The organism is Ruegeria atlantica (genome assembly GCF_001458195.1).
Taxonomy (GTDB): domain Bacteria; phylum Pseudomonadota; class Alphaproteobacteria; order Rhodobacterales; family Rhodobacteraceae; genus Ruegeria; species Ruegeria atlantica.
Map to the genome: position 1 here is coordinate 1 of NZ_CYPU01000055.1, position 57,671 is coordinate 57,671.

Here is a 57,671-nt window from a genome sequence, read left to right on the forward strand (position 1 = left end):
GTTCTCGGGCGCAGACAGCTTTACCTACACGATTTCGGACGGCAACAGCACCGATACGGCCACGATGAACCTGACGGTCAACGACACCACGCCCTCGAACGATCCGCCGGATGCGGTGGATGACGGGCTGGCGACGGACGAAGACGTGGCGCTGGTGATCAACGTAGCCGGCGATCTGCTGGCCAATGACAGCGACCCCGAAGGCGATCCGATCAGCCTGACCGGCGTGACCCAGCCTGCGAACGGGGTGCTCACCGACAATGGCAACGGCACCTATACCTATACCCCGAATGCCGGGTTCTCGGGCGCAGACAGCTTTACCTACACGATTTCGGACGGCAACAGCACCGATACGGCCACGGTGAACCTGACGGTCAACGACACCACGCCGCCGCAGAGCGCGATCATTTCGGACGATTTTGCCACCGGTACGCTTGGTTCGGACTGGGAGTTTTCGGGCATTGCCGGGAACGCCTATCTTGGAGCAACCGCAACGGACGGGTACCTGCAAATCACCTCTCCGGCGGGGGCCGCTGTCAGCGCATCTGACTTTTTGACGACCCCGCGCGTCCTGCAGGATGTCACCGATGGCGATTTCCAGATCAGCGCAGGTTTCCTGACCCAGCCGACGCAGACCTATCAGGAGCACGGGCTGCTGGTTGTCGAGGATGGCAGCAATTTCATCCGCTTCGACATCGCGTTCACGTCGAACTCGATCCTGCGGCTGATAGTGGGCGTGATTGAGAACGGTTCGACCAGTTTCAACCTGTTCGAGGATATCCCCTATAACAGCGTCACCGATTTCAGGATCACCCGCAGCGGTGACAGCTGGCTTTTCGAAACGTCGAATGACGGTGTGAACTGGACCACCGCCTCGACGATCGAGCATCAGATGGTGGTCTCAAAGGTCGGTGTCTTCGCAGGCAGCGCTCCGAAAAACGGCGTGGTGCCGGGCTATACCGCACAGGTGGATTACTTCGAGAACACGGCCGATCCGATCGTGAACGAGGATGGCACGATCCTGCCCGTCGCCAACGCGCCCGATGCGGTGGATGACGGGCTGTTCACTGGTGATGACACAGCGCTTATCATCGACGTGGCGACCGACCTGCTGGCCAATGACAGCGACCCCGAAGGCGATCCGATCAGCCTGACCGGCGTGACCCAGCCTGCGAACGGGGTGCTCACCGACAATGGCAACGGCACCTATACCTATACCCCGAATGTCGGGTTCAACGGTGTCGACAGCTTCACCTATACGATCTCGGATAGCGGATTGACCGACACCGCAGAGGTCTCGATCGCGGTCGGCAATCCGATTGATGTCTGGTACGGGCTCACGCAGAGCTTCGGCTCGCCCGGAGAAGGTCAGGAACGGATCAACATTCTAGGCAATGTCGGTGTCGATGTGACGTCGATGACCTATTCGATCAACGGCGGCCCGGAACAAGCGCTGTCCGTGGGCGCCGATGGCATCCGTCTACAGAACGAAGGTGATTTCAACGTCGACATCTTCTATGCGGATCTCGACGGATCGGCCACCGATGACATCGTGACCCTCACCGCAACCCTAGTCGGCGGGACCATCGTGACTCGGGACGTGGTGATCGAATACGAGGACGGGGCTATCTGGGACCCCAATTACAGCATCGACTGGGATGCGGTAACGAATGCGCAGGACGCGCTGCAGATCGTCGACGGCAAATGGAGCTGGGACGGCAACGGCATCCGTCCGGTCGATCTGGGCTATGACCGGCTGCTGGTTCTGGGAGATCAGGGCTGGGACAATTACGAGGTTAACCTGACCATCGACATGCACGATCTGCAGAATGAACGTGGCTTTACCTTCGGGATGTTGTGGAACGGGCATACAGATTCGCGCTATGGCGACATCCAGCCCCTGTCGGGCTGGGAGCCGGGGGCTGCGTTCTTTTACACCAACGAACGTTTCAAGAGCCACAGCTATCACGAATGGTCCGAGGTTCTGGGCGTGACGGACAAGCTCAGGCTGCAGGAGGACGTGACCTATAACTTCACCGTGCGGGTGGAACAGACGGGTATCTATGACCGCCTCTACAGCCTCAAGGTCTGGGAGGAAGGAACGGCTGAGCCGGTGGGGTGGACGCTGCAGGTTGAAGAAGCCTTCAGCCTAGACGAAGCGCCGGCTACGGGGTCACTTTATCTCAACGCCCATTACTTCGATGTCACCTTTGGTGATCTAACCATCACAGAAATCACCGGGCGCGACATCATCCAAGGCGATGACAGTGATGAGGTGCAGGTGGCCGTGGATACATCCAGCTCGACGCCTGGGCTAGGCGAAATTGATGTCTTTGTCGGTGTGGGTGGGGCGGATACCTTTGTCTTTGGCGACATGGGCGGCGCCTACTATGACGACGGCGTGGGTGCTAATGCAGGAGAAGACGATTACGGCTTTGTATACGATTTCACCTCGGATACCGATCATGTGCAACTGGCCGGATCCGCCGCGGATTACGTGCTGAGTACGGATGCGCCGGGCCTGTCACCGGGCACCGCGATCTGGAAGGTTGGTGAAAATGGCGATGCTGACGAGCTTATTGGCATTCTGAACAGTGTTTACGATTTGGATCTCAACAGTGCTGATTTCATCTATGCGGATACACTATTGGTATGAAAAGGGTTCAGGAACGCCAATCAATCCCAAATTAGGACGCAGTGTCGAGTAAAATATTATCAATTTCCCGGAGAACTTATTCACTTCATAATATTGGCCCATTTCTTTGCCAAAACCTCTTTGGCAAGCTTACGATTGAATTTTGGTTAACGGAGAATTTCCATGAAAGTTGCAATTCTCGCCGGGGGCAAAGGAACGCGTCTGGCAGAGGAAACCTCGATCAGACCGAAACCAATGGTCGAGATCGGCGGGATGCCCATCCTTTGGCATATCATGATGGCCTACTCTCACTACGGGTATAACGATTTTGCGGTCGCCCTTGGTTATATGGGCAATTACATCAAGCGTTATTTCGCGGAATATGGAACGTTGGCGGGTAATATCACGGTCAATATGGGACGCCCGGAACCTTTGGTCCGCCACGATCAGGATCACGCGCCATGGACTGTCGATCTGATCGAAACCGGCGATGAAACCCTTACCGGTGGGCGGGTCAAACGGTTGCAGCCTTATCTGGGCGATGAGACTTTCATGCTGACCTGGGGTGATGGCGTGTCGGACGTGGATCTGCACAAGCTGCTGGCCTTTCACCGCAATCACGGCAAACTGGCGACCATCACTGCGGTACGCCCACCGGCCCGCTACGGTCATATGAGATTCGAAGGCGATCAGGTTGTTGCGTTTGAGGAAAAACCGCAGACGGCCGAGGGGCGGATCAACGGTGCCTTCTTCATCCTCGAGCCGCAGGTTTTTGACTATATAGAAGGCGATATGGTCATGTTCGAACATGGGCCGCTGGAGAACTTGGCCAAGGACGGCCAGTTGATGGCTTATCGCCATGACGGTTTTTGGGCAGCGATGGACACCCTTCGCGACAAGCACAATCTACAAAAGCTGTGGGATTCCGGTAAACGCCCCTGGGCGGTTTGGGAGAAATAATTATGCGTGTTTTGGTTACTGGTCACCGTGGGTATATCGGTGTGGTGCTGACCCCCATGCTGGAGGCCGCCGGACATGAGGTTGCGGGCATCGACAGCGATCTTTACGAGCGTTGCACCTTCGCACCAGGCGGAGAGATGCCGCAGGTGCCGACGATTCTGAAGGATATTCGGGATATCGATTCGGCAGATTTGCTGGGCTTTGACGCCGTTCTGCATCTGGCGGCGCTTTCGAATGATCCGCTGGGTGATTTCCGTCCTGAAACCACCTATGAAATCAATTACGAAGGCACGATGAACGTGGCCCGCGCCGCCAAGGCGGCCGGAGTGTCGCGTTTTGTGTTCTCGTCATCCTGTTCGAATTATGGTGCGTCGGGATCGGATTTCATTGATGAGACCGGCGCTTTCAACCCGGTGACGCCCTATGGTGAAAGCAAGGTTAAATCCGAACTGGCGCTGACTGAAATGGCGGACGAAACGTTCTGCACGACCTTCCTGCGTTCGGCCACTGCCTATGGGGTCAGCCCGCGCATCCGGTTCGATCTGGTGCTGAACAATCTGGTCGCCTGGGCCGTGACCACCGGCAACATCCATATGAAATCCGACGGTACGCCCTGGCGCCCGATTACCCATATCGAAGATATCAGCCGCGCCTTCCTGGCAACGCTGGACACACCGGTCGAAAAGATCCGCAACGAAGCATTCAACGTGGGCGTCACCGAGCATAACTATCAAATCCGCGAATTGGCTGAGATCGTGGCCCATGTGGTTCCGGGTTGCGAAGTAACCTTTGCCGATGACGCCGGTCCTGACAAACGCTCTTACCGGGTGAACTGCGATAAGATCCAGCGGGTCATGCCGCATTTCAAACCGCAATGGGATGCACACAAAGGGGCACAGTCACTGTATGAATCCTATCTGGCGCAGGAACTGACCCTGGAGGAATTCGAAGGCCCCCGCTACCAGCGGATCGGCCACATCAAAAAGCTGATCGCCGATGACATCATCGATGTGACCTTGAAACACACCGAAAACGGGTTGGCCTCACGCACCCCGGAAAACTCGCAAGAGGCCGAACCTTCAGATTTCGTGACTGACAGCGCTAAGGTCTGCTGCATATCCTGCGGTCACAAGGGACTGCAACCCATCCTCGATCTGGGTTTGATGCCGCGATCTGACGGGCTTTTGGAAGAAAGCGGTCTGGCACATAAAGAGTCGCTGGTGCCACTGCGGCTGGGGTATTGTCCCGATTGTACGCTGGTGCAGTTGCTGGAAACCCGTCCGCCCGAAGAAATGTTCGGCGATGATTATGTTTATTTTTCGTCCTATTCCGAGGATCTGCTGAAACACTCCCACGAAAACGCGTTGGAATTGATCGAAAAGCGCGAGCTTGGACCGGATAATCTGGTGGTCGAGATCGCGTCGAACGATGGCTACATGCTGCAGAATTTCAAAGGTGAGGGCATTCAGGTCCTGGGCGTTGACCCGGCCTCGCAACCTGCCACGGCGGCGCGCGAAAAGGGCATCGACACGGTGATCGATTTCTTTGGCACCCGCGTTGCTGGTGAACTGCGCGCACAAGGCAAGCGCGCCGATGTCATCATCGCCAACAATGTGGTGGCCCATGTGGCCGATCAGAATGATCTGGTGACGGGCATGGCCGAGTTGCTGGCAGATGATGGTCAGGTTGTGGTCGAGTTTCCTTATGTCCGGGACATGATTGATTTCATCGAGTTTGATACGATCTACCATGAACATCTGTGCTATTTCTCGGTGGGTTCGGCCAAGACCCTGTTTGAACGGCATGGTCTGCATCTGAACGATGTGCGCCGGGTGGCCATTCACGGCGGGTCCCTGCGGTTGTTCTTTGGCAAAACCGCGGCCCCCACGCAGGCTGTTACCGACATTCTGGCCGAAGAACATGACCTGGGTCTGGACCGGTTCGACTATTACAAGAGTTTCGGTGCCCGCGTCCGCGCCTTCCGCGATCAGGCCCGCAAACTGGTGGGCAATCTGAAAGCCGACGGCAAGCGCATCGCGGCCTATGGTGCAGCAGCCAAGGGTACGATCATGCTCAACTTCCTTCAACTCAATGATCGGGCCATCGAATACGCAGTCGACAAGAACATCCACAAGCAGGGCAAATACATGCCCGGTGTGCGCATCCGCATCGATGAGCCGGAAAGGCTGATGGCGGACAAGCCCGACTATGTGATGATCCTGCCGTGGAATTTCCGGGACGAGATCATCCGCCAACAGCAGGCTTTCCTGCAAGCGGGTGGCAAGTTCGTTGTGCCAATCCCCGAATTGGAAATCGTCGAATCCTGACGGCGGAGGGTACAGCTATGACTGAACTGACCTCTTGCCCGGCTTGCGCCGGACAGACCCTGTCAGAGATTTACCGGCTGGACGCCATCCCGGTGCAAAGCTGCATTCTGCTGAATACCGAAGATGAGGCGCGCAACTTCCCACGCCACCCGCTGGTATTGAAATTCTGTGGCGACTGCGGTTTTATCTTCAATTCCGTTTTTGATCTTTCCAAGGTCGACTACGCCTCGACCACCGAGGAAAGCCAGCATTTTTCCGGTACCTTCAACCGCTTTGCCCGTGGTCTGGCTACCGAAGTGGCCTCGCTTTACGACCTAAAAGGCAAGCGGACGCTGGAAATCGGTTGCGGCAAGGGCGAGTTCTTGCAGGAACTGGCGGATCAGACCGGCACAGTTGGGCTGGGCGTCGACCCCGGTTTCATTCCCGAGCGTCTGCCCGGTGCGGACGGGCACGAGATCGCGTTTCAAAGGGAATACTTCGACCCCGTCACCATTGCCAAAGCCCCCGATTTCGTCGCCTGCCGCCACACACTGGAACATATCCCCGAAGTGGGCCGGTTCATGGACGAGATCGCACAGGTGATCGACGGGCGGACGGATGTGGGTATCTTCTTCGAGACCCCGGATGTGTACCGGGTGCTCGCCGAAGGTGCCTTCTGGGACATCTATTTCGAGCATTGTTCGTACTTCACGCAGGGCAGCCATGCCCGGCTGTTCCGGCGGGCTGGATTCGATGTGACAAAGCTCTACCTGGCGTATGACGGCCAATACATCATCCAGTACGCGGAGCCGGCCGCGAGTCGTGAAACCCTACCGCAGGAGGATGATCTGGTTGCCGTTCGCGCCCTCGCTGCCGCTTTCCCGCAAAAGGTGGCCCAAATCCGGGCCTCTTGGACCGATTTCGTGCGCTCCCGCCACGGCGCAGGCAAGCGGGTGGCGATCTGGGGTGGCGGTTCCAAGGGCGTGTCCTTCCTGACCACCAATGATCTGGGGGCAGAGGTAGCGCAAGTCATCGACATCAACCCGTTCAAGCAGGGCAAATACCTGCCTGGCACCGGGCATCTGGTCTCCAGCCCCGAAAGCCTGAAAGACGCCCCGCCCGATACGGTGATCGTTATGAATCCAATCTATTTGCCCGAAATCGGGGCGCAACTGGCCGATATGGGCCTCAGGCCGGAGCTTGTCGCGGTATGAGCATGAACTGTCCCCTCTGCGCCGCGGACAAGGCGCAGGATATCTTCAGACTGGATCATGTTCCGGTGATCTGTAACCAGCTTTGGCCTGATGCTGCTGCTGCCCGCGCAGCGCCTGCTGGCACGGTTGATCTGAAGCTCTGCCCCGATTGCGGTTTCATCTGGAATGGTGCCTTTGACCCCGCGCGCATGGTCTATGCCCCGGGATACGAGAATGCCCTGCATTTCTCGCCCAAATTCCAGGCTTTCGCGGAAGAGCTGGCTGCTGGACTGGTGGCGCGGCATGGTCTGCAAGGCAAACATGTGGTCGAGATCGGCTGCGGCGACGGGTACATGCTGGACTTGATGGCTAAAAATGGCGTGGCCACAGCCACCGGGTTCGACCCGTCGATGGAAGGGCAGGAGACGCCGTCTGCCACCCGCGACAATGTCGAGATCGTGGGTGAATATTTCCGCTCGGATCAGCTGGACCGGCACTTTGACGCCATCCTATGCCGTCATGTGCTGGAACATGTTGACGCGCCGGTGCCACTGCTGAGCGATATCCGCTGTGCCATAGGCGACCGCGATGTACCGGTCTATTTCGAGGTTCCGAATGCTGGATGGATGCTGGATGCGGTGTCTATGTGGGATGTAATCTATGAACATGTCGGGTATTGGAGCGCCCCTGCCATCACAACTCTGTTCCGCCGCATCGGGTTCGAACCGATCTCGGTCAGTGCCGGATATGGCGACCAGTTCCTGATGGTCGAAGCCCGCCCCGCCGCACCCGAACCGTATTATCTGGATGCCGAGGCAAGGGACATAGCACGCGCAGCCCGTACTTTTGGTCGGGCCGCCACTGCAGAACTGGATCGCTGGCGCGACCGGTTGTCGAGCCTTGACGGGAATGTGGTCATCTGGGGCGCGGGTTCCAAAGGCATCACTTTTGCCAACGCCCTGGGTGATGCATCGCGGCCGCTGGCTGCGCTGGTTGATCTGAATACCCGCAAACACGGGCTGGTGGCCCCCGGTGTGGCCCTGCCGGTTATCGCCCCTGAGGCCTTGCGAGGTATCAGCCCCGATCTGGTCCTGATCTCAAACGCGCTTTATGAAACCGAAATCACTGAACAGTTGCGCAACATGGGTCTGAACCCGGATTTCGCCGTTATCGTGGGATAGCGAGTCTTGATCAGCTTTCCTGTGTTACAGGGGTATTTCGCTCCCTTACCAAATCGACCCCAGATAGGCCTCAAAAACAGGGCCGCCCCAACAAATTCTTTCGTATAGATACCATACGGACTCCATTTCTAACATGTATGAGTTTTCGCCATCCGGCTTTAAAGGTTTTATTGTTTATTGACATTCCCTAAGGTCAACTTCGCCGTGAAAGGTAGTTACCGGCGGAAAACTTCTTCCGACCTCTCATGCCCTGAGCAACTCACCGCCTAAATTCTTGCACCAAAACGGACACGAATTGCCCCAGTTTTGTCCTATTGCTATGCGATCAAGTGAGCATTGGGGGTGAGTAGTATCAAAAGGGTAGAAGTCGACCTGACAGGTGGGTCGGCACCGCGATCATCTTGCCAACTTAGTGAGTGTTTTGCCCGTCAGCATGACGTGCTTATGGGCGTGTTTCTGTGTGACTGAACCAAATGTGCAGAACAAAGGCAGCCTGAAAGCTGCGGGGAAATTTCCACGAGCGCCCACTCACGCTCAGGAACCCTCGCTTGGGGATGGCAGCGTCAATCAGGAAGACGAGAAACTAACATGTCAGGAATATACGTATCAAACGAACAAGAATTGCTGTCGGCGCTGTCCAAAGCGTCCGGTGGCGACACCATTCTGCTGGAATCCGGTGATTACGGATCCGTAGAGCTAAATGGTTTTAAGTTCAATGACTTTGTGACTATCGAATCTGCCGACGGCAATATGGGTGCAGAGTTCGATACGCTGGATATCTTCAACTCCAGCCATATCCGGGTCGACAATGTCAAAGTAGAACTGCCCAGTAACAGCGGATCTTCCGTCGTGCATATCGATAACAGCAACCACATCGACTTCATCAACTCCGAAGTCAGCGGTAAGAGCGACAATGTATATCCGATCGAGGGCCCAAAGTTCGGCATCTATGTTTATAATGGCAGCTCAGACATCACGCTCGAGAACAACTATGTTCATGATGTGTTGAACGGGATTGTTAATTTTGGCACCGACGATTTCAAGATCATTGGCAACACCGTCAACTTTGTTGGCTCCGATGCGTTCAAATTTGCAGGTGTCGACGGTGGTCAGATCATCAACAATACTGGTCCGACACACTTCTACCCGTCGGCGGACTCGCATGCCGATTTTATGCAGTTCCAGGGGGCACCGTCCCATAATCTGGAAATCATCGGCAACACTCTACTGCTGCAGAACCGCTTTGACATGCAGGGTATCTTCCTTGCCGGGCAAGGTGGGCATTCCAACCTGACCATCCAGCAGAATATAATCTACACTCAGATGGCCAACGCGATCTACGTCAACGAAGGCAATGGCAGTACCATCACCATTACCGACAACACGCTGATCAATGCACTCAACGACAGCCGTCCGGTCACGAAAATCACGGCACCGTCCGGTTCGACGACGGAAAACAATATCGTCTCGCAGAAGAAGGGCGAGATCGCCAGCGACGATCTGGAAATTCAGCACCTCGATTCCAATGGAGCCTATTATTATGACGATCTGTTCGTCGGCTTGACCGATGGCAAAGGCATCACCATTGAAGACCTGCAGCCGGTTTCGGGCAGTCTGGCTGAATCCTATGGCGCCTATGACCGCCTCATGGAACTGCTCAATGGCGACAGTGGTTCCACACCAGAACCGACCCCAGAGCCCACACCGGAACCGACCCCAGAGCCCACACCGGAACCGGATAGCGGAGACACTGACCAAGGGTCCATCGTCACCCCGATTCCGGGCACCGCATTTGCGATGACAGGCGACCAGGAAATTTCCGGAGCGGGCGATGTGCTGGAAGTTGCACATTCCCAGGGTATGGAAGTATCTTCGGGCACTCTCGCGTTCTCTTTCAACGCCGAGAGTGTATCGGGAGCGAAAGGGTTGGTTTCCAAAGATGCTTCTGGTGATGGTCATCACTTCACCAGCTACATCAATAAGGGCACCCTCTACTTCCGTTTCCAAGATGGTAAAAGCAGTGAAACAATCCGGATCAACGACATCAAGGCCAACACTGAGTATGACGTGCAGGTGGCAGTTGGCGAGGGCGGAGCAACCGTTTGGCTGAACGGATCTATCGCCGGGGCAACTTCTACGGACATGGACTGGTCGCAGAATACGGAATTTCTGCAGATCGGTGGCAATGGTTGGGCCTCCGAATCAGGCGAAAACGGATTCAAGCATACCTTTGATGGCACCATCTCGGATGTTATACTTGTCGAGGGTCTGAAAACCCCAAGCGAGATGGATGCAATCATGGTCGGAGAAGGGCCTTCATCCGGGGATGATCAGGGCACGCCGGCCGTGAATGAGCCCCCTGCGGCAGATGAGCCCCCTGCGGCAGATGAGCCCCCTGCGGTAGATGAGCCCCCTGCGGCAGATGAGCCCCCTGTTTATGCAAACTCTGTCTTCAGTATGGAGGGTGATAGCGAATTCTTCGGATTCACCAAAGATATCGTCAATGTCGAACACAAGTCGGCTTACGAACTCAGCGAAGGCACCATTTACTTCAGCTTTAATGCCGACAGTGTCAACGCGCGCCAGGGGTTGATGTCCAAAGATGCCTCCGGGTACGCAGGTGGTGGCGATCATTTCTCGGCCTGGGTTCACAAAGGAACGCTGTATGTCCGCTTCCAAGACGGCGAGAACGACGCCACCTTCGAGGCTGGAAATATCAAGGCAAACCAAACCTATGAAGTCACCGCCTACTTCCAGCAGGGTGAGGTCGGTGTGTATCTGAACGGTGAACTGCTCGGAACCCAGACCCTGACCATGGACTGGACCGACAATGCCGAATACCTGCAGGTCGGCGGCCTTGGATGGGCCAGTGCCACCGGCGATGATGCAGTAAAGGATGCTTTTGACGGTACAATTTCCGATGTTGCGATCTTCGACGAAGTTTACACACCACAGGACGTGGATCTGATTGTGTAAGCGATACGTTGTAGAGAGCTGTTTTCAATCGGGCCGGAAACTCTATGGTTTCCGGCCCGATTTGGTTTTTGGGTTGTATGGTCAACCCAAAATAATTACCATAATCTATATTATCTGCTTTCTTGATGAAGCAGCAAAGTTGGAATGTCCCACAATAGCAAAGTAGTGGTGTCATACTTCCCTGTCGAACAGGCAGAATTGGAGTGTGGCGGTGGGATTAGCAGTCATGAGCGAGCGCGAACTGAAGTGTAATTTCGACTGCGATAAGGAGTTTCCGGAGCTGAACGAGTATATCACAATAACGGCCTGAAGACATATATGAACGCCACCCGATCCGCGTGAGTCATGAAATAATCTATGCCTTTATCTACAGCCTATTTTTAGGCTAAACACGTCTCATAGCAGATACGATGGTTCCGAGACCTCATCTGAGGGGCTTGTGCGCGACCTTTACTCACCTCAAGAATGCTGGAACTACTTCAAGGCTGCTGGGTATGTCTCAAGTTAATAGCCGGAGGCTTTAGTGCACTACCAGCCTCTGATCCATTAGAATCGCGGCTTCGGAAGCTGGTGGCGTGTATACCAATGAACCAATCCAATTTACATTACTCTCGAAATCACATTCAACGAGGGAACCAAAGTCGGGTGAGGTCTTTCCCGACGATCTCATCCAGCCCCCTGAGTTCTCTCTGAAAAATGGCATCCAAAAACTCGCGAGTCTCCGGCCGCATTGGTGGCGGGTTTTTTGGATGTGACCTGTTCACTGCCCTGTGAAGTTTCAGCATGACGCGGGTCGGTATGCCCGCGCAAGGATCTTTGATTCCGTCAAGAGCGAATGGCAAACGTTCGGCGTAACGGGTATTTCCTTTGGCACGGAACAACCGGTTAACGACCAATTGAAGCTTCAAACTGCGTGGGAGAATGGCACGGTTAGTCCAAATCTCTTTCGCGTCTTCCGCGAAGAGCCCATGATCCAACCCCAGGAACTCTGATAGCTCTTTTAATACTTGCGCTTTATCAGACATAAACTCTTCAAGCACAAAAATGTAAACCCGCTCACGGGGGATGTCGCAGAGAAAGCGCCTGATTTGTGACAGATACATACTGCGCTCCAGGACACTGTGCGGCAAGAACCTTATGGTGTCTTCGAAAGAAAACAGCGCACGGCCCGAACGCACCAGATGCCAGTATTGCGAATAGGCGCGCTGGCTTGGCTGGCGGATGCAAACTATGGTCTTAATGGCCTTCTTTTGCATCGCAATGCGAGACCCGGCATGCTCTGAAGGCAAGTAGCAGGTGGAATCTTCACCTATTATGCTATCTGCAGGTGCGTTCTCGAACTGGTTCTGGTACCACTTCCAATAGAGTTGCGGGTCCACTTCTAATTGCGGCCCAACCCAGCGGCCTTGTCCATGGAACGCAAAGTCCGAATGCTGGAATATGTCATCCATATCGAAGAAGTTTATTTCCCCCTCTGGGATAAACACGTTTGGATGCGTTGCAAGTATCGAGTGCAGCGTGGACGTGCCGCATTTCATGGCCCCGCATATGATGAAATCTGGCAACCGTGCCTCTACAGGTGCGAGCCACTGGCCCTTCGGCAGACCTTTCATCCCTTGCACAGCGCGCTCCTCGGCTTGTCGTGTTGATGATGCCCCTGCATTCACGTTTTCCGCTCTGATCCCGTCACTCCCTTGGGCCGCGGTATCGTCCGCGGCATCGGCCCGATCACCATGGAATTATCCGGCACATTGTTTATCACGCACACATTAGGACCTATGGCCACGTCATTGCCAATCTTGACCGGGCCGATGATGGTTGCATTCGCTCCTACCTCAACGCGATCGCCCAGAACCGGCGCCAGACTCTTACCGGGTTTCGACTTAGCAACCCGCGCGATCCCGATGCTGACGCCTTGCCGGATCATGCAATCATCGCCGATCACAGTGTCAGGATGCACGATGATTGAATGCTGATGCGCAACTCTCAATCGACGGCCGATTCTCGTCGAGAATGGCAGCTCGATCCCATAGAAATTTCGTACAAAGATGTGAGCAATGCGATAGAGCAGCGTGAAAGGCAAGCGCAAAATTTTAGGCGTAATCCCTTCACGCCAAACCCCGAAGCGATAAACCACCATGGCCTGGAACCCCGGGCGGAAGATACTATTATCGTTAACCCGCTTGTCTTCGCGGATGTACTGGAACAGTTCTTTGAGGCTTCGGATACGCCGCTTCTCTTGGCGCTCTGCCTCACTGAGGCCGACGCGGCCCATCTCAGTTACCCTCACGGGCACTAGAAGCGCCATTGATGCGCCTCACCAGTTTTCCCGGTGCCCGACGCATACGTCGCATGAAATGACGCCCGCGTTGCTGCAACACGTCGATACGCTGTGAAGCCTTGATATGGGTCAGGGCGTTAGTCTTGTAGCTGAGCACCGGCTTACCGGATAACTCAGATATTTGCTCAGCAAGACCTGGGTTGCTCTCTATAAAAAGCTCCTTACCGCTCGCAAGATAGGTCTCCGCCTTGTACTGCGCGTGACGGCGATCGGCCTCACGGTCAGCAAGGGTGGCGTAGTCCATCATGATCAGCTTCTCATAGCGGATATCGTGGAGCGCCATCCAGTCCTCAGTCTCGGCGCGGTATTTTTCCAGACGGCAAGTGACAAGCCATCCCAACTGATGCACAGGTATGAGAAGCGGTTTGGCGTCGCGCAGAAACGCCCTGTATCGGCGCCCGTCGTCATCCTCCGCCTCAGTCGGATCTGCGCACAGAACTCCGTCGATGTCGACGCAGAACGAACTGGTATTAGGTGAATGCATGCACGACCACTGGAACGCCATGGGGCGCGGTATGACCTCAAGCACGATATCGGCCTTCCGCGAGTTCTCGGGGAAGGCATAAACTGTCATGAAAGTGACCCGCTCTGTCAGGCCCGCCGCCGCGACCTTGGCGCGCGCGCGGTCCATCTCGGTCCCCTGCGAGACGCAATCATCTACGACCAAAATGCGCCGGGAAGAGGTAATAGGGTCACGCGATACATCGCTGAGTGGTCGCTTGCCGGTACTGAGAAGCCGCCCCTCTAGAAGCCCCTCTAGATCCGTGACTGGCTTGTTGAGGTAAAGCGAGAACAACATCGCAGCCAAGAGCCCGCTGCGCGGGATACCGACGATCAAGTCGACATCTTCCGGGACCTCACGCAGCCCATGCAGAATGGCACGGTTCATATCTTCGTTGGTTCTAAAATACATTATTTTAATTGTCCGACATAGGCTCCCTTGATGCTGGCAGCGCTAATCTTTCTACAGAGTCTAAGAGCACTTTTTGGAGCCGCAGACTCAATTTTCGGCTGTCAAATTGCTCAACCATGCGCTGACGACCGTTTTTTCCCATCTCCCTCGCTAGTTCGCGGTCGCTATGTAGCTTGTACATCGCGTTTACCATTGCATCAACATTGCCAAGTGGGACGATGAAACCTGTATGGCCATCAACAACCAGATCGACTAAACCACCGCTTTTTGAGACGACTACAGGCAAGCCGCTAGCTCCAGCCTCGGCTACCGCAACCCCAAAGCCCTCCACCCAATCAAACGATTCAAGCGAGTGATGAAGAAGCACATCACACCGCTGCAAAATGGCCATAACCTCTTCCGCTTTTACATAGCCCATAAACTTCGTTTTATCTGCCACCCCCATCGTATTAGCGAGGTCACCAAGCGCTTGCCGTTGTGGCCCATCACCAATAATCAGCAACTCCAAATTGGTGCATCTTTGTGATAGTTTTGCAAAGGCCCGAAGCGAGATTTCAACCCCCTTCTCTTCAACCAAACGAGCAATAACCACGAAACGGGTAATATCTTCTGACCGCGCCTGAACCGGTGTAAATTCATCGGTTGGAACCCCACAGGGCAAAAGGTGGGTTTTGTTGGGATCGGCACCAAGCTCGATCAACTTCTTGCGTTGATGTGACCCTACTACGATGCAAGCGCTGAACCGGTTCAAACAGTTCTTAAGGCTATGCCGGTACCATCTATTTCGTTTGAGACTAAGAGAAACATCTGTTCCATGAAAATGTGAAATGATAGGCACTCCAAGCCGTTCAGCCACAGGCAGCATATAAAGCGCAGTATAGCCAAAATGCGCTAAAATGACTTCCGGAGAGAACGGCTCCAAACACCGTGACACTTCATCAATAGATACCGCGTTGGCCGCCACATAATTCCCGCTCCGCAAGTTCAATGCACGGTTCAACCACCTACCGGGGTCCGATCTAATGATCGGCTTAGCCCGGCCGTTGACCTGCACGCAATCGAATTGTGGTTCTAGATGGTCAGCAAAGAGGCCACGCCGCCAATGCAAAATCCGAAACTCCATCATCGGCATGTATTCCAACTGCCGATATATCCAAGGCTGGCTTGGTGCCCCAAGCTGGGGAATAGCGACCAAAGTTCTTCTTTTTGGATCCATCTTTTACAAATAGGTGCTTTTCTGAGGTCTAGGTTGAAAGGCGTGGCAAAACGTCCGGATGGTACCTGTTGAGCACAATGTGCTGTACGCGAAGCCGCCAAGGTGGTGCAATTACCCCGGTTTGATGATCGGTCGCCGGCTTCTTTATCACATGTATATTAATGTTCAGCCTACTTGCTGCTTACGCCGACGCATGAAGCCAAAACCAGCCAAGCCGCCAATCAATAGAAGACCTGGCGCAGGCAGCGGCACAGGCGCAGGTGTATGCTCAAACTCAAACTTTTTGATGACGAAGTTATCATCCGATTTACAGAAGATATACAATTTACATTTATGCCCGTCCGCAAGAATGGTGAAGGCCGACGCTATCACGTTGCCGAAGTCGTAAGGGTTGCTGGGACTATCATTGGCGACACGCGTATGACCCACATAGACATCCCAATCGTCTGTGGTGTCGACATGTGCAAATGTCACCGAAATCAGGCGCACTGTTTTGTGTAAGGTGAATGTCAGCCATTCATCCCACAAGCCGTCCAGATTGCCGGTGTCGTCATGTGAAGTCCGGACGCCGATACCATGGTGGAACTGCGAGATTCTGGGGTTGTGGGCATAAGAACCCGCGTGAACCGTGCCAGAAACACCATCCACGTTGAATGTGCCTTTGCTACCCAAAATATGAAGGTCGCCACCGCTCATGAGATTGACCGTTGTGGCATGCGCGCCCGTGGCGATCATCATTATGAAAGAGGCTATTGCTAAAATTCTATTCATCGGCACCCTAAAAACTTGTTAATCTGTGTAATTTTTTTCTTAATCTGTGTAATTTTTTTCTTAATCTGTGTAATTTTCTTCACCAACCTTATCAGATACTGCTTTGCCGTGCTAACAATAATTTGTGACCCGCCACAAAAAAGCCTCATTTCAGAGGGGCTTACCTACAAGATTAAAGATTCATTAAGATACTGTGCCCGCTCAATTTGAGCGTATCGTAAACAATTTCAATGAGAGCGCGTTATTGTGCATTCTCTAAAAGGAAAATCAGAATATCCGATTCTCAATCAGAGGAATGCAAGTATTGCGGAAAGCCCACCTGCCCGCTATCTAAACCACCCGTTTGTTGACCCAGCCTAGAAATGCCTTGTCAGGACTGCGCAGTGGCTTGCGACCCGAGCTGACCCAGACCGCCTGCCATTCGGCCTCAAGCGCGTAGATGTCCCAGCCGGGGGCCTGGATACGGGCGGCCTCCAGCGTCTCGGGTTTTAGGGTCGGACCCTGCCCCGGTTCAACCACAACATCCCGGCGGCTAACACGTATGATATCACCCGGTTCCTCCTCCAGATGATAATCGGGCAAATGGTCAGCAGCGATCATGTCGCGCAGCATCTTGCGGAACACCCGCCGCGGCGACGCCGAACCGGATTTCTTCAGCAGCGTCTCGACCGATACCCGCCAATCCGGCTGACGACCGCAATGCTTGCGGGCCAACTCATAGATGCGCCGCTCCAGTGGTTTGCGCAGACGGAAGTAGTCACGGCTGAGCGTCAGGACCGATTTCGCCAGTACCGCCCGAAACAGCCAATCCGACAGTTTAACCGAAACGCTGACCATCCGCCCTGCCCGCGTGTGGCGCACGATCTCCCAGCTTTCGATCAGGCCAAAGCCTGTAGTCGTCTCGATTCCGCCGGTCACCATGTTGGTGGTGATGCGGGTGCCCGCGAGGCGTTCGAACGCCTCACGCAACCGCTTATAGCCATCGCCCGAGGATTCTCGGTTGGTTGCCACCAACAGGTCATGCGCCTTCAGATGCAATACCCGGCTAACCGCCTTCCCCGCATTGATCGCCGCCATTAACTGGCTGATGCAAAAGATCAGGATGTCCTTGTCATGGATCGTCGCCAGCCCCCGCACTGAAGGCGTGACGGTGATTTCCACCCCGTTATGCTCATAGTTCAGGATGCGTCGATCGGGCCGCGTCGAAAGCGAGAACATAGGATGCTCCATCGATCCCATGTCAGTCTTGGGCAGCGCATCGAAAATGTCGCAGACAAAAAAATCCGCCGTTGGGTGTCGCTCCGGCAGCAGCCCCCCTGCCCCGGCGATCGCATCTCTACTCATAAAAAGTTACTCAGAACTGAAACGTTCCAGCACATGTTTCTGCCCCTGACCTGCCCGAATCTTTTATCGTGGTTTTATTGACGCTCACCCTAGAGTTATCCACAAGCCGGGTAAAGCATCGGATCGTGGGATCAGATTCAGTCCAACGTGGGATTAGAGTCACATCATCGTGGGATCAGATTCACTAGGCACCGATAAAAACTCTCATAGTTGTTGGATTTCAAAGCCTTAAATGACACCACAGAAACCCTTAACTAATATATAACTATATAATCTAACTAAAAAAATTTGAGACCAAGTCTGGAAGCGCCAGGTACATCAATCGCAGCCTTTTGTTTTTCCTAGAAAATTAAAGTGGGGTGTTCAAAGTTCTTTCGCATGCTGCGTTTTGTGCTACACTGAGAAAAACGCAGCACATCGAGCAGAGCCAGCATGGTCACATCATCGAAAGACAGGCTTCCACCTTACTTCAATATTGATCCGGATACAGCGCATTCCGAACTGGGTGAGCCGTCCACAACAGCCGGTTTTGCGGCGATCGCCAGCGCTTGTGCGCTTGGCCGCGAAGACCTCTCCAGCCGCGGCCTGGAGGATGGCGAAGCACGACAACTGCGCCTGTTTTCAACCTGGGAAATTACGCGCTATCTGATCCCGGTTGCCGCCCCCCACTTCCGGCGGGTGCTACGCGCCAATCCGGACTTGCCGCAAGGCCGCTCTGAAACCGAAGGCGGCGCCAAATGGTTTACGCTGGATGAGGTGCTGCGGCTGAGAACGCATTTTGCCTCGGAAGGATCGAAGGCGAAAGAATACCGCCCCTATCGCCCCGAGGGGGTACCTGCCAAGCTGATCTCAGTCGCAAATTTCAAAGGCGGCGTGGGCAAGACGTCGACCTGTGCGCATCTGGCTATGTCGGCAGCGCTGGATGGCTACAAGGTACTGGTAATCGACTTGGACAGCCAAGGCTCGATGACATCGATCTTTGGTGGCAAGGTCACGGATGAATGGCAGACAGTGTTTCCCCTTCTGGCTCGTCACTATGCCGGATATCTGCGCCGGGAAAACCAAGGCCGGTTGGACCGCGGAGAAGCCCCCCACCCCATCGACGATACGCTGATGGAGGCATTGGATTCCCGAGCCGATGGTCTGATCCAGAAAACCCACTGGCCCAATATCAACCTGATCGGAGCACAGTTGAACCTGTATTGGGCAGAATTCCAGATTCCGGTCTGGCGGATGCAGGCCCGCGGCTGGAAGCTGTGGGACGCTTTGACCGAGACACTGGAGGCGGATGGCGTCCTTGATGACTACGACTTGATCTTCATCGACACTCCACCCGCGCTTGGGTATCTTACAATCAATGGCCTGTCGGCGGCGGATATTCTACTGGTGCCCATGGGGGCCTCATTTCTGGAATTTGATTCCACGGGCCGTTTCTTCGACATGCTGCATTCCACCTTTCAGTCGATCGAAGAAGGGGAAAACATGGCCGCGCGCGCATTGGGACGCGACGAGATGGCGTTTGAATGGGATGCCGTGCGCACGGTCATCACCCGCTATGATGGCACTCAGCAGGCCGAGCTGGCGGGGCTAATGCAATCTTATCTGGGCAGCGCGCTGTCGCCGCATCGACAGGAATTCACGGCATTGATCGGTCAGGCGGGTGAGCAGGTGAATGGCATCTATGAAGCCGACTACCGGAATTTCAACCGCGAAACCTATGCCAGGGGGCGCGAGACCTTTGACGAAACCTATGCGGCCTTCAAACGGCTGGTTGTGGGCGTCTGGCGGCGCGAGGAACTGGCCCTGCAGGCTGAACAGCAACCAGAACCGGTGTCATGAGGCCCTGCCCGTGTGATGTTTCGCACGCGAAACATGCCTATCTTCCGTCTGGGTCGCCTGGGAGACTACACACATTGGTAACCGAACGGCGTGCAACAGAGACTATGACAGCCGGACAAGGAGATACCTGAGATGGCAAAACGCAAACGGCTAACCCCCGCCCGTACCGATTTCCTGCCTGCTGGCACCTCGGGCGCTGCGCCCGAGACAAAGTCCATGTTTCCGGTTGTTCAATCCGCACCACCTATTGCGCAGGTCGCTGGCGATACGGCTTTGCAGGCAGCGATAGATGATCTGAGCACAGAAATTAGCACCGCCCGTGCCGAGGGTCGGTTGGTGCAACAGTTGCCACTGAGCGCGATTGAGGAAACCCATCTGGTCCGTGACCGCATCCTGGTGGACGGGGGTGAAATGGCGACCCTAGTTGAAAGCCTGCGCGCACGTGGCCAGCAGACACCGATTGAGGTGGTGCAACTGGCCGAGGGGCGGTTTGGCCTGATTTCCGGTTGGCGCCGCCTGACCGCGCTGAAGGGCCTTCGTGCGGAAACAGGAGAAGAGCGCTTTGCCACGATACAAGCGCTACTCAGACGGCCCGAGAGCGCCTCAGATGCCTATCTGGCGATGGTCGAGGAAAACGAGATCCGCGTCGGTCTGTCTTATTATGAACGCGCCCGGATTGCGGCCCGCGCGGCCGAGCAGGGGGTCTATCCGGATGAAGGTTCAGCGCTGCGGGGGTTGTTCGCATCGGTCAGCCGGGCGAAACGATCTAAGATCGGCTCGTTCATTGTCATCTATCACGCATTGGACGACCATTTGCGTTTTGCCGCAGCGATCCCGGAACGGCTTGGGCTGAGCCTGTCGAAAGCGGTGAAAGAAAATCCGGCTTTGGGGGGGCGCATCGCCAGGGAACTGGATAAGACACAACCGGATACGGCTGAGGCTGAAGCGGCATTGCTGAACCGTCTGGCGCAGGCAGGGGATGGTACAAAAAAGGCTCTAAACAAGGGATCTGATGTGTCAACCAGTTCAGGTGAAACGATTGGATCGGTCACCCTGACCCGCTCTTCCAATGGTAAATCCCTGACTCTGACCGGGATGACCGACGATCTGCACACACGGCTGAAAGCGTGGCTGGCCGATCAGCTCTGAAGTGTTTCGCGCGCGAAACATCACGGTTCTAGTGCTTGTGTTGAATCATCGGGCTGGTCATAACTCTGAGAGTGTATGATCCGTTTAAGTATTAATTTGTGGAAGAGTTTCGTGTCAGCATTTGAGCCCAAAGTTACCATTATCGTTGTCAGCTATAACACTCGTGAGATGACGCTGGAATGTCTGCGCTCGGTTCAGGCTGAAACTCATGTTCCGTATGAACTGATCGTGGTGGACAACACCTCGACCGACGGATCCGCCGAAGCAATTGCCCACGAGTTTCGCAATATCACCCTTTTGGCTGAAGAGGATAATCATGGTTTTGCAAAAGCCAACAACATCGCGGCGGAACGGGCGAATGGGGAGTACATTCTGCTGCTCAATCCGGACACCGTTGTGCTGGACGGGGCCATAGACAAGCTGGTCACCTTTGCCGAGGCCCGACCTGATGCCGGGGTCTGGGGAGGGCGCACGCTGTATGGTGACCGCAGTTTGAATCCTACGTCCTGCTGGCGTCGAATGAGCCTTTGGAACATTTTTTGCCGCACCTTTGGGCTGACCGGAATTTTCCCGAACAGTCCGGTTTTTCATTCTGAGGCCTATGGTGGGTGGGATCGTAGCACCGAACGCTTGGTAGATATCGTGACAGGCTGTTTCCTCTTGATTAAACGTGAGGATTGGAAGGCCCTTGGTGGCTTTGATCTGACCTTTTTCATGTATGGAGAGGAGGCCGATTTATGCTTGCGCGCGGCCCAAACCCTTGGAGCATCGCCGCGTATGACTCCAGATGCCGTGATTATTCATTATGGCGGTGCATCCGAGAAGGTTCGCAGTGACAAGATGGTACGTCTCCTGCGGGCCAAAAGCGAACTGATCAGCCGCCACATCCCCGGCTGGCAAAGGCCGCTGGCAAAAGCGTTGTTTGCGTTCTGGCCTCTGAACCGGCGGCTGGCCTACTCCGTACTCCGTCCGGACGAAGACAACGCGCAGGTATGGTCTGAGATATGGAAACGCCGCCAAGAATGGCGGCGCGGATTTTCGGACTAGCTAGTTTATTTCGGCGCGGCCTTACTCAAACAGCTTGCGCTGCGGCACAACTATAACGTCACCCGGGGTCAGCACCGTACTGCTGGGAATGCCACCGTCATTTGTACGGTAATTGTATAGGAAAACCTGATTACCTCGCCGCAGCTGGATGCGCTTGTCTGCCGCGAAACGGGTTAGCCCCCCAGCCTGTGCGATGGCATGAAGGATGGTTGTACCCGGTGTAGCCTCCAGCTTTCCAGGGTTAGTGATTTCGCCAGTGACATAAATCGCCTGCGTGGTTGGCACACTGGCCACAGCTGGTGCTGGTAGGGCGATCGCGCCGACCGAGACGAACACAGTCGGAGGAGCAGCAAAATTGGATGCCAGCGCATTCGTCAGATCAGTTTTAACCTGATCGACGGTACGTCCGCCGGCCGAAATACCGCCCGCAAGCGGAAAGTTAATCGATCCGTCAGGCAATACCAGCGTGTTACGGTTGAGGCTGGTATCTTCCAACACTTCGATATTGAGCGTATCGCCCGATTTGATCCTGTAATTGCTTTGCGCCTGCGCTGAGACCGCAAAGAACATTATGGTAAATAATCCGAACAGAACCCTGAACATAACTGGTCCTCACAAATGCTTATGTTGAGCGAGCAGATTAGCGCGTATTCATGCAGTCCGTAAACCCGGTAGAGTCATAGTTGTTAATTGTGACCAGAATGCCCCTTGAAATTCAATTATCTTTGCTGGTTGTCGAAACTGTTTCCGATTTTGCTGTCAATCCTTTGACCGCAGCCGTCACGATTTCCAACAATGGGGCAGGGGGCTTCAGTCCGATGACCGTCTGGAACGCTTCCAATGCTTCAGTATTTCGATTCAACGCAGCATATGTAGCACCCAGATGGTATTGCACCATTGGATCGTTGGGTAAGCCCTGTGCCGCTGGTTCCAGGTGGATCAACGCATCGTCGAAATCGCCCCGGCGATAGGCGATCCAGCCATAGGTGTCCTGAAAAGCAGGTATGTTTGTGCCACGCAGACGGCGCGCGATGGTAAATGCGCGCTCCAAACTTTCAACATCGTCTCGGTATGTTGCTAGAAGGCTGGCCAGGTTATTGGCAAAAAGTGGTATATGGCTGTTTTCGGCGTAGAGTACTTCGTAAATTCCAATAGCACCTTCAATGTCGCCGCGTTGTTCCAGTGATCCGGCTTGGACCCACCGCAGATTGAGGTTGCCGGGCAGGGTGTCTAGACCTTCAGCTAGGATTTGAGCGGCTGCATCCAGGTCGCCCTGAAGGGTTTTCAAACGGTAGAGCGCAAGCCAGACCTGCTCGGTTTCGGGCAGGTCCTCCAAAAGCGCCCGATAGGCGATTTCAGCCTCTTTTGGTTGATTTTGAATGGCCAGGATCGATCCCCTTACAAACCGCAGGGCCGGATCGTCTGGGGCCTCTTGCAAGGCGCTGTCAATCCGGGTCAGGGCCGTGTCTATATCACCTCGACCGATATAGGACCGGATCAGGCCAATCTCGGCCGCCTGACCGAAGGTCTGATCCTGCGACAGGGTCTCCAGAAAGGATAGCAGCGCCTCTTCGTTGCCCTGTCCCGCCAGCATCCGCGCCGTGAGGTTGTTCGTGATACCGGCTGTGTCTTCGCCAAAATCGTCCAGCCGGGTGATGACACCCTGGGTCCGGCCCCAGTCTTGCAGGTCTACGTACAGTGTCCCGAGGGTCGCCAGCAGCTCGATATTGTCCGGTCGCGCCCGCAACGCATCGATCAGTACGGATTCTGCGTTCAGACCCTGTTCGTTGCTGGCCAGAAAAGCCGCGTACCGTAGGGATTCCTCAGGGGCACCGCCGGAAGCTTCGACTGCCAGTGACAGCATCTCGGCCATCAGGTCACGGTTGCCGTCGCGCTCGTGCGCGCTGGCCAAAAGCGTCATCAGCTCGGCATCGCGCGGGCTTTCCCCAAGGGCGGCGCGCAGCAATGCGATGGCCTCACCGGTACGGTCCTCCTGTATCAACCAGCGGGCCTTGAGCTTTGCGGCCCCTACGTGGCGCGCATCCGAGGTTATGACCTCTTCGACCAGTGCTTTTGCCTGTTCGGTGCGGTCATTGGCGTTCAGCATGCGGGCCAATGTGGTTTTGATGTTGTTGGTCTCTGCCGAAGGCTCGGCGTTAGCAAGGATATCCTGCAATTCGGTGATGGCGGCCTCGGCATTTCCATTTTCATAAGTGAAAATGGCCCGTAGTGACCGGTAGGCGGTGTCATGGGGGCCAGTGGTCGTCAAGGTGGCCTCCAACTCGGCCAGAGCGACCTCTGTGCTGCGGTAGTCACTGAGGAACCGTATAAGCCGGATGCGGTCGTCTGGGCTCTCTGCTTCGGGGTCGACTGCGGATCGCAGATAAGCTTCGGCGGCATCGAAATTCTCGTTCGTCAGATACCAGTCCAACAACAGCGAAACGACGTTCGATTCGTTGGGAAACTGCTTGGTCATCTGCAGCATCTGTGCTTCGATGCCGGCCATGTCTCCAATCTCGTTCAGCACCGCCAGTCGCATTGTATAGAGGGGGGTGAAGTCTGGAGATGTTTGTAACGCCGCATCCAGCGCGTCCAGCGCCGCAGGCCAGTCCTGATCCAGGATCAGTTTGTCAATCACGACCTGATGCGCGCTGATCAGATCCGGGTTCTCGGCCAAAAGCGACCGCGCGGTTTCAAAGGCGGTAGTTTGCGCGGCACTATCCCTATCACTTGTAGCATCGCGATAGTTCAGCGCCGCCAGCATAGATTGGGTCCGCGGGTCTTCTGGAGCGATTTCAGCAGCGGCGCGCCCATGACGTTCAACCTCTTCCCAATCGCCGCTTTCTAACGCCATCTCTGCCAAGGCTTGTCGACCTTCCAGATTGTCAGGGTATTGCTCGACCAACCGCAGATACTGACCATATGCTTCGGGGATCGCACCAAGTTCACGCTGCATCCGGGCAAAAGTCAGACGGGCTTCTTTATGTGTGCCATTCAGCTTGAAAACATTGCGAAACTCGATTGTAGCTCGTTCGAAATCGCCGTTTTCCAGATGCTCAAGTGCGGTTTGAAAGTGTTTCTCAGCCCGGTCTTTTGCCGTATCGCAGGCCGCCAGAAGACCGAGCCCTAGGATGAGGGCAAGCCTCAGTAAGCTGTTTCGCAGCATGTTATTGATCTTCCAGCCCTAGATGCAGGAACCCTGTGTGTAGGTTCGTGTCAGTAACCCGAACAGCGTAAAACAACGCCCACAGTTCTTACAAGAATCGACAGGTCAGTTTTGAGTGTCAGGCTGTCATAATAGTTTTTGTCGAACCGGGCTCGCGCCGCGAAGGTTGTCTCATTGCGGTCCGAGACCTGCCATGAACCCGTAATGCCTGGGCGCATGGAATAATAGGTCTTGCCGGGATACAGGGGTTTTTGGTCTTCCATCATTGGGCGTGGCCCGACGATGGACATGTCTCCTCGGAGGACATTCCACAGTTGGGGTAACTCGTCGAGGGATGATCTGCGCAGAAATTTCCCAATCGGTGTGATGCGGGGGTCATCCTTCAGTTTCTGCGTGCTGTTCCATTCGGCCCTGGCGTCGGTATCAGCGGCAAGATGGGCCTCCAATTTCTCTTTCGCATTAGGCACCATTGTGCGGATTTTCAGCATTTCGAAGATTGCGCCGTCTTTGCCAATCCGGCGCTGCCAGAAAAATGGTGTCCCACCGGTTGTTACGATGATAAGCGCAAAGATGGCCACCAAAGGCACTGCAATCGGCGTCATCAGGATAACCAGGGCAATGTCAATTAGACGCTTGAAGCGATCACGATAGGGTCTTGAGGGCTGTGTGACGATGCTGTGGTGACTAAATTGATCGGCGGACTCCGTTTCGGCCGCGGTGAATTCTTTTACATGAGATGTCATAAACAAAATAACCCCAAACACTTACAACAGTCTGCTCTGACCTCGTTGTCACTCTTTAAATAGCGCCGACAAACTGGCGCATAACAAAAATGGGCGATAGTTCTTTGTAATTTCCCCCATGCAAGGCTTAACAGTTTTAAGTTTGGTTTTGCACATAAAATAGATGATTGAGGCTAGGAATTTTCTAAGTGATTATATTTCAAAGACTTTCAGGTTGAGCAAAGTTTAGGCAGTGCTCCGTGCCATACGTGAGCAATCACAGATGATCTCATTTTGGGCTTATTGTTCGGGGATGGTCAACACTCCATTCATCATGCTGAACATTTGTGAGAAAGGTTGGAAGGCCAGTAAACAGAGGTGCCATACACTGATAGACGGTTGACTTTGGACATGTATCTGTAGGTTTTCGACGATGCTGGCGCATGTGTGTGCTTGCTTCGTTATCCTCTGTTCCTGATGATTTTTTCGTCCTGAGTTGTTAAGATCTAAAGCATATTTGAATAGGGGTCTTGCTCTAATGAAGATTGAAAAAACCGTTTTACCGGGCCTTTTAATCCTGACGCCGAAGCGCTGTGGCGATGCACGGGGTTCTTTAGTGAGAGCTGGAATCGACGGAGGTTAAATGAGCACACTGAAACGATTGTTTCCCGTCAGAGGTGTGGTCGTGTGAATTGTGAAAAAGTGTCGGAATGCGAAACAGTGAAGCCCGCCGGGGGATTTTGTACAACATATTGTGGTAAAAGGTGGCAATATGAACAAGTTCCTTGCCATCTTATTGACGTAATTAATAGTACTGGACGATGTGAGATGGAAAGCGTGTTTTAGGTTCCGTTCAATCTCGCTTAACGAGTAGATCGTGTGAGGTGTTATGAAAGTCTTTTTCCGGAAAATTGCTGTTGCGGCAGCGGTTGTTGTTGTGACAGCTGCCATTCCGGCAACTGCGGCGACAGTTGATCTAAATGGTTCCGCCGCTGGACGCTATAAAAGGGTCAAGGTGACCGCGCCTAGTATTAGATATGACAAGGTCCGCGTAAATGCCGGTGCCTATGACATGACAGACGTAACTCCTGCGCCGGACAACGTGCTCGGTGATTTTGTTGCATTCTGTCTGGATTTGGCGGCGTGGATCGGTCGCGGGACCGGCTATGAGTACAAGGTCACCGATACACCGTTTTCAAACAGTGTTGATCTGATTTCCAACGGTGGGGTGCAGCGCATTCAAGCGATTTTTGATGCAAATTACAGCAACGCGGTCGCAACAGAAAGTAAGCTAACCTCAGCGGCCTTTCAGGTGGCTTTGTGGAATGCGGTTTATGATGACGACTGGAGCGCAACGAGTGGCTCGGGTTTCAGTGCTAAGAGTCGATCATCCGGCGTTATTGATCAGGCCAACGCTTATCTAGCCGCAGCTCAGAACTATACCGGTGACAAGAAATGGCGTCTGAGCTTTCTGGAAAGCACTGCGCAGCCATATCGTTACCAGAACCTGGTTGCCGTGGCGCCGGTGCCGCTGCCGGCTGCCGGATTTATGCTGCTGGGTGCATTGGCTGGTTTTGGCCTATTGCGCCGACGCAGATCGATCGCCTGACTTCAATAATCTTTAAGAATTGTCAAGGGGCTGCCATAGAGTGGCCTCTTTTCTATGTAATAGTTATCCCTAATGGGAGCGCGGAGTGCTGGAAAACTGTAGCTGCAGAAGTAGATTTCCGGCACATTTATTCTACCTATAGGGGTGTCGCGCTATCTTCGTAGCTTGGAGTGTTCCGATGGGAATTCTTGTGTTGGCAGTAGTGACAGGTTTTATAGGTGCTGCCATAGCGCTTATCTCGGGCTATGGGGTATTCACGGTGATAGGCGTGTATTGTCTGATTGGACTGGCCAGCATTCTTCTGATTTCATTGCCAGCAATATGGCTATGCTCGCTGCGTAAGAGATGGAGCCAGAACACCTATGGAGAGTTAAACTCCGAAGTATAAATCCAGAAATAAAAATGAAGTAGTTTTGGTGTGCTTATTGGTTTGTTGCTGCAAGATGAACGAGGATGTGTTTTGCTGCAAATTGTTTCGGATCGATTTGGTTCATCTCCTTAAAATTGCCCAAAATTGATGCGATACTTGAGTTAACAGGGGTCTGATCGTGATAAAAAGAGTTCGACGGTTGTATTAATAGCCCCGCCGGGCCATGTCAGTGTGGAGTGTACGCGGTTCTGGTCAGGCTTGCCCCGATCATATCGCAAAGGTTTGTTGTAGATGATTTTACAAGTTTTTTGGTCACGATGACGACGGGTGATCTCTATATCGAACATTTTGGTCTCAGGGAGCGGCCTTTTACATTGTTGCCGGACCCCAGTTTTTTGTATTGGTCCACACAACACAAACGTGCTTATTCGATCCTTGAATTTGGCGTTATATCTAAAGCTCCGATTACATTGATCACTGGTGAGATTGGAGCGGGCAAGACGACGCTGCTGCAAAAACTTATTAGCCAGATTGATGACGATGTCACGATCGGTTTGGTCTCCAACGCTCAGGGTGGGCGTGGAGAGCTGTTACAATGGGCGCTCAACGCGCTGGACGTGCCAGCCACTCCAAGGGCACCCTATGTACAATTATACCAGACATTGGCAAGTTTTCTGATTTCCGAATATGCCGAGGGGCGACGTGTTGTCCTGATCTTCGATGAAGCGCAGAACCTGTCACGAGAGGGTTTGGAAGAGATACGAATGCTGACCAATATCAACTCTAACAAGGACGAATTGATTCAATTAATTCTGGTTGGTCAACCCGAATTGCGGGACGTTTTGCTGCAGCCAAAGTTGCGCCAGATGGCGCAGCGGGTTGCGGCCAGTTTTCATCTCCCTCGCATGGATGCGGAAACGGTTTCTGGCTATATCGAACATCGTGTGAAGGTTGCAGGCGGTACAGGAGAGGAATTTTCGGCCGAGGCCTGTGATCTTATTCATGCAGCGACCGAAGGTGTGCCACGTTTGGTGAACCAGATCTGCGAGTTTGCAATGCTCTATGCATGGAGCGAGGAGCTTCATTTGATCACCCCGCAGATTGTGAGGAGCGTGCTGGACGACGGGGTCTGTTTTGGTGCCATTTCTGTATCGGACCCGGAAGAGGTGGGCCAGGTGCTGAAGCTTGGAGACCATCAAAAAGTGCCGCCGGAGGAAAAAGCAGGATGAGCGATACTAGGATGCAGATGAACGGAAAACGGGAAAACTGAACGTGAATTTTCGTTACTACTGGTCGATTTTCTTACGGCGTCTGCCCTACTTTTTGGTTGTGGCCTCAGTGATCGGCGCGGCCTCGGTCATCATCGCGATGGCATTGCCGCCCGCCTATGTATCCAGCATGAAGCTGATCGTAGAATCGCCACGTATTCCAGATGAGTTGGCAGCCTCTACTGTTCGCACTCCGGCACCGGAACAGTTGCAGATCATTGAACAACGGCTCCTGACCCGGGCCAACTTGCTGGAAATAGCCAATCGGCAGAATGTTTTCGAAGACCCCTCTGTTATGACGGCTGATAGGATTGTGGCGGGCATGCAGGCTCGTACTGTCATCAAAATAAGCACAGGCCGCAACGAGGTTGCGCTAATGGAAATTAGTTTTGAGGGACCTTCAGGCGCAAGCGCTGCGGGTGTTCTCAACGAATACCTAACACTGATCCAGAAGGAAGACGTACAGTCGAGAACGGGTCGCGCAACCCAAACGCTCGAGTTTTTTAGGAAAGAAGTAGATCGGTTGAGCGAGGCACTGGCTGAACGCAGCGCACAGATTTTGGATTTTAAGACCAAAAACGTGGATGTGTTACCGGATACTCTTGATTTCCGGCTGAATCAGCAGGCGCTTCTGCAAGAGAGGTTGGCGCAGCTGAACCGAGATTTGGCTGTGTTGAATTCGCAGCGCAGCCGGTTGATCGATATCTATGAGACAACTGGCCAGGTTTCGGGAAACCGCACACCTAATCAGACCCCTGAGCAATTGGAACTGGTGGGCCTGCGCCGAGAGCTTAATCAAGCCTTGGCAATTTATTCCACTACCAACCCGCGTGTTAAGCTTCTTGAAGCTCGTATCAAACAGCTTGAGGAACAGGCTGGTTCGATGCCGCAACTTGTTGAAGAGAGCGAGCCGCAGTCCGGGAATTTGTTGTTGGATGTACAATTGGCGGAACTGGATTCCAGAATTGCAGCTTCCGAAGAACAAAAAAATGATTTGAGCCCGCAATTAGACGAACTGCGTCGTACTATTAATCAAACGCCGGAAAAGCAGATCCGGCTTGATGATCTTGAGCTCGATTACCAGCATATTGAGAGGCAGTACAATGCTGCGGTCGAGAGCTTGGCCCGCGCCAGTACAGGTGAGCGGATTGAAGTGACGGCGCAAGGTCAGCGCGTATCTGTGATCGAACCGCCAATCGCTCCAAGCAGCCCGACCAAGCCTAATCGGATGATGATCGCTGGCGGTGGCAGCCTCTTCGGTATTTTGGCTGGGATTGGCCTGATTGCTTTGCTGGAATTGCTGAATCGGACTCTGCGTCGGCCAGAAGATTTGGTTGCAAAACTGGATATTAGGCCACTGGCGACTATTCCCTATATTCCGACCTCTGGAGAAGTTATGCGTTTCAGGGTGCTGAGGTTGTTGCGCATGTTTGTCATTGTGGTCGGCGTGCCAGCGGCGGTTTATGCGGTTCATGTATTCTATCAGCCTCTGGACCTGTTGGCTGAGCGGGTTATGGACAAGATTGGTATCCGGTGGTGAGACGAAACGGGCAGTCTTTGTCCTAGAAGGATAGTGCTTAATGGAAAAACTGCAGAAAGCTATAGAAAAAGCACGGTCGCAGAGAAGGAAGAGGGCGCCTGCTCAGCTCGCTGTTGCCGCGGATAAGGCTATTCAAGAAGAGGTGCCTTCGAACAGAACTACTGATCCCTGGCTAGACCTGACGCCACTAGATATTTCCAAAACAGATGTCCGTCAAAATCGGCTTGTCAGCTACGACGGCGGTGCTGCCGCGGGACCTTATGATATGTTGCGTACACGTATATTGCAGCAGGCTTTGGTCAATGGCTGGAAGAGGGTGGCGATGGTTTCTCCACACAGTGCATGCGGCAAAAGTACCACTACCGCAAATTTGGCTTTCAGTTTCGGCCGCCAGACTGATTTACGCACTGTTGTTTTGGATTTTGACCTGCGTCGGGCGGGTTTGTCCTTGATGTTGAAACAGGACTGCCAATGCACCATGGGTGACATTCTGCAAGGCAAGGCGTTACTTTCTGACCACGGGTACAGAGTTGGGAAGAACGTGGCGCTTGGGTTGAGCAGTGGGGCTGTTACAGATGCAGCTGAAATTCTGCAAAGCCAGAAGGCCAGCGATGTTATTGCGGCAATTGAGGCAGAATTCGAACCCGATCTTGTTTTGTTTGATATGCCGCCGTTGCTGGCGGCGGACGACAATTTTGGATTTCTCAAAAACGCTGATTGCGCTCTGCTGATGACGGAAGCTGAACGCACGACGATTGATCAGATTGATGTGGCTGAGCGTCAATTAGCAGAACTCACCAACGTGATGGGCGTGATCATGAACAAATGCCACTATACTGACGGTATTTACGGATATGGGTACGGTTATGGGTACAGTTGATGTGCCACTAGGAATGTACGGATTGGTGAGTGATTGCGAGGAGGGTTCCGTTGGCCCAATCTAGTTTCAATAAGAGGTGCATTCATTAAATTTGGAGTTTGGTAAATGATTTATCCGGTCATTCTTTGTGGTGGTTCGGGAACCCGGCTATGGCCCAGTTCGCGGCGTGCCTATCCTAAGCAATTCGTATCTTTTGACGGTCATCAAAGTCTGTTCCAGAACGTCCTGTCGCGGCTTTCCGGACCGGAATTTGATGCGCCAATCTTTCTAACCAACGAGGATTTCCGATTTCTGGTGGAAGACCAGGCGGCTGCTTTGGGCCTGTCGGATGGTCGGGTTATCTTAGAGCCGGCTGCGCGTAATACCGCACCTGCTATTCTGGCTGCGGCGTTGAGCCTTGAGGAAATACCTGATGCACTGATGTTGGTCGCACCTTCGGATCATCTGGTGCACGACACTCAGGCCTTTCTCGACGCTGTTGCCGTGGGGGCCAAAGCGGCTCAGGGTGGGGAGTTGGTCACATTTGGAGTGGTGCCGGACCGTCCTGAAACAGGGTATGGGTATCTGCGGCTGGATGCTGCGGTGGTGTCCGGACAACCCACCCCGCTTGCAGAGTTCTGCGAAAAACCGGACAAGGCGCGAGCAGTTAAGCTGTTGCAAGATGGCAATGTGTTGTGGAATGCGGGAATGTTTATGTTCCGTGTCCGCGATATCATTGCGGCCTTTGAGGAACATATGCCGCAAATGGTGGCACCGTGTCGCGCGGCTCTGTCGCAGGGGGAAACGGATTTGGGGTTTTTCCGGTTGGCGGTGGACCCTTTTGAGGGGATTGATCCGATTTCGATCGACTATGCGATTATGGAAAAGGCCCGGAATATCGTTGCTGTCCCGTTGGAGGCTGACTGGTCTGATCTGGGCAGTTGGGATACCCTGCATGCGACCCTGCCACTGGATGAGAACAAGGTCGCTCAGGTGGGGGCGGCCACGGCGATTGATTGCCAGAACACGCTGTTGCGCAGCGAAGATAGCAATATCCAGTTAGTAGGCCTTGGGCTGAAGAATATTGCCGCTATCGCAATGCGTGATGCGGTACTTGTTACCGATATGGAACGGGCGCAGGACGTCAAAAAGGCGGTCGGCGTACTGAAAGTGAACAAGGTGGCGCAGGCCGAGGACTATCCCCGCTTTCACCGCCCCTGGGGTTGGTATGAGACCCTGTGTCTGGGGGATCGGTTCCAGGTCAAACGGATCATGGTCAAACCGAACGGTATCCTGAGTCTGCAAAGTCATGTGCATCGTTCTGAGCATTGGATCGTTGTGGCCGGCACGGCGCGTGTGACCGTGGGTGAGGAGGTGAACTTGCTGACAGAAAACCAATCCGTTTATATCCCGCTGGGTGCGGTGCACCGAATGGAAAACCCTGGCAAGGTGCCGATGTATCTGATCGAAGTGCAGACTGGGTCCTATCTAGGTGAAGACGACATCGTACGGTATGAGGATGTCTACAACAGGGGATGACTATGCGGGCGCGGGCCATTCGTCCGCTTCATATTGGGTTGATTTCGAGTTTCCAGCATTGGGTAGAATTTAATGAAGGTTGCGGTATTGGGTCTTGGCTATGTCGGATTTACGGCTGCCTGTTGTATTGCCAGCGAAGGCCATGAAGTCATCGGGATAGACGTAAACCAAAAAAAAGTGCGTCAGATCATGGCCGGGCAGGCTCCGATTGTGGAGCCGCGTGTTCAGGAGATGTTGACCGAAGGGGTCACGGCAGGACGGATTTCAGCGGATGTGACGATAGGGGCGCATCTTGGTGGGTGTGATCTGGCTATTGTCTGTGTCGGCACGCCCTCAGCTGCGGATGGATCGCACAATATGGGGTTCATCGCGGATGTGACCCGGCAGATAGCGATGGCGCTGACCACTGATCGGGATCGCCCTCTGGTTGTCGTTTATCGTTCGACATTTCGTCCTGGCACTGTTGAGGAACTTGTTCTGCCAGTTTTCGAAGCCGTTCTGGGCGAAGCGGCGCAAAGCTTGGTCGAGGTAGTCTATAATCCTGAATTCCTGCGTGAGGGCAGCGCAGTCGAGGATTATTTCAACCCGCCGAAAGTGGTGATTGGAACCCGGGGCGGGATCCCCAATGCGGCGATGCAGGAACTGAACGCCAATATAGAGGCGCCGATCTTTGTTGTTGGTTACCGCGAGGCGGAAATTACCAAATTCGTCGATAACAGTTGGCATGCGGTCAAGGTGGCCTTTGCCAATGAGGTCGGGCGCGTCTGTCTGGCACAGGGCATTTCGGCACGGCAGGTGCATGAGATCTTTGTCTCGGATACCAAACTCAACATTTCCCCCTATTACATGCGGCCCGGCGGGGCCTTTGGCGGCTCGTGCCTGCCCAAGGATGTGCGTGCGTTGCAGTATATTGCCGCCGATACTGGGGCCAATCTACCGCTGATCAATAGCCTGATGGGTTCGAACGAGGCACACAAGCACCGCCTGTTCGAATACGCGGTCGAAGGATTGGACAAACCGGCGCGTATTCTGCTGGTTGGGCTGGCATTCAAGGCAGGCACTGACGATCTGCGTGAAAGTCCCAATGTTGATCTAGCGCGCAAGCTGCTGGCGGCGGGATACGAGTTGGAGATCTATGATCCGGGTATCGACGCCACCAAGCTGGTCGGGACCAACCTGGGCTATGCCTACAGTCATCTGCCCGTGTTGGAACGTCTTCTGGTTAACCGAACCGACACCGAAACCACGCAGTATGATCGGGTTATAGCGTCGAACGCGACGATCGATGGTCTCACCTTCTCAGGTAACCCCGAGGTCCGCCATACAGGTCAGTTGCCATGAAGGATGTTGATTTGGTTGAAACGCCGCGCATGGATGAGGCGCGGCAGGCAAAGCCGCTTTCCGGACGGCGTGTTCTGATCATCGTCGAGAATCTGCCGCTGCCTTTTGACCGGCGGGTCTGGCACGAGTGCCGTACGCTGCGCGTGGCCGGGGCCGAGGTGGCGGTGATTTGTCCGACCGGGAAGGGATATGAAGCCCCCTACGAAGAGATTGACGGAGTGCATATCTATCGCCACGCTCTGCCGATTGATGCCAGCGGGGCGCTTGGATATCTGGTGGAATACGGGGCCGCCGTGTTTCATGAAATGCGTTTGGCGCTGCGGATTGCCCGCCATCATGGTTTCGATACTCTGCAGGCTTGTAACCCACCTGACCTGATCTTCTTGGTGGCGTTGCCCTTCAAGCTGTTCGGTAAGCGGTTCATCTTCGATCACCATGATATCAACCCCGAGCTCTATGAGGCCAAATTCGGCAAACGTGGGTTTTTCTGGAAGCTTATGGTGTTGTTCGAACGCTGGACATTTCGCAGTGCTGATGTCGTGATTTCGACCAATGAGAGCTATCGGGAGATCGCACAGGAGCGCGGCAGGATTGCGTCCGAGGATGTATTTGTTGTGCGCTCGGGCCCCGATCTCAATCGGCTGATTGTAACGGACCCCAACCCCAAGTGGCGCAACGGGCGTGCGTATATGGTGGGCTATGTGGGAGTTATGGGCGATCAGGAAGGGATTGATCTGTTGCTCGATTCTGTGCGGATCATAGTAAAAGACCGTGGTTATGATGTGCAGTTCGTGTTGGTCGGCGGTGGCCCGGCGCTGGACGGGCTGAAGGCGCAGGCCGAGGGGCTGGGGTTGGGCGACCATGTGACCTTTACTGGACGCGCGCCTGATCAGGACCTGTTCGAAGTGCTGTCAACAGCGGATGTCTGTGTGAATCCGGACCGGGTGAACCCGATGAATGATAAATCCACCATGAACAAGATCCTGGAATATATGGCGTTTTCCAAGCCCATCGTCCAGTTTGAGGTGGCCGAGGGGCGCTATTCCGCAGGTAGGTCTTCGCTTTATGCCGCGCCCAACGACACAGCCGATATGGCCAACAAGATTCTCGAGCTGTTGGATGACCCGGAGCGGTCGGCCGAGATGGGTCGCTTTGGCCGCGCCCGTGTCGAAGCAGAACTGGGATGGGATCATCAGGTGGACGCTCTGATCGGCGCTTATCAGCGGACAACCGAAAAAAAACCGCTCTGAGAAGAGCGTTTATACCGGACCGGTCCAAATATGCACGCTCGGTCCAATTGGGCCGGACATACACAGATGCCGAAGCATTAGATTGGCACGAACCTCGGCAGCTTCGGCAGGCTTTGTCCGACAAATTTCAGCAATCTGGTATCCGCGTCGGCCTCGGTTTCGTCTTCGCGGATTGGGGTCACGTAGCGCACCAGCGCGCCGTCGGTGCGGCCCATGGTCAGCCCGTCGACCACAACCCCGATCTTGGCAGCGAAATCGTTGGTCTGGCGTTTGCCACGTTGCTCGAACCAGTAATAGACCAATTGCTTTTGCAGTCCTTTCTGGATGATCGCGCGGTTCACCTCGAACGCGCCATAGGCGGGGATGCCCGGGTCGATCCGGTAGGGCTCCAGGCTGAAGATTTCCCATCCACCTACCGGCAGGCAGACCTCAGGGGAGTGGATGCCGTCGCCTTCGGTCTGCTTGTCATAGAAGGCAACGAACATGTTGATATAGCCATTCTGTCCGGGCGCGGCATAGGTAGTGTTGAGGTAATCGGTCGCGCCCAGCACCCGTTCAACATCAGGGTCCAGCAGCGCTGCCGACCCTGACCATTCCCCCAACTGACGCGGGTACAGCGAGAATGGGCTGCGGTCGATTAGCTCTTTATCCGAGCTGGGTTGCAGGACCCAGGCCGCCGACACTGCCACTGTTAGCAAGGCTGCCGCCGCCATGGCCCGCGAGGGACGGATGGCGAAGATGCGTTCGGCCACCTGCAGCAGGCCGCTGGTGTCCAGATCGATCGCTTCGGCCAGCGGTTTGGGGTTCGGAGTCAGGCGTTGCAAGGCGACAGCTATGGTGAACAGGATGGCGATACAGGTCAAAAAGATGACCCAGCCTTCGAAGAAATGCAGAAACCCTTCGGCCATTTCGATACCATGGTGATTGACCAGAACTCCGATCACGCCGATGCGGATCGAGTTCATCAGCACTGTCAGTGGTGCGGCCGACACCAGCAGCAGCACCTTGTGCCAGATCGGCCCGCGATAGAGCAGGGCGAAGAGATAAGAAAAGCTGAGGATTGGGAACAGATAGCGCAGACCCGAACAGGCCTCGGCCACCTGCAGCTTATAGACGCCCAGATCGATGATATTACCGTCCAGATAAACGGAAACACCTGCCTGCTGCACGAACCAGACCCCTATGACCGAAGAGATGCCCTGCAGGAAGATGGTCAGCTTCCAGTATATGAAGTTTGGCAGCGGCAGCATGAAGACCAGATGCAGCACCGGAAGTTGATGTCGCCGCCCGATGTTCCAGCCAAACACGGTCAGCACCACACCGCCGGTCCAGATGATCATCGCATAGGTGACAATGTCTGGCACCTTGGCGAGATTTCCCAGGATCGCCACAATCAACCCGAATGCAATGACCAGAATTCCGGGCCACCGTTCCCGGACTTCACCCGGCGGGGGAGGGTGATTACGCATCTCGCGTAGGAATAGATATAAAGAAATGATGGGGATCAGAGGGCCATGGCTGTACTCGGCGGTAGCCCAAGCTTTGCCCAACGATACGATTCCGATCCAGAAGATCGGGACCGAGCCGATAACCAGCAATGTGAACCAAAACAGTCCGGCCGGATTGAATGCCCTGTCGCGGCCTGTCCTGTCCGGGTTTTCCGCGGATGTCGCAATATTCACCTGTTTCCCCTGATACTCATTAAAAACTGTGTTGGCGGGAGTTCCATGTTCGATCTTAACGAATACTAAAGGGTAAAGGCTACTCAAACTGAAATTACAATGTAATCCGCATTGCCTTGGTCGCGCGTATACACGCCTTGTTTCCATTTTGGATCCTGTGGTGATAATGGTGGAGAAATGTTTCAATAATTATGCTGATAGTCTGAAATCACTGTTTATCTTCTCAGGACAGGTTAAATTGGGCCATGATAGTTTTGCATTTTTTCTGGGGCGGTTGATTTGCAGGAAAATATTCGGAACCAAAAAATCATGACAGCAGCCGGGTTCGGGCCACAGGTTCGCCGTTCTCGGATTGGCCAATTGCGGCGTGAAGTGCCCAATTTCCTAAAAAAGAACAAAGGGCTGTTGGTAAATCCGGAGTTCTGGTCCTTGCTGGGGCGTCTGTCTTCTACCCGGGTGCGGGGGGCCGATATACCTAAGGATATTCCGATTCTGTTCGTGGCCACTCATCACAAGGTAATGACGACCTATTTCACGGCGGTCCTGCGCCTTTTGGGGTATGGTCTGAACCTGCCTTATCAGAAGGTGCATATCGAACATCCGGATCCGCAATCGCGTCTGGTCATGTCGATGCATGGCAAGCTCGATCTGCCGCGTCTGGCCCCTTATCGCGGGGTGCATGTGATGCGGGATCCGCGCGATATGATCGTGTCAGGCTATCATTACCACAAATGGACCCATGAAGCGTGGGTCCATCGACCGGACGAAAACGGGTGCACTTATCAAGTCAAGCTGAACGCGGCCAGCACCTACGACGGCCTGTTCATGGAGATAGATCACTTCATCTTCTTCTACCGAGATACGTTGCTGAACTGGGATACCGGCGATCCGGATATTTTCGAGGTATCTTTCGAAGATCTGATGGGTGAAAGTCGGGTCGGCACATATCGCGACATATTCAGCCATCTCGGGTTTGATGGTCATGATCTGGAACTAGCCGCTGATCTGATGCGGCTGTTCGAGGCCAAAAGCCGGAGCGGCAAAAAAGCCGGGAAAATCGCTCGTAAATCCCACCTGCGCAGCGGCAAGTCTGGGCAATGGCGCAACGAGTTGGAGCCCGACCATATCGCATATATCGAACGCGAATTGGGTCCGGTGTTGCGAAAATTCGGATACTGACCGGCTGCGGGCTCAAGGCCGCATGATGAAATCCCGGCCAATATTAAAGAAAATGGAATGAGATTGCGCACGCGGGTCTGTCAGTTCTTCGCGCATCCGGTACCGGTACCCGGTACTAAGTGCCCAGTCTTCCGTCAGACTATACTGGTATGAAGCTGTAACGTTAGCCCTGTCTATCGTACGGGTCAGTTCGTCGCTGATCGTATAGCCTGCGTTGAGGTTTATTCCAGAGATGTTGTTGATTTCGTGAAAATAACCGAGGAACAGGGCGGTTCTCAGAATATTTCCCTTGTCTTCGTCAAAATCCAGAGAGCGCTGGAACCTTGCACTGAACTCTCCTCGAGGCAGTTCTTGTACCCAGTTTAGCGAGCCAATGAAATCCGGGCTGTCCAACTCCGAATCCGCAAAACCTGCAGTAAATGCCAGTCCGCCCGTGGGCAGTTCAAGGCTGCGACCGACCAGATAGTTACGGATGTCGCCGTCATCGGTCACAATCTGCGAGAGTTCGGCATCAATCGTACCGTTGGGCATGTCCCGTTCCAGCCGAAGTAGGCCAGTCGGGCCGTCGGTTCGAGTAGTGATCCCGAACTCACGGGTATCAATGGTTGTGTATCCAAAGCGCGCCTCAAGGCGCCAGATCGGTGACAATTCGACATTCACACCGGCATAGCCGGTCTTGGTCTCGCGCTGGGTCTGTTCGGCGTCGTTTTGATCAAAAAATCGATAATCCGCCCCGATAATGCCTTCCGCGAATGGCAAAAAGCGCAAATACAGGTTAGCGTCTAGATTGATGCGATCACTGTCATTTAACCCGGGATCGGTAGTGTCTGTATATTTGAGCGATAGGTAGTTAGCTCTGAAATCAGCCCCGATCGGTGCGTCCCGACCCAATTCAAACTCCAGTCCGCTTCTGTATCGTTCGCGGTTACCAGTTCCGTTCAAATCATCGAGATCTGGCGGTAGTTCGATTTCACCATCAGGGTTTTCAAAATCCTGAAGGGGTCGGAGGAATTCAATGTTCGATTGCAAATAGCTGGCGTTGAAACCAAATGCTGATTGTACCCCTTCGCGACCGTAATCCAACTGAAAGCGCTGATTGTCCCAGCCCGACTCAGCCCCTGGTCCGTTCACGGCACGCAGCACGCCGGAAGCGGACACACCTATCCGGTCCAAGGGAGTTTCATGGGTGAAACCAAGAGAAAGCCCTGTTGAAGCAAAGGTGGTTCTGCCAGCACTGACCGGATCAAGATCTAGGTTGTCGTCGGTTTCAAGACTTTGATTGAATCCGAATACTAGGCCTGCCCCGTTTTCCTGTGCCGAAGCAGGCAGAAAACAGCATATCGAACATGCACTAACCGATAAGGTGCGATAGATCAGATGCCGTTTCACAAGTGCCTCAGTCTTACGTTCAGTTACCGCTCTGGCCGCCGAATATTCCATTGTTTTCCCGGGGTAGCCTGTTTTTCTAATTGTTATTCTACTTGTTATAGTTTCGAACGCACCAAGTCGTCAAAAACTTCTTCCACCCGCGTATTTGTGCCTGACCGTATTGTGTGATTGCAACATTTTGTAGAAATAGTTTCAGGCCGGTCTCTTAACGGCTCCAATGGGGTTTTAGCCTCAAGCACTGCCATCCAGTGGTTGAACATATTCCACCAAAATGCCGCGTGTGGAGATTGGGTTGGTGAAATTGCACAGGAAATTTCCGGCACCCTTGACCGGGGTATCCCTTAACATCGTGACATCCCGAGTGGCGAGTTCCTTTTGTAATGTCAGAATATCCGGCGTTTCGAACGCATAGTGATGCAGCCCGCCCGCACCACGGTTGAAACGCGCAAGTGATCCGCCGGTTGGCACAACGAGTTCCACGGCAGTGCTGTTTTCGGGCGCTGTACAAAAGAGGCACCAGCATTCAAATTCCTCGACATAGCCGCGATAGTCTTCGATATGGCCAAACCGTGACATGTAATCTTCGGCATTTTCCATGCTTGGCTGCACGATCCCTACATGGTGCAAACGGAGGGAGTTCTGCATTACATTCATTATCGTTTCCTGTATTATGACCTGGTTGAAGGGTCGAGCAGCGGAGTAAGCGTTTCGGTCAACCAATCCGTCACCAGAACGGCACCAAGTTCAGAGACATGGGCCACGTCGTTATACAGATTGGGATCGTTCAGCAGGAAACCCGCCGAGAAGACCGGCCCGAATTGCTCCAACCATGCTTTCTCGAAGGGCTCTTCGTAGCCCCCGTAGAAGGGAAGATAGAGGAAAGCTATCTGCACGCCCTTGGCTTTGGCCAGTTCGGCGATCCGGCGCAGATAGGTGCGGGGAATGCCAAATTCGATCCCGGCCATCGATTCCGGCAAGATCGGGCGCGTTAGCTTACGGCGTCGGAATTCGGATTCGTCTTTCAGCACTTCGATATCGGCGGCGCTTTTGGGACTGAATGCCTTGCCGGGATTAAAAATCCGCGGATCGATCGTGGTGCCGGCATAGGTGGTCGGGTTGAATTCGGGCTGATAACCGAACGCTTCGGGCAATAGGTTTGCGGCGGCCAACTGAATCTGCCGGATCGGCAGTCGTGCCAGATTTTCCGGTAGGTTCCGGTTTACGATCCAAGGGCTTTGCAGCACCTCACCTGCGCCGGCCAAATCACCAAAAGCCTGATGCCCGTGCCGGGGAAACTGCTCTACCACAGAGATCACGATCAGCTTTGGCTTATGTTCAGACAGCAATTCGCGGATAATCGGCAAGCGCACATCGAAACCGGATGCGGGAAGCGAGAAGTTGACAATGCGGGCGTCGATCCCCTGTTCTGCAAGACGTTCTTCCAGATCCGGAGAAATCACGCCGCGTGCTGTACGTGACGACCCAAGAAAAGCGATATCGATCGGGGTTTCGTCGAAATGGATGCGCTCATAAATCCACCGGGCGCGTTCAAAGATCGTGCCGCCCATTGCCTGATAGCGAAAATAGGGATCATGCGGTAGCAGGAAGGCCAGCACAATACAGGCCAACACGGTCAGCCAGAGGCCGGTGAGGAAGGTGCGCAGGCGCAGGGGTTTGGTCATCGGCGCATCCTAAAAGTTGAAATAAATGAATTCTGACTGCCCGCGCAGAATGAAGGCAAGCCCTAGAAACAGAACCACACCGCTCCAAATCATCCAGGGCAGGGTCGGTCGCCATGTCAGATGCAGCAACGATGGGGCTCGGTTGCGCCAACGGTTCCAGTGCAGGATCGGGGAATACCGACCCATGATCTGTTGCGTGTTTGGGCACAGGAAAATCAACGCGGCGGCCCCCAGCAGGAACAGCCCCGGTTCGGTTATCAGTTCGGAGGATTTCGCAGGCAGCACTGTCGCCATACCGGCGATTTGGTCCAGGCGAATCATACCTTGCCAGACAGCGATTGCTGCGGCGGGGCTGTCAGCGCGGAACATCACGTTGGCGAAGATTACCGCAATCAGCGTCACCGCGTGGTACAGCGCCATGCTGGAACCGGGAATACCGCTTTTGCGGCGGGCCTTGCGCCGCAGCGCGCGCCAGAACTCGTTGATTGCCAGATATGTGCCGTGCATCAAACCAAAGAGGACATAGGTCCAGGCTGCCCCGTGCCAAAGGCCGATCACCACAAACAAAACAACTGTGGGGGCAGCCACTGTTACCGAGAAGGACGCCCATTTCCCCAGCCGCCATTGCGCGGCCAGCCGTGACAGGGGCAATACCAGCGGCTGATACATATAGGATACGATGAACTGCTGCAGGGTGATATGCCAGCGCCGCCAATATTCGATGATCGAGGCGGCGCGCAGCGGCGAGTGGAAGTTCACCGGCAACTTTATTCCGAACATACGTGCCAGGCCGATAGCCATGTCGGAGTACCCCGAAAAGTCGAAATAGAGCTGCACTGTATAAGCCAGTGCGGCCTTCCATCCGGCCAGAAGGCTGATCGTGTTGCCAGCCTGCGCCGCTTCGAAGACCGGTGTGGCGAAAAAGGCCGCGCTGTCGGCGATGACTGTTTTCTTAAACAAGCCAATTGCAAAGATCACCAGCCCGACGGTCATGTTAGCGGTCACGAAACGCCCCGGATTACGCCCGAAGAATTGCGGCATCATCTCTTTGTAATGCACGATCGGACCCGCGATGAGCTGCGGAAAGAAAATCACGAACGTGGCATAGCGCCAGATTCCTCCTGTGCGAATCTCGCCGCGCGAGACATCCACAAGAAAGGCGATCTGCTGGAAAGTGTAGAATGAGATGGCAAGAGGTAGGATGATCCTTTCCAGATGCAGACCGGCCCCCAGCATATTCGCGTTGTCGACGAAGAAGTTGGCATATTTGAACCAGCCCAGCACCAGCAGGTTGCCGGCAACGCCCAGGGCTAGGGCCCAGCCTGAGCCGCTTCCGTTATCCCGTGCACGCTCAATCCACAGTCCGGTGAGATAATTGCCCAGAACCGACAGGATCAGCAGCAGAACATAGGGCGGATTCCAGACTGCGTAGAAGATCAGCGAGGCGATGACCAGAAACAGGAATATCCACTGTTTCAGCCCCATCCGGATCAGCAGGTAATAGCCGGCTAGCGTCAGGGGCAGGAAAATGAAAACAAACGGAAGGGAATTGAACAGCATGAACGGATACGATCAGACCGGGCGGGCAATCATGCAGGCCGAGACGGAAATCTTGTTGCGCAGGGCCCGCTCCAATGCGGTGCCTTGGGTGGCGAAGAAACCGTCTTTCAGAATCTCGAATCCGGTATCGTTAAGGAGCGCGCGCGCATCATCGGGCGTCCGCATCAGGTAGAGGTGATCGGGCGAGGGGCTGTTGATCGGCACGTTGATGAAGATGCGGCCTGTTTCAGGGCGAACCTGAGCGTGCAGCTTGCGCATGACCGATTTTGGGTCTTCCAGATGTTCCAGCACCTCGGACAGTACCACCAGATCTGCCGGCGGTGTGTCAGCGGGCACATCCATGACGTTCTGAACCGCAAAGTGGCAGCCATGGTGGCCTAGCCTTTCCAGCGCGGCACGGGTTTGGTCGAGAGACACCTCTGACAAATCCCAGGCGTTGGCGCTGGACAGACCAAAGTCCCGTAGGGCCAGCGACATCATGAGCCCATGGCCTGGGCCAATCTCCAGCAGAGAACCGCCCGGTTGCAGAAGCGCGGGCAATTCAGTCAGAAAAAAATGGCAGCTTGCCGCGTGGTTGAACCACAAGACCTGACTTAACAGCAGCCCGTCCATGTATTTTTCCATATAGGCTGCATCGGAATAGACTTCGGCATCTGCTTCGGCGAAGGTTGACAGCCGATACCGGCCCTCGCGATGAAAGAACAACTCCTCTTCGCGCAACCGGTCGCATGTCCAACGGTAATGTGCCGCAATGGCGTCTAACCGGTCGCTCACAAGTAGCAACACGGCCTCGGCTAGGGTTTCAGTGGTGCGCATCATAGCCGCATCGCGGCCCGCAAGACTTTTGCGGATATAGCGTTCATGCTCGGGCCAGATCGCCAAAACCGCTTCGGCGATGCGGTGGGTTGAAGGCCATTCCCCGGCCAGAACGTCAGAGGATAGATCAGAAGAATGCGCAGGCATAAAAGAATCCGATTGTTCAGGCCGCGGCATCGGCGGGCGGGCTGTTTAATGTCATGGGCAATTGGGCAGGCGCGTTGTAACCGGCAAGATCAAGCTGCCAGATTGTGCGTCCATCCGCCTCTTCGGCGGTTTTTGCAAAGCCCAGCTTTTCGAAATGACCCGAGACCATCCTGTTTTTTTCGGAAGGAATATACTCACCGATCAGGCGCTTTGCCCCCGCTTGGCGTGCTGCATCGGCGACAAGCCCTAAGGCGGCTTCTTCGACGCGACGTCCCAGAACCCGGCAGCTCATCAGCCAGGTGTCGCAGATCCAGTCTTCGGTCCCTTTGCGAAAGATCATCACCGATATCATGCCGTTATCGCCGAATTTGTCGGCCAATCGAATCTGCAGCGTGAACAGATCCGGGTTCTGCTGCATGTGGGCGACCTCGGCCTCGGTATAGCGGCGCGTAGTCAGGTTGAACTGGTTGGATTTATTGATCAGCTGAGCGATGCGTGTGCGCCCGATATCATCGAAACCACGTGCCTCGCAAACCATGTCGAGAGATTTCAGATATTCACCATAGTCGCCGATGGTTTCCATCGCGACACTGCGGGCGGCATTGGCTCGGTATTGATCGGCGCGCTGCTCGTCGTCGGCCGACAGGCCTGTGGTCTCGAAGTACCCGGCCTGGGCCAGTGCGGTCGGATAAAGCGCGGGGTCGTCCGATAATTCGGGTACAGCAACCTCGGGTAGCATCTGGCGTACCCGCTCGCGTTCGGCCGGATTGTCATCGAGGAATGCCAGCGCATCGGTGCCGATATTGAGCAGCTTGGCAATATGGCGAATATTGCTGGCCTTGTCGGTCCAGTTGGCAATGAAGACTGAAACATCATCTTCCCGCAGCAGCATGTCGGGGTGTTTTTGGAACGGCAGGCGGGCGGCATCTTCTTCGTTCTTAGAGCAGACGGCCAGCACCACGCCGCGCGTCTTGAGGTCCAGCGCATAGCGCTGAATCGCCAGAAAAGCCTCGCCCTCCGCAGTGCCTTGTCCAATGCGGATGCCGTCTAGGCCGTCATCGCCGATGACGCCACCCCAGCATGTATTGTCGAGGTCGAGAACCAGACACTTACGCGCCTTGCCGCGCAGTGTGCCCAGCATCCGGGCAACGTGATCAGCATAAAGAGGGACACAATCAAGCGCGAAAGGCAGTTTCGCTCGATGCCAATAGGCAGGGTCGAACCAGCGTGACCGACCAACGGTGTCGGCCAGGGTGGCGATGTCCAGCACTGTCAGCGACTGCTCTTCGGCTAGGTCCAGCAGGTCTTCGTTGAAAGCAGCGATCTGAGCCGCGACCGAACCGGGGGTGCGCCGGTCATAGTGCCCGCACCAGGGATCGGGCGGGATCGGCAGAGTTTGCAGGATGACCGTCGGGATTGCGGTGCGCTTCAACCCGTCAACCAGGCTGCGGATTTGTGCAATTGCAGCGTCTACTGCTGCTTTGGCATTGTCGGGATTCATATAAACCGTGGCCAACCCCAGGCTGCGGCAATCAGGCGCCAACAATGCCATGTCAGCCCCAAAACTTGTCAGCCCGCTTTCGGGGTTCAATACTTCCTGCGTGGCTTGACCGTAATCTGGCACATAGAGTGTAGTGAAAATCCCATGACGCAGCGCGCTGGCGCGAATCGCCGGTGCTATATATTCCGTGGTCGCATCTGCCAACACGGCAAGGCGCACTGAAGAAAGTGCTGCATCTTTCGCCTGCGCGGGGTCTACCTTGCCCAGGGCACGGTTCAGTTGAGTAAGTTTGTTGAGATCCAGCGCGTGGTTGGCAAGCTCAACTAGTGCCTCGATTTCGATTGTAGGATCAAGCGCACGCAGCTTGGCACGAAAATCGGACGGGGCGGGACGCAACCAGTTGAGCTCTTCGATAGAGAACACAGCCATGATCCACTCCGCTAACCGGTCTTTTTCTGAATGCAGTCTACAAGATCGCCGACCGATTTGAGTGCTTCGATTTCAGCAGTTGTGAATTTGAACCCATAGTGCTGCTCGATCGACACGACCAAGCGGATGTGGCTCAGGCTGTCCCATTCCTCGACGTCGTCTGCAATAGTCGCCTCGGTCAGGGACAGATCACCGAGATCAAGAACGTCGGCAAAAATCTCATTTAAATCGTTAAAAATTGCTTCTCTGGTCATGTTACTCTTTGCTGTACTTTCACTGATAGCTTGAAATAAATCGACGTAAAAACTTGTACCCTATCTGAGTTCAGTAACAAGCTGTTTTGCTGTGATGGCATTCAGATCAGCTCCCTTGTCGCCAGGCCGTTGCTGTTTGTGCGGCGCGGCCAAACAAAAGCGCAAGCATGCGGCGACATCTGTAAAGACGGATGCGTGTGAGGCAAAACAGTGCCAAGAAACGGTCCCGTAAGCCCGAGACGCGGTCTGAATGGAGGATGCGCAGAACCTCACCTAATGGAGAAGCCGCCAGAATCAGCGCGCGAGTGCCCCAGCGCAGTCGTCCACCGATACCTGAAACTTCAGCAAAGTCGTGGCCAATATGACGGTCCCATTTCCGGGTCAGTTCACTGAAGGATCCACGCGCCTGAGTTTCAACGACAATCTGCGGTACATAGCGGGTTATCATCCCAAGTGAGGTGGCTCTGCGACCCCAATCCACATCTTCAGCGATGGTAATTCCGGCGAAATCGCCCACTTTTCGAAAGGCGCCGCGACGCACGCCCATATTGCAAGTCGCTGCATAGCCATCTCTCATAATATAAAGCTGCATGCGGTATCCATAGACACTTTCATAGGCTTCGACTGCGGTGGTCGCATTGGGGTCGATGCGCAAAATCCTGACGTCACCGCCGATTACATCCGTGTCGGGATGCGCATTGAAATAGTCGACGATACCGGCGATCCAGCCTGATTGTGCGATACAGTCGCAATCGATGAAAGCCAATATTTCCGCCCGGGACAGGGTGGCCCCGCGACTGCGTGCGGGGCCCGGTCCAAGCGTCGTTTCGTGGGCAAGACGGGCAAAAGGAAATGCGGCGCAAATCTCGTCCGGTGTTTCCGTCGAGCCATTATCGACAACGATGACCTCGAAGGCGATACCATCATCAGCTTGTTCTGCAAGCGCTGTCAGACACTCGCGCAAGGCGCCTGGTGCATTGAGGTGCGGTATGACGATGCTCAGCTGAGGGATGTCGGGCATGATGTAATATCTCTGATCCTGAAAAGGATACTATAACTCCCCAGGAAACAAACCTAGCGGTCCGTTTCAAAATGACGGCATTGTTGCTGTATGATGTAAATTTTCTGGAAATCTGAGATATTGTTTTGTAAACGCCCACCCTTCCGCTGCGAGTGGTGTTGCCGATGGCGCGGTCCGCGAGGGCATGTTATTCTACACCGTAGTTAATTTTGTGAGGCAGTCTATGAGTGCAACCGTTTCGGTTATTCTGCCGGTTTATAATCGCAGCGCCAGTCTTGAAGATTCAATGCGCAGCGTTCTCAACCAGTCCTACCGTAATCTCGAGCTGATCGTTGTTGACGATGCTTCGACCGAGGACTTGCAGCCTATCGTGGATGGGATTGCTGATTCACGGATCCGCTATATCAAGCGCGAAAAAAACGGGGGCGCGTCTGCCGCGCGCAATACTGGTCTGGCTGCGGCCGAGGGGCGTTACATTGCCTTTCAAGACAGCGATGATCTGTGGTTGCCCGGCAAGTTGCAGATGCAGATGGATCTGCTGGAAGCAGCCCCGCCTGAAGTGGGTGCGGTTATCCATTCCAAGGTGCTTTATGGCAGTGGGCCGGACGGTTCCTATGGGGTCGGGTTGGTGTCGATGCGGCCGCCGCCGCACCGCATCATGAAGCCGCATGAGGATCAGGTGCGTAAATATCTGACCGAAAACCGGATCAGCCTGCAGAACGCCTTGTTCCGCCACGATTGCTATCCAGAGCCGCTGTGGTTTGACGATGTGACCCGTTCAAACGCCGACTGGGCGTTCAGTTCGTCGCTGGCGCAACATACGAAAATAGTGGAATATCCCGAACCAGTGGTAATGGCGTTTTCCTCTCCCGATGGCATTTCGAAACTGAAACGCGCCAAGGCGATTGGCCTTATCCGGATAGTAAAGCGCAACCGCGATGCCTATGCGCGTTATCCCGACGCTTATGGTATGATGATGTGGCGCATCGGCCGGATTCTTGCCCGGCACGGCAAGCGCAAAATTGCGCGTCGCTTCTACCTGAGTGGCCTGAGGCACAATCCTGGGTTTCTGTGGCAGCTTGTCAAAAGCAAGGTGAGTTGACCCCATGCCGGGAATATTTAAGCACAGGAATGATTTATACTCATCGCTGCCATTTCCGAACCCGGCGACGGACGCGTGTTACCAGTTGAAACAGCGTCCGTTTCGCGCGTACACTTGCCGCCGCATTTTCCGCAAGAAAGTGAGCGGAAAGCTCTGGCGCAGGTGCCAGAGGCATTCGATTGTCCGGCTCGTAGCCAAATCGCTCGAAATCGGCGGCATAAATCTTGGCAACAAGTGCCCGGTCAGCTTCATCCGGCTTAAAAACACCGACCTTTGGCGCGTTGGCGCGCAAGGCATGCCCCATGGCGCGCGGATTGCTTTGTGTTCCGGACAACCCGTCAAAATAGGGAATGAGAGCATCAAGCCCGTGTTCGAGGTGGAAGACGACGCAATTAAGCCCTCCGATCGGAGGCAGGAAATCGACTTGCGGGCGGCTGTGATTGTCATGCCTGTGTGGGCTTGTCGCCCAAAGATCAGCTTCGGATCGCAACCACTCACTGAAGCTTGTGCCCTGAGCAACAGTTCCCTCGACCTCGGACTGGAAGCGATAGGCGCTTACGGCACGATCCAGGGGGTGACGCACCACAGTTATGATGTCGCTGAAAAAACCTGCGGGAAAGAGACGCTCCAGCGTGGCCCAGTTCACATGCTGGGGCGAGGTATTAGACCAGCGCTTATCGGGTTCTGTGGACAGATACTTCCGATCCAGAAAAGCCAGCGGCCCGAACCTTTCGCTCATGTAATCTTCGACCGAACTGCCAGCGCATTTGGGGATATGGACAAAATAGACCAACTTGGGTCCGATGCGGACAATCGGCATGGGTAATTTCCCGGTTCAAAGAGGTGTATATACTTTATGAGGCCCATAAATTTAGTTTTCCAGAAAATTTCTGCAGCAGTGTGAAACTTTAAGCTCCAAAATGAGTCGTAAGCTTATGAAACAAGGCATTTCTGGCAGGCGCGCACCAGACCCCATGACAGTGGAGAGGGCTCCAAAATCGTTGCGCAAGACTGAGCGCCTCCCGGCAATCGTGACCATTTTTCTGCTGGGGCTGACAATTCCATTTATTCTTTTTCTGGGGCCGTTGCGGCTCTCGGTCTACCGCTTATTGTTGGTCGTTCTTTTTGGGCCTTTGGTGTTTATGTGGTTGTCTGGCCGTGCAGGGCGTATTCGTCTGCCCGACATAGCCCTGCTTTTGATGTGTGTATGGATTGCGTTGAGCTATGCGATGATACACGGCCCCTCCAGGGCGATAGAGGCCGGAGGCATAGGCTTGGTTGAAACTATGGGGGCGTACTTGATTGCCAGAATATACGTCAGAACACCAACCACCTTTTACACGGTTGTCCGAGTTTTGTTTTGGGTGGCGATGGCTCTGCTACCTTTGGCGGTCATCGAGACAATCAGCGGCAGAAGTGTTGCGCTTGATATTTTTGAAATTTTCTACAAATCCTACAACACACTCTACATGGACCCGAGATGGGGTTTGCGGCGGGTTCAGTCCGTATTTGAGCATCCGATTCTGTATGGTGCTTTCAGTTCTGTCATAATCGGGCTTGGGTATTTTGTGCTTGGATATGGAAAACCGGTCTTTCGGCGCATTATATATGCCTTTGCAGGTCTATTAGGGGTTTTCCTTTCCCTGTCTTCGGGGCCGTTTGTAGCCGCAGGCGCGCAGATGTTCTTGATCGCCTGGGATCAGGTTTTCAAGTCTATCAGGGAGAGATGGGTTATTCTGTCTGGGCTGTTCCTGATGGGAATCGTTGTGATAGAACTGTTTGCCAACCGCAGTGTTGCGCAAATTCTAATTTCCTATGTGGCTTTCCGCAAATCGTCAGCGTGGAACCGCCTGAGAATTTGGGAGCACGGGACCGCATCGGTAGCCAAGAATCCTCTTTTTGGCGTTGGTCAAAATGAGTGGGAGCGCCCGGCCTTTATGCCAGCCAGTATCGACATGTTTTGGCTACTTCCCGCTGTTCGCTTTGGACTTCCGAGTGCGGTGTTCATGCAACTTGCATTTGTATCGATCTTTTTGCTTGTTCTATTCCGTAAAAACCTTGGTCCACGGGAGAGTGAGTACAGAACGGGTTACTTGATTACGCTTCTGGGTCTTTATATCGCGGGCTGGACTGTCCATTACTGGAATGCCGTTTACGTCCTGTTTGTGTTTCTACTGGGCTGCGGATTCTGTTTCTTCAACGAAGATAAAAAAATGGATAAAAATCCGGGTGCGCAGGATGCAGGGCCGAATGATCACAAGGGTGCCGCTTCGGACAGAGATGCTTCTGAAAGAGGGCGGGATGTGACGGTTCAGTCGGGGTATACTCGCCAGAAAAAAAGGCATTTTCGAGATAAGACGTAGGCAGTTGCTATTTATTACATAGCAACGCGTTATAAGGTGACCGAGCTAGATTCGATCGCCCAGTTCTTCTGGCGTTATGGTCTGTTGGGGGTTGATATCTTCTTTCCGCTCAGCGGCTCCCTGCCGCGACGACTAGATACAGAAAGTACCGAGGTTTTTCTGCGCCGCATTTTTCGGATTATCCCTCTCTACATGGTTGCTGTGACGTTGTTTCTGTGCGCCAGCTTGGTTCTGGGATTCGATCAGGAGAATGTGAGTCGGACCTAGATCAACTATCTGTTCCTAGCGGGATGGTTGATCTTCTTCGATGGCCCAGAGGCAGTGCCTTATACAATCACCTAGTCGCTTTCGGTCGAAGAATTCGTCTATATATTTTTTTGGGCTTACGGTAAAATTTTCTGGCGTTTCTAGCGCTGATCAGCATCGCTTCTATAGCGTTGCGGCCGCATCTCAACCTCGCCGAGCTTGAGGCAGTCTGCAATTTTCCCGCCTGCATGGATCGCTTCCATCGCCACAGGGGGGATTGCCGCGGTCTGTATGCGGTGCCAGGTGTCTGCCCAACCGCTGATGTGGACGCTGGCTCTGTTGGCCGTTATGTCCTATCTGCTTGTATTCTGAAACCCCGCGCTGCGGAGTTCGCTGAAATACACGTTCATCGCTCTCATTACTTGCCTACTGATCGTGTTGTTTGAATTTCGCTACAAGGAGGTCAGGAGCCGGGCATTGTCTTGGTTTTCAGCCATCGGGTTTTACTCCTACTTCACCTTTCTGTTCCACCCATTCAACATCGAGCCGAGTCTGAGGCTGCCGGGCGTTTTTAATCCCACTTCGAATCTGTCGTTCTGGCTTCGGTGATCTTGACCCAGGTGCAGGCCGCATTATCGTTCCGGTTCTTCGAGAGCCCCCTCATGAGGTGCGGGCGGTGATTGGAGCAGCGGGATCGAGACTGTTCTGTTACCATGGCAACCAGAAAGGACTTCACTTAGTAAGGGAGGAAGAGGATGCGATGGAGGGTTATCCTGCTAGCTGCATCTGTCGCAGTGGTAGGTGCATGGAGTGCTGGGTCGGGCGAGGCGGCGGATTTGGCGGCAACACTGCAGGCCGATCTGATCCAGGCGACGGCCGGGGACCGGATCAACTTGGCTTCTGGCGATTATGGTGCGGTTCAACTGCGTGGCCTGTCCTTCGACCGAACCGTGACACTGGTAGCCCAGGGAGATGTCCGGTTCGACAGTCTGGTAGTTTTGGAGACACGAAACCTGCGGTTGGAAGGCATCCGGGTCGAAGCCGCTGGGGGGCGGGCGGCGATCCGGATCATGCGGAGTCATAACATTGCAATTTCACATGCCGACATAGGCGGCCCGTCCAATCGCATGGCACCGATGAATGCAGTTAAATTTGGAATCGAAATACGCGACTACAGCTCGAACATCACGATCGAGAACAGTTATGTCCACGATGTTCTGAACGGAATTGCGCATTTTGGGACAGCCGGTTTCACACTCTCCGGAAACAGGATTGATCACATCGGAGCCGATGCGTTCAAGTTCGCGGGTGTTGATCGCGGTATGATCCAGAACAACTTTGGTCCAACACATTTTTATCCGGCAGAGGATACTCACGCTGATTTCATGCAGTTTCAAGGGCCACCGTCAAAAAACCTCGAGATCCGTGGAAACCTCCTGTTGTTGCAGAACCGATTCGACATGCAGGGAATTTTTTTTGGCGGGAAGGGTACACATGACAATCTCGCTATCGAACAGAACATTATTTTCACGCGAATGGCCAACGGGATCAGGGTCAGTAATGGGCAAAACATTTCTGTGCGGCACAATACGCTGATCAACGCATTTGCCGCAGAGCGGCCCGTCACGCGAATCTCGGTTCCGTCCGGCTCGGTGGTTCAGAAAAATATAGAATCCAGGAAGAAAGGAAAACTGGAAGGCGGCAACATTGCGATGCAACATCTCGATCCTGCTCGAAAGCTCCACTATTCCGAGCTGTTTGCCGGAATCTCTGAAGGTCAAAGTATCCAAATAAAGGATGTCCACCCGATTTCGGGCGGCCTGGCCGAGACCTATGGCGCGTTTGCCCGGCTCATGGAATTGCACGGCGGCGGTTAAATTCGGTAATCACCGGGTATCAAAGACGTATCTGCCGATACGGTTTCAAAACCGGGCGACTCCAAATGCGGGCAGTGAATATCATTTCCCCATTCGTTTTCGGGGATACCAAGTTCTTTCAGAGCTGCGGTAATCATCTCAACATTCTTTAGCCGAGGACCGGCCTTCGGGTTTCGGTTCGCATGTGGTTTCTTTTCCAATGGTGAGTGGCCCAGGAAAGTGGCGATTTTTTCTGCTGCCTGCGGGTCGCGGATGTAGTTGATCAGCAACAGATCATCCGGTCGATCACGATAATGATTCAAGACTTCGACATGATAAGCATCACGTTGGGCAGTCCAGGCGCGGATAGAGCTTTCTTTGATTGTCCACAATGGATGACGTTTCTTACCTGGTGGCAGGCGGCGAATATGTTCCAATCGGCTGTCAATCCATGTATCGAGGTCGCGGACCTGCAGGATGAATTTTGCTTTTGGAAACAATTCGTCGAGTTTTCGGAAGTTGTCAGGAACTCCATCACAAAAGGCATCATACATTCGGTACATTGTTGTTCGGGATGTGTCGCGCCATTTCGTCCCGTGATAAGAGTGATAACCAAGGTTTTGAAAAATCCGGTGCAGTGATGTTGTCCCGCTCTTGTTTTCGCCTATGGCAAAGACCTTTCGCGCATTTCGGCCTGCGAAAAAACGGGTCAGGCTACTGCGCCCCGAGGCGGCAAATTCCGCCAAATCAAGTTTCATTATCTTATTCTCCGGCACTATTACTGCATACAAATCCAAGGGCCTGTCAGCCGACAGAATAATGCTGATATACTGGTTTCATGGCAATGTTTTTCAACTCTGCTTTATATCCCTGAACAGGCTGGAACCCATGCGGGGTGTTCAAGTAAACACCCAAGAATTGGTCCAGATTTAGCTTGAATTTTTACAGAATTAGACAAAAAGGTTAGATGTTTTTGTAGATGGTATATTTATGAGCGGACCTTCGCATAATAATGTAAGTCGTTATGTCGTGAACGCCTCCAGTTCTATCGCAACTGCTATCATCCGCATGTCGGCGTTAGTCTGGGTCAATCAATATCTTTTACGGCGTATTGAGCCGGCGGAATATGCGCTCGTCCCTGTTGTTGCATCGTTGCTGATTGTTGCTGAGCTTTTCCCGACCGTATTCCTGCGTGGACTGGCGCGCTTTATGGTTGAGGCCGACGCCCGCCGCGACGGTCGCGATATGACGTCGATCGTGTCTTCGATGGTTCCGGTTCTCTTTACGGTCGCGCTGGTGCTTTTTATCGCAGGCGTGCTGGCTGTGATCCATATCGATCGGGTAATCACCGTGGATCCGCAATACCGGACCCAGGCTCAGGCGATGCTGCTCATGCTGGTTTCCGTCTTGTGTATACGTGTCGCGGCGACGCCATTTCGGCTTGGTCTGCATGTGCGGATGCGGTTCGTCGAACAGAACCTGATCCTGCTCGGAACCGAGACGCTGCGAATTGTGCTGCTGCTGGTCCTGCTGCTGGCCGTCAGCACGCAGGTGCTGTGGGTGGCGGTTGCTTCGTCCGTGGCCAATCTGGTGAACATGCTCATCCTGATCGGCTATACGTTCAATGTCCTGCCTGATGCACGTCTGCGGTTGTCCGCAATCTCATTCTCAACCATCCAGCGGTTGCTGAGCTTCAGTCTTTGGACACTATTTCAGGGGCTCAACAATCTGGTACTCAAGGCAGTTCCGGCGCTTCTTCTCAACCGGAACAGTTCTGCCATAGATGTGGCCTCGTTTCATATAGGAAGCTTGGCAGATACGCAGATTCGTAAGCTGGTTGTAGCCGCGGCTGCCCCGGCCAAACCGGCACTAACAACAATCTACGCGACCGAAGGCGAAAGCACCCTCCAGAGTTTATATTATCATGGCGGGCGTTACTTTCTGTGGGTAACACTATTTTTGCTGCCGCCCTTGCTGGTCTTCGCGTACCCGCTGATTATGCTTTATGCCGGAGACAAATATAATCTTGCCGCTCCAGTCATGCTGTTGTTGCTTGGGGTTTATCCGCTCATTTGGGCCAGCGGGATGTTTTATGAAATCGCATATGCCGTAGGTCGTATTCGCGCCTACAACGTCTGCATCATGGTGCTCAGCCTGTCTGCATTGACCGGTATGTGGTATTTCGTAGTCGTCCACAACATGGGTGCACTCGGGGCGGCGATTGCTCTGAGTGGTGCTTATGTCCTGGTTTATCCTCTTTTGATGTGGCCGATCGGGCTATGGTTAGTACGGGGAAAATGGTCCACATTCTTGCTGAAAACGTTGTTTCCGGGGCTTGGCCCCTTTGCTGCGGCTTGTCTGGGCTGCCTGATTTTTTCTAAGGTTTTTCCCATTGATGGCTGGGGCAAATTTTTTCTGGGCTGCGGCTTGTCATCTCTTGTTTACGTAGGGGTGCTGTTCACAATGTGTATTAATCAGAATGATCGCGAGCTTTTGGTCCGGGCGCGCCGTAAGATTGGCAATCAATTGAAGAGAAGCAGAAAATGAAACTGTCATCCCGACGCAGAAAGCTGTGGCAGAATCGAGTGAATTCGAGACTGACTGAGGTCTGGTTCAGATGATTCAAGCGACCCCCTTTCTTTCCCGCCCGGGCGGACCTCGGCCCGTCGTCAGCATCGGGCTACCGGTTTTCAACGGCGGAGATTTTCTGGAGCAGGCTCTGGTTTCGATCCTTGATCAGGAGTTCGGTGATTTCGAACTGCTCATTTCCGATAACGCCTCAACAGACGGCACCGCAGAGATATGCACCCGCTACGCGGCACTGGATGCCCGTATTAGCTATAGTAGGCAGCCTGAAAACCTGGGTGCCGCCAAAAACTACAACGACGTCTTTCACGCTGCATCCGCCAAATACTTCAAGTGGGCAGCTCATGACGATCTGCTCAAGCCGCAGTTTCTGACCCGGTGCATCGACAAGTTTGAATCATTTGATGCCCCTCCGGTGATTGTCTACCCGCAGTCTGAATTCATTGATGAAACCGGACAGGTGTTACGTGCTGACCGGCGCTCTATGCATACAAATTCCACCTCACCGGCAATCCGTGTATTCAGAGCGGTACAGGCCATGGGTTTGGTCACCTCGGTTTTTGGTGTGTTTCACCGGGAGTCGTTGGCCCGGACACAATTGATCGGCAGCTTTATTGCCTCGGACTATGTATTGCTTTTGGAATGCGTATTATTGGGCCCTATCGTCCATCTGGAGGGCGAGCCTCTGTTTCAGCGCCGCATACATGGAAATATGTCGCGGCAGGCGAATAAGTCCGAAGAAGAGGTCTTGCGTTGGTTCAATCCCGATGCACGTGCAAAGCTTTCCTCTAAACAACGCCTGCGCATTGAATTCAGGAATTCAATCTACGGTATCGATGGCTTGACAGGATTGCAAAGACGACTCTGCGCGGCATCATTACTGAGTGGGTTCGCGGTTAGACGGTCGCGTATTGCCGCCGGACGTTTGCGGAGACAGTTTTTCAACGGGCAGAAAAGAGAAGCCAATTAATAATTTGTATACTGCCAATAGAATTTTTGTTCCGTGCACGGTTTGTCGAATTTTTGAGGTTAGTTTATGGGATCAAGACAATTGGCTACCTGATTCTGCACTCCCACGTCGTTTTGTTGGATATTATAGCGGATGAGGTCAATCTTCTGTCAATTACTTGCCCGCCCTCTTTTGGTACGGCGCAGGCTAGTGTAGAATAGAGTGTAGGTGTTTTTGTTTTGTTCTAGTGAATGAGGGTTGTCTTGGCTATTTCCGACGATTTTGCGTCCGGGGTTTTAGATTCTGTTTGGAGCATTGAGGGGCCATCGGGGATTTCTTCGGGTCTTGGAGCGAATGCCACAGATGCCTACCTGGAGCTGGTGTCGCCGGACGGCGATTATGACGTCTGGAACACCAATAACGGCACCCGCGCGATGCAGGCCACCAACAATGGCGATTTCCAGATCGAAACCCGGTTTCTGACCACGCCGACCGAGAAATACCAGATCCAGGGCCTGCTGGTCGAGCAGGATGCCGACAACTGGCTGCGGTTCGACACTTATTCCAACGGCAGGAAGCTGTATGCCTTTGCCGCGATCACCATTGACGGCGTGTCGACGCAGGCGTTCCGGGTCACGGTTTCGGGTGGCACTGCACCCTATCTGCGGGTCGACCGCACGGGTGATACCTGGACCATGGAATATTCCCAGGACGGCAGCAACTGGACAACGGCGGGTAGTTTCAATCACGCGATGACGGTGTCGCAGGCGGGGGTGTTTACGGGCAATACCGGCAATGCGTTGGGCTTTACCGCGCAGGTGGATTATTTCGAGAACACCGCCGATCCGATTGTGAACGAAGACGGCACCATCACGCCCTCGAACGATCCGCCGGATGCGGTGGATGACGGGCTGGCGACGGACGAAGACGTGGCGCTGGTGATCAACGTAGCCGGCGATCTGCTGGCCAATGACAGCGACCCCGAAGGCGATCCGATCAGCCTGACCGGCGTGACCCAGCCTGCGAACGGGGTGCTCACCGACAATGGCAACGGCACCTATACCTATACCCCGAATGCCGGGTTCTCGGGCGCAGACAGCTTTACCTACACGATTTCGGACGGCAACAGCACCGATACGGCCACGGTGAACCTGACGGTCAACGACACCACGCCCTCGAACGATCCGCCGGATGCGGTGGATGACGGGCTGGCGACGGACGAAGACGTGGCGCTGGTGATCAACGTAGCCGGCGATCTGCTGGCCAATGACAGCGACCCCGAAGGCGATCCGATCAGCCTGACCGGCGTGACCCAGCCTGCGAACGGGGTGCTCACCGACAATGGCAACGGCACCTATACCTATACCCCGAATG

At 54.1% G+C, this 57,671-nt stretch carries 44 protein-coding genes (1 of these 44 running past the window's edge); 24 read left to right on the forward strand and 20 right to left on the reverse strand.

The window, feature by feature from the left end:
• From RUA4292_RS16015 to RUA4292_RS16040, 6 genes are all read left to right on the forward strand, one after another.
• On the forward strand, nt 1–2,656 hold a 2,656-nt coding region (locus RUA4292_RS16015; protein WP_058278508.1), incomplete at its 5' end, for a cadherin-like domain-containing protein.
• A gap of 162 nt (nt 2,657–2,818) precedes the next feature.
• A complete protein-coding gene (gene rfbF, locus RUA4292_RS16020) occupies nt 2,819–3,595 on the forward strand; it encodes a glucose-1-phosphate cytidylyltransferase (protein ID WP_058278509.1) in 777 nt (258 codons plus the stop codon).
• 2 nt (nt 3,596–3,597) lie between these two features.
• The gene (locus RUA4292_RS24980) at nt 3,598–5,922 is read left to right on the forward strand and encodes an NAD-dependent epimerase/dehydratase family protein (protein ID WP_199520020.1); all 2,325 of its coding nucleotides are present in this window, start codon (nt 3,598–3,600) and stop codon (nt 5,920–5,922) included.
• Nucleotides 5,923–5,939: 17 nt separating this feature from the next.
• On the forward strand, nt 5,940–7,115 hold the full coding sequence (locus tag RUA4292_RS16030; protein ID WP_082637152.1) for a class I SAM-dependent methyltransferase: 1,176 nt from the start codon (nt 5,940–5,942) through the stop codon (nt 7,113–7,115).
• Nucleotides 7,116–7,117: 2 nt separating this feature from the next.
• Nucleotides 7,118–8,275, forward strand: coding sequence for a class I SAM-dependent methyltransferase (locus RUA4292_RS16035; protein WP_058278510.1), 1,158 nt, complete (start codon nt 7,118–7,120; stop codon nt 8,273–8,275).
• A 621-nt stretch (nt 8,276–8,896) separates the two neighbouring features.
• Nucleotides 8,897–11,251, forward strand: coding sequence for a LamG-like jellyroll fold domain-containing protein (locus tag RUA4292_RS16040; RefSeq protein WP_158507045.1), 2,355 nt, complete (start codon nt 8,897–8,899; stop codon nt 11,249–11,251).
• A 623-nt stretch (nt 11,252–11,874) separates the two neighbouring features.
• Here the strand turns inward: RUA4292_RS16040 and RUA4292_RS16045 are convergent.
• The 6 genes from RUA4292_RS16045 to RUA4292_RS16070 all read right to left on the reverse strand — a co-directional run bounded on the left by RUA4292_RS16045 (nt 11,875) and on the right by RUA4292_RS16070 (nt 17,836).
• Complete coding sequence (locus RUA4292_RS16045) at nt 11,875–12,864, reverse strand: sulfotransferase domain-containing protein (protein WP_233493471.1); 990 nt, start codon at nt 12,862–12,864, stop codon at nt 11,875–11,877.
• Nucleotides 12,865–12,914: 50 nt separating this feature from the next.
• Nucleotides 12,915–13,526, reverse strand: coding sequence for a serine O-acetyltransferase (locus tag RUA4292_RS16050; RefSeq protein ID WP_058278513.1), 612 nt, complete (start codon nt 13,524–13,526; stop codon nt 12,915–12,917).
• 1 nt (nt 13,527) lies between these two features.
• Complete coding sequence (locus tag RUA4292_RS16055; protein ID WP_058278514.1) at nt 13,528–14,505, reverse strand: phosphoribosyltransferase; 978 nt, start codon at nt 14,503–14,505, stop codon at nt 13,528–13,530.
• A gap of 4 nt (nt 14,506–14,509) precedes the next feature.
• Nucleotides 14,510–15,469, reverse strand: coding sequence for a glycosyltransferase family 4 protein (locus RUA4292_RS16060; protein WP_158507046.1), 960 nt, complete (start codon nt 15,467–15,469; stop codon nt 14,510–14,512).
• Nucleotides 15,470–15,886: 417 nt separating this feature from the next.
• Nucleotides 15,887–16,459 carry a VPLPA-CTERM sorting domain-containing protein gene (locus RUA4292_RS16065; protein ID WP_058278516.1) on the reverse strand — a complete coding sequence of 191 codons (573 nt, stop codon included), beginning with the start codon at nt 16,457–16,459 and terminating at the stop codon, nt 15,887–15,889.
• A gap of 363 nt (nt 16,460–16,822) precedes the next feature.
• Nucleotides 16,823–17,836, reverse strand: coding sequence for a replication initiator protein A (locus tag RUA4292_RS16070; protein ID WP_058278517.1), 1,014 nt, complete (start codon nt 17,834–17,836; stop codon nt 16,823–16,825).
• 432 nt (nt 17,837–18,268) lie between these two features.
• Between RUA4292_RS16070 and RUA4292_RS16075 the strand changes: the two genes are divergently transcribed.
• The 3 genes from RUA4292_RS16075 (at nt 18,269) to RUA4292_RS16085 (ending at nt 21,871) form a co-directional block, all read left to right on the forward strand.
• On the forward strand, nt 18,269–19,675 hold the full coding sequence (locus RUA4292_RS16075) for an AAA family ATPase (protein ID WP_058278518.1): 1,407 nt from the start codon (nt 18,269–18,271) through the stop codon (nt 19,673–19,675).
• Between the two features lie 132 nt (nt 19,676–19,807).
• Complete coding sequence (locus RUA4292_RS16080; protein ID WP_058278519.1) at nt 19,808–20,824, forward strand: ParB/RepB/Spo0J family partition protein; 1,017 nt, start codon at nt 19,808–19,810, stop codon at nt 20,822–20,824.
• Between the two features lie 75 nt (nt 20,825–20,899).
• Nucleotides 20,900–21,871, forward strand: coding sequence for a glycosyltransferase family 2 protein (locus tag RUA4292_RS16085; RefSeq protein WP_058278520.1), 972 nt, complete (start codon nt 20,900–20,902; stop codon nt 21,869–21,871).
• Between the two features lie 21 nt (nt 21,872–21,892).
• Here RUA4292_RS16085 and RUA4292_RS16090 read toward each other — a convergent pair whose 3' ends face one another.
• The 3 genes from RUA4292_RS16090 to RUA4292_RS16100 form a co-directional block, all read right to left on the reverse strand.
• Nucleotides 21,893–22,474 (reverse strand): polysaccharide biosynthesis/export family protein, encoded by a 582-nt coding sequence (locus RUA4292_RS16090; protein ID WP_058278521.1) that lies wholly within the window; start codon nt 22,472–22,474, stop codon nt 21,893–21,895.
• Between the two features lie 112 nt (nt 22,475–22,586).
• Nucleotides 22,587–25,037, reverse strand: coding sequence for a tetratricopeptide repeat protein (locus RUA4292_RS16095; RefSeq protein ID WP_058278522.1), 2,451 nt, complete (start codon nt 25,035–25,037; stop codon nt 22,587–22,589).
• 50 nt (nt 25,038–25,087) lie between these two features.
• Complete coding sequence (locus RUA4292_RS16100) at nt 25,088–25,780, reverse strand: sugar transferase (RefSeq protein ID WP_058278523.1); 693 nt, start codon at nt 25,778–25,780, stop codon at nt 25,088–25,090.
• Between the two features lie 868 nt (nt 25,781–26,648).
• Between RUA4292_RS16100 and RUA4292_RS16105 the strand changes: the two genes are divergently transcribed.
• The 7 genes from RUA4292_RS16105 (at nt 26,649) to RUA4292_RS16135 (ending at nt 35,535) form a co-directional block, all read left to right on the forward strand.
• Nucleotides 26,649–27,368, forward strand: a complete 720-nt coding sequence (locus tag RUA4292_RS16105; protein WP_058278524.1) for a VPLPA-CTERM sorting domain-containing protein — start codon at nt 26,649–26,651, stop codon at nt 27,366–27,368.
• 606 nt (nt 27,369–27,974) lie between these two features.
• Nucleotides 27,975–28,967: an ExeA family protein gene (locus RUA4292_RS16110; protein WP_233493469.1), complete on the forward strand. Its 993-nt coding sequence runs from the start codon at nt 27,975–27,977 to the stop codon at nt 28,965–28,967.
• 43 nt (nt 28,968–29,010) lie between these two features.
• Nucleotides 29,011–30,546: a GumC family protein gene (locus RUA4292_RS16115; RefSeq protein WP_145974987.1), complete on the forward strand. Its 1,536-nt coding sequence runs from the start codon at nt 29,011–29,013 to the stop codon at nt 30,544–30,546.
• A 40-nt stretch (nt 30,547–30,586) separates the two neighbouring features.
• The gene (locus RUA4292_RS16120; protein WP_058278526.1) at nt 30,587–31,426 is read left to right on the forward strand and encodes a CpsD/CapB family tyrosine-protein kinase; all 840 of its coding nucleotides are present in this window, start codon (nt 30,587–30,589) and stop codon (nt 31,424–31,426) included.
• 105 nt (nt 31,427–31,531) lie between these two features.
• The gene (locus RUA4292_RS16125) at nt 31,532–32,944 is read left to right on the forward strand and encodes a mannose-1-phosphate guanylyltransferase/mannose-6-phosphate isomerase (RefSeq protein WP_058278527.1); all 1,413 of its coding nucleotides are present in this window, start codon (nt 31,532–31,534) and stop codon (nt 32,942–32,944) included.
• A 72-nt stretch (nt 32,945–33,016) separates the two neighbouring features.
• Nucleotides 33,017–34,285, forward strand: coding sequence for a nucleotide sugar dehydrogenase (locus RUA4292_RS16130; RefSeq protein ID WP_058278528.1), 1,269 nt, complete (start codon nt 33,017–33,019; stop codon nt 34,283–34,285).
• A complete protein-coding gene (locus RUA4292_RS16135; RefSeq protein ID WP_199520021.1) occupies nt 34,282–35,535 on the forward strand; it encodes a glycosyltransferase family 4 protein in 1,254 nt (417 codons plus the stop codon). Before RUA4292_RS16130 ends, RUA4292_RS16135 begins: the two co-directional genes overlap by 4 nt.
• Before the next feature lie 77 nt (nt 35,536–35,612).
• On the opposite strand, the gene xrtD is transcribed toward RUA4292_RS16135, so the two are convergent.
• Nucleotides 35,613–37,217 (reverse strand): VPLPA-CTERM-specific exosortase XrtD, encoded by a 1,605-nt coding sequence (gene xrtD, locus RUA4292_RS16140; RefSeq protein ID WP_306346072.1) that lies wholly within the window; start codon nt 37,215–37,217, stop codon nt 35,613–35,615.
• A gap of 309 nt (nt 37,218–37,526) precedes the next feature.
• Here xrtD and RUA4292_RS16145 point away from each other — a divergent pair, with 309 nt between their 5' ends.
• The gene (locus RUA4292_RS16145; protein ID WP_145974988.1) at nt 37,527–38,396 is read left to right on the forward strand and encodes a sulfotransferase domain-containing protein; all 870 of its coding nucleotides are present in this window, start codon (nt 37,527–37,529) and stop codon (nt 38,394–38,396) included.
• Between the two features lie 12 nt (nt 38,397–38,408).
• Here RUA4292_RS16145 and RUA4292_RS16150 read toward each other — a convergent pair whose 3' ends face one another.
• From RUA4292_RS16150 to RUA4292_RS16185, 8 genes are all read right to left on the reverse strand, one after another.
• A complete protein-coding gene (locus RUA4292_RS16150) occupies nt 38,409–39,836 on the reverse strand; it encodes a porin family protein (RefSeq protein ID WP_058278530.1) in 1,428 nt (475 codons plus the stop codon).
• Between the two features lie 180 nt (nt 39,837–40,016).
• Nucleotides 40,017–40,439 (reverse strand): VOC family protein, encoded by a 423-nt coding sequence (locus RUA4292_RS16155; RefSeq protein WP_082637157.1) that lies wholly within the window; start codon nt 40,437–40,439, stop codon nt 40,017–40,019.
• Between the two features lie 14 nt (nt 40,440–40,453).
• On the reverse strand, nt 40,454–41,467 hold the full coding sequence (locus tag RUA4292_RS16160; protein ID WP_058278532.1) for an SGNH/GDSL hydrolase family protein: 1,014 nt from the start codon (nt 41,465–41,467) through the stop codon (nt 40,454–40,456).
• Between the two features lie 9 nt (nt 41,468–41,476).
• A complete protein-coding gene (locus RUA4292_RS16165; RefSeq protein ID WP_058278533.1) occupies nt 41,477–43,027 on the reverse strand; it encodes an MBOAT family O-acyltransferase in 1,551 nt (516 codons plus the stop codon).
• 12 nt (nt 43,028–43,039) lie between these two features.
• Entirely contained in the window at nt 43,040–43,990 is a 951-nt protein-coding gene (locus tag RUA4292_RS16170) for a class I SAM-dependent methyltransferase (RefSeq protein ID WP_158507048.1), read from the reverse strand.
• Between the two features lie 16 nt (nt 43,991–44,006).
• Entirely contained in the window at nt 44,007–45,920 is a 1,914-nt protein-coding gene (locus RUA4292_RS16175; RefSeq protein ID WP_058278535.1) for an HAD-IIIC family phosphatase, read from the reverse strand.
• 11 nt (nt 45,921–45,931) lie between these two features.
• Nucleotides 45,932–46,174 carry an acyl carrier protein gene (locus tag RUA4292_RS16180; protein WP_058278536.1) on the reverse strand — a complete coding sequence of 81 codons (243 nt, stop codon included), beginning with the start codon at nt 46,172–46,174 and terminating at the stop codon, nt 45,932–45,934.
• Between the two features lie 106 nt (nt 46,175–46,280).
• A complete protein-coding gene (locus RUA4292_RS16185; protein WP_058278537.1) occupies nt 46,281–47,195 on the reverse strand; it encodes a glycosyltransferase family 2 protein in 915 nt (304 codons plus the stop codon).
• Between the two features lie 223 nt (nt 47,196–47,418).
• On the opposite strand from RUA4292_RS16185, the gene RUA4292_RS16190 reads away from it, so the two are divergent.
• Nucleotides 47,419–48,297: a glycosyltransferase family 2 protein gene (locus tag RUA4292_RS16190; RefSeq protein WP_058278538.1), complete on the forward strand. Its 879-nt coding sequence runs from the start codon at nt 47,419–47,421 to the stop codon at nt 48,295–48,297.
• A 40-nt stretch (nt 48,298–48,337) separates the two neighbouring features.
• On the opposite strand, the gene RUA4292_RS16195 is transcribed toward RUA4292_RS16190, so the two are convergent.
• The gene (locus RUA4292_RS16195; protein ID WP_058278539.1) at nt 48,338–49,117 is read right to left on the reverse strand and encodes a sulfotransferase family 2 domain-containing protein; all 780 of its coding nucleotides are present in this window, start codon (nt 49,115–49,117) and stop codon (nt 48,338–48,340) included.
• Nucleotides 49,118–49,232: 115 nt separating this feature from the next.
• Here RUA4292_RS16195 and RUA4292_RS16200 point away from each other — a divergent pair, with 115 nt between their 5' ends.
• From RUA4292_RS16200 to RUA4292_RS16210, 3 genes are all read left to right on the forward strand, one after another.
• Nucleotides 49,233–50,660 carry an O-antigen ligase family protein gene (locus RUA4292_RS16200; RefSeq protein ID WP_233493470.1) on the forward strand — a complete coding sequence of 476 codons (1,428 nt, stop codon included), beginning with the start codon at nt 49,233–49,235 and terminating at the stop codon, nt 50,658–50,660.
• A 36-nt stretch (nt 50,661–50,696) separates the two neighbouring features.
• Nucleotides 50,697–50,927: a hypothetical protein gene (locus RUA4292_RS16205; RefSeq protein ID WP_058278541.1), complete on the forward strand. Its 231-nt coding sequence runs from the start codon at nt 50,697–50,699 to the stop codon at nt 50,925–50,927.
• 734 nt (nt 50,928–51,661) lie between these two features.
• Nucleotides 51,662–52,783 carry a right-handed parallel beta-helix repeat-containing protein gene (locus tag RUA4292_RS16210; protein WP_058278542.1) on the forward strand — a complete coding sequence of 374 codons (1,122 nt, stop codon included), beginning with the start codon at nt 51,662–51,664 and terminating at the stop codon, nt 52,781–52,783.
• Here RUA4292_RS16210 and RUA4292_RS16215 read toward each other — a convergent pair.
• Entirely contained in the window at nt 52,780–53,559 is a 780-nt protein-coding gene (locus RUA4292_RS16215) for a sulfotransferase (protein WP_145974989.1), read from the reverse strand. The two genes, RUA4292_RS16210 and RUA4292_RS16215, sit on opposite strands and share 4 nt — an antisense overlap.
• A gap of 193 nt (nt 53,560–53,752) precedes the next feature.
• On the opposite strand from RUA4292_RS16215, the gene RUA4292_RS16220 reads away from it, so the two are divergent.
• The 3 genes from RUA4292_RS16220 to RUA4292_RS16230 all read left to right on the forward strand — a co-directional run.
• Complete coding sequence (locus tag RUA4292_RS16220; protein ID WP_145974990.1) at nt 53,753–55,309, forward strand: polysaccharide biosynthesis protein; 1,557 nt, start codon at nt 53,753–53,755, stop codon at nt 55,307–55,309.
• A 70-nt stretch (nt 55,310–55,379) separates the two neighbouring features.
• Nucleotides 55,380–56,318 (forward strand): glycosyltransferase family 2 protein, encoded by a 939-nt coding sequence (locus tag RUA4292_RS16225; RefSeq protein WP_058278545.1) that lies wholly within the window; start codon nt 55,380–55,382, stop codon nt 56,316–56,318.
• 242 nt (nt 56,319–56,560) lie between these two features.
• The coding region annotated (locus RUA4292_RS16230) for a cadherin-like domain-containing protein (protein ID WP_158507050.1) crosses the window boundary (this coding region is incomplete at its 3' end): on the forward strand, nt 56,561–57,671 show 1,111 of its 1,691 nt. 580 nt of the annotated region lie beyond the right edge of the window.

Coding starts and splice junctions, on each gene's coding strand:
- rfbF (WP_058278509.1), top strand. CDS start 2,819: ATGAAAGTTGCAATTCTCGCCGGGGGCAAAGGAACGCGTCTGGCAGAG.
- RUA4292_RS24980 (WP_199520020.1), top strand. CDS start 3,598: ATGCGTGTTTTGGTTACTGGTCACCGTGGGTATATCGGTGTGGTGCTG.
- RUA4292_RS16030 (WP_082637152.1), top strand. CDS start 5,940: ATGACTGAACTGACCTCTTGCCCGGCTTGCGCCGGACAGACCCTGTCA.
- RUA4292_RS16035 (WP_058278510.1), top strand. CDS start 7,118: ATGAACTGTCCCCTCTGCGCCGCGGACAAGGCGCAGGATATCTTCAGA.
- RUA4292_RS16045 (WP_233493471.1), bottom strand. CDS start 12,864: ATGAAAGGTCTGCCGAAGGGCCAGTGGCTCGCACCTGTAGAGGCACGG.
- RUA4292_RS16050 (WP_058278513.1), bottom strand. CDS start 13,526: ATGGGCCGCGTCGGCCTCAGTGAGGCAGAGCGCCAAGAGAAGCGGCGT.
- RUA4292_RS16055 (WP_058278514.1), bottom strand. CDS start 14,505: ATGTATTTTAGAACCAACGAAGATATGAACCGTGCCATTCTGCATGGG.
- RUA4292_RS16065 (WP_058278516.1), bottom strand. CDS start 16,459: ATGATGATCGCCACGGGCGCGCATGCCACAACGGTCAATCTCATGAGC.
- RUA4292_RS16070 (WP_058278517.1), bottom strand. CDS start 17,836: ATGAGTAGAGATGCGATCGCCGGGGCAGGGGGGCTGCTGCCGGAGCGA.
- RUA4292_RS16075 (WP_058278518.1), top strand. CDS start 18,269: ATGGTCACATCATCGAAAGACAGGCTTCCACCTTACTTCAATATTGAT.
- RUA4292_RS16080 (WP_058278519.1), top strand. CDS start 19,808: ATGGCAAAACGCAAACGGCTAACCCCCGCCCGTACCGATTTCCTGCCT.
- RUA4292_RS16085 (WP_058278520.1), top strand. CDS start 20,900: ATGATCCGTTTAAGTATTAATTTGTGGAAGAGTTTCGTGTCAGCATTT.
- RUA4292_RS16090 (WP_058278521.1), bottom strand. CDS start 22,474: ATGTTCAGGGTTCTGTTCGGATTATTTACCATAATGTTCTTTGCGGTC.
- RUA4292_RS16095 (WP_058278522.1), bottom strand. CDS start 25,037: ATGCTGCGAAACAGCTTACTGAGGCTTGCCCTCATCCTAGGGCTCGGT.
- RUA4292_RS16100 (WP_058278523.1), bottom strand. CDS start 25,780: ATGACATCTCATGTAAAAGAATTCACCGCGGCCGAAACGGAGTCCGCC.
- RUA4292_RS16105 (WP_058278524.1), top strand. CDS start 26,649: ATGAAAGTCTTTTTCCGGAAAATTGCTGTTGCGGCAGCGGTTGTTGTT.
- RUA4292_RS16120 (WP_058278526.1), top strand. CDS start 30,587: ATGGAAAAACTGCAGAAAGCTATAGAAAAAGCACGGTCGCAGAGAAGG.
- RUA4292_RS16125 (WP_058278527.1), top strand. CDS start 31,532: ATGATTTATCCGGTCATTCTTTGTGGTGGTTCGGGAACCCGGCTATGG.
- RUA4292_RS16130 (WP_058278528.1), top strand. CDS start 33,017: ATGAAGGTTGCGGTATTGGGTCTTGGCTATGTCGGATTTACGGCTGCC.
- RUA4292_RS16135 (WP_199520021.1), top strand. CDS start 34,282: ATGAAGGATGTTGATTTGGTTGAAACGCCGCGCATGGATGAGGCGCGG.
- RUA4292_RS16145 (WP_145974988.1), top strand. CDS start 37,527: ATGACAGCAGCCGGGTTCGGGCCACAGGTTCGCCGTTCTCGGATTGGC.
- RUA4292_RS16150 (WP_058278530.1), bottom strand. CDS start 39,836: ATGGAATATTCGGCGGCCAGAGCGGTAACTGAACGTAAGACTGAGGCA.
- RUA4292_RS16155 (WP_082637157.1), bottom strand. CDS start 40,439: ATGAATGTAATGCAGAACTCCCTCCGTTTGCACCATGTAGGGATCGTG.
- RUA4292_RS16160 (WP_058278532.1), bottom strand. CDS start 41,467: ATGACCAAACCCCTGCGCCTGCGCACCTTCCTCACCGGCCTCTGGCTG.
- RUA4292_RS16165 (WP_058278533.1), bottom strand. CDS start 43,027: ATGCTGTTCAATTCCCTTCCGTTTGTTTTCATTTTCCTGCCCCTGACG.
- RUA4292_RS16170 (WP_158507048.1), bottom strand. CDS start 43,990: ATGCCTGCGCATTCTTCTGATCTATCCTCTGACGTTCTGGCCGGGGAA.
- RUA4292_RS16175 (WP_058278535.1), bottom strand. CDS start 45,920: ATGGCTGTGTTCTCTATCGAAGAGCTCAACTGGTTGCGTCCCGCCCCG.
- RUA4292_RS16180 (WP_058278536.1), bottom strand. CDS start 46,174: ATGACCAGAGAAGCAATTTTTAACGATTTAAATGAGATTTTTGCCGAC.
- RUA4292_RS16185 (WP_058278537.1), bottom strand. CDS start 47,195: ATGCCCGACATCCCTCAGCTGAGCATCGTCATACCGCACCTCAATGCA.
- RUA4292_RS16190 (WP_058278538.1), top strand. CDS start 47,419: ATGAGTGCAACCGTTTCGGTTATTCTGCCGGTTTATAATCGCAGCGCC.
- RUA4292_RS16195 (WP_058278539.1), bottom strand. CDS start 49,117: ATGCCGATTGTCCGCATCGGACCCAAGTTGGTCTATTTTGTCCATATC.
- RUA4292_RS16200 (WP_233493470.1), top strand. CDS start 49,233: ATGAAACAAGGCATTTCTGGCAGGCGCGCACCAGACCCCATGACAGTG.
- RUA4292_RS16210 (WP_058278542.1), top strand. CDS start 51,662: ATGCGATGGAGGGTTATCCTGCTAGCTGCATCTGTCGCAGTGGTAGGT.
- RUA4292_RS16220 (WP_145974990.1), top strand. CDS start 53,753: ATGAGCGGACCTTCGCATAATAATGTAAGTCGTTATGTCGTGAACGCC.
- RUA4292_RS16225 (WP_058278545.1), top strand. CDS start 55,380: ATGATTCAAGCGACCCCCTTTCTTTCCCGCCCGGGCGGACCTCGGCCC.